We start from the raw sequence: 57671 nt of genomic DNA, 5'->3' as shown, positions 1-57671 counted from the left end.
GGTCCTTGCCGCGTCGTTAGCCAGTTTTCTGGTCATCGTCGTCACGACCTATCTGGGCCTTCTGGCCGTCACATTCTTTATCGGCCGTGTGGTGCCGATCGACCCTGTGCTTGCCATCGTCGGCGACCGCGCTCCTGCGCATGTCGTGGCGCGCGTGCGGGAAGAAATGGGCTTTAACCTGCCCTATTACCAGCAGTTCTATCTTTACGTTAAGGGTGTGCTACAGGGCGATTTTGGCACTTCGGTACTGACGACCAATCCGGTCATGACCGACATTCGCCGCGTTTTCCCCGCGACCATGGAACTCGCTACCGTCGGCACCATCATCGGCGCTTTGTTCGGCATTCCGCTCGGCGTTCTCGCCGCCGTGAAGCGTGGTAGCCTCGTCGACCAGATTGTGCGCGTGATCGGCCTCGTTGGCTATTCGGTGCCGATCTTCTGGCTCGGTATGCTGGCACTTCTGATCTTCTATGCGCGGCTCGGCTGGACCTCGGGTCCCGGACGTATCGACATCACATTCGAATACACGTTCACGCCGATCACCGGTTTCTACCTGATCGACGCGATCATCCAGCGCGACTGGCCAGCTCTCAAGGATATCGTCTCCCACCTTATCCTGCCGTCGGCTTTGCTCGGCTATTTCTCCTTGGCCTATATCAGCCGCATGACCCGTTCCTTCATGCTCAACGAGCTGGAACAGGAATATATCGTTGCTGCTCGTGCCAAGGGTATTTCGGAAACCCGCATCATCTGGGGCCATGCGCTGCGCAATGCCGCCGTCCCGCTCGTGACAGTGATTGCGCTTTCCTATGCCGGACTTCTGGAAGGTTCGGTTCTGACCGAAACCATCTTCTCCTGGCCCGGCCTCGGACTCTATATCACCAATTCCCTCCAAAACGCTGATATGAATGCCGTTCTCGGTGGCACTATCGTTATCGGGTCGGTCTTTATCGCGCTCAACCTCGTGTCCGATCTTCTCTATCGGGTTCTCGATCCAAGGACGCGCGTACGATGAGCCAAATGACAGATACTTCCAACCTCTCATGGCGTGAATGGCTGCTTACCGAGCGGCCACAATCACGCACGCAAGCCCGTCTCGGCCGGGCCTATATGGTCTGGCGGCGTTTCACCGCCAACAAGCTGGCGGTTCTCGGCCTCCTGATCATCATCGGATTGCTCGTCGTTGCAGCGCTGGCCGATGTGCTGGCGCCGCATTCGCCGGTTATCGGCGATCTGGCCAATGCCCGCCTGCTGCCGCCGGGAACACCCGGCTATCTGCTCGGCACCGACGATCAGGGCCGCGATATTCTTTCGCGTCTGATCTATGGCTCCCGCCTCACTCTCTATGTGGTGTTGCTGGTCGCCATCATCGCCGCGCCTATCGGCCTTCTGGTTGGTACTGTCGCCGGTTATGCCGGCGGCTGGGTCGATGCCGTACTGATGCGCATCACCGATATCTTCCTTGCCTTCCCGAAGCTCATTCTCGCGCTGGCCTTCGTTGCTGCTCTCGGACCCGGCATCGAAAATGCCATCATCGCCATCGCGATCACCTCATGGCCACCCTATGCGCGTATTGCGCGCGCGGAAACGCTCACGGTGCGCAACTCGGATTATATCTCCGCTGTTCGCCTGATGGGCGCTTCGCCGATCCGTATCGTCGTGCGCCACATCATGCCGCTCTGCACATCTTCGCTGATCGTGCGTGTGACGCTCGACATGGCAGGCATCATCCTGACGGCAGCGGGCCTCGGCTTCCTCGGCCTCGGCGCTCAGCCGCCATTGCCTGAATGGGGCGCGATGATCGCTTCCGGTCGCCGCTTCATTCTCGACCAGTGGTGGGTTGCAGCCATGCCGGGTATTGCGATCCTGATCGTCAGCCTTGGCTTCAATCTTCTGGGCGATGGCCTGCGCGATGCGCTCGATCCGCGGGGTAACAATCAATGAAGCCTCTTCTCACTGTTGAAGACCTGCGCGTCACCTTCCCGACGCGCACAGGCGCAATCGAGGCCGTGCGCGGTGTCAGCTTCGAGCTTGGCCGCGAGCGTCTCGGTATTGTTGGCGAATCCGGTTCTGGCAAATCCCAGACCGGCCGCGCCATCATGGGGCTTACCCCGCTCCATGCGAAGATCACCGCCAGAAAACTCGAGTTCGATGGCATCGACCTTCTAAACGCGTCGGCCCGTGAACGCCGCGCCTTGCGCGGTGGCCGCATAGCCATGGTGTTGCAGGACCCGAAATATTCGCTCAACCCTGTCATGACCATCGGCAAGCAGATCGCCGAAACGCTGAAGGCCCATGGCAAATTCAGCAGCGATGAAATCCGCAAGCGCTCAATCGCCATGCTCGAAGCCGTGCAGATTCGCGATGCTGAACGCGTCATGAGCCTTTATCCGCACGAAGTTTCGGGCGGTATGGGCCAGCGCGTCATGATCGCCATGATGCTGGTCGCCGAGCCGGAAATGCTGATCGCCGACGAACCAACTTCGGCCCTCGACGTGACGGTTCAGCTTGAAGTGCTCGGCATTCTGGACAAGCTGGTTGCCGAACGCGGCATGGGGCTGATCTTCGTCAGCCACGACCTGCGCCTCGTTTCTTCATTCTGCGACCGCGTTATCGTCATGTATGCGGGCAAGATCGTGGAGGAAATTGCGGCGAAGGACCTCGCCAATGCGAAACATCCCTATACGCAAGGATTGCTGAACTGCATGCCGAAAATCGGAGCCGATCGCCATCCCCTGCCAACCTTGCAGCGCGAGGAGGCTTGGAAGCTATGACAGGGGAAACTATGAGCACGGCATCTGCACTGAGCGTCGACAATATCGACGTCTATTTCGACCATTTCCATGCGCTGAAATCGGTGAGCATCGACGTAGCGCGCGGCGAATCCTACGGCCTCGTGGGTGAATCCGGTTCCGGCAAGTCGACCCTGCTACGTGCCGTTGCAGGACTGGCACCCGTTGAAGACGGCGAAATCCGCATAGACGGGCAATTGCTGAAGACGCCGCGCGACAAGGCATTCTATCGCAATGTCCAGATGGTGTTTCAGGACCCTTACGGCTCGCTGCATCCCCGGCAAACGGTGGACCGGCTGCTGCTGGAACCGCTTGCCATCCACGGCGTCGGCGACACCGAACAGCGCATCGTGAAGGCGCTCGATGAAGTCGGCCTCGGTTCCGGCTTCCGCTTTCGCTATCCGCACCAGCTTTCAGGCGGCCAGCGCCAGCGTATTGCCATTGCCCGCGCCCTGATCGTTGAGCCCAGCATATTGCTGCTCGATGAGCCGACCTCGGCGCTCGATGCATCGGTTCAGGCGGAAGTGCTGAATCTGCTGGAGCAGGTTCGGCGTGACCGCAACCTGACCTTCGTCATGGTCAGCCACGATCTTGGCGTTGTGACCCATATGTGCGACCGGCTTGCTGTCATGCGTAATGGAGAGGTCGTGGAACAGCTGCAGGCAGACGATCTTGTTAGCGGCAATATCCATGCCGACTATACGAAGAACCTGATGCAGGCCAGCGAAGGCTTCCGCAGGTAATGCAAAAACTTGTCTCCCAAAAGTGGTAATCGGTTTGGGGGATAAAGACATGCAAAAGACAAAGGGGACCTGCCGGTCCCCTTTTTCATTGCATCAATCGTCGGATGCCTTGCGCGGTGTGTCGCCATCCTGCCCGCGCCGCCAATAGGCGACAATAAGCTGGCGATCCTTCGCAACATTACGTTCCTTGCGCATATAGGTGCGGATCGACCGGAATGCGTTGAACTCGCAACCGGCCCAGACGTAAATGTCTTCCTCGTCTTCCGGTAGTTCGACTGCGCGGACCGCATCCTGCAACAATGTCGTCGTTCCGGCTTCCGCACCGTCACGGTTCAGCCACTGCAGATCGACATCGGCACGAGAGACAAGTTCCTGCTCTTCCGAAGCACTGCCGATCTCGACGCGCACGACCGCCTTGGTCCCTTCCGGCAGACGCTCCAGAATGCGCCCGATGGCAGGTAGCGCGGTTTCGTCACCCGCAAGCAGATACCACTTCGCATCGCCCGCATCGCCACCGCCCGGCCCCGTCATCCCGACAATATCGCCCGGCTTGGCGCTGACAGCCCAGCCGGAACCCGGCGCGTCGCAATCATCGCCATGGACGACCATATCGATATCCACCCAGCCGGCTACGCTATCGATGTTGCGGATCGTATAGACACGTGTGGCAAGCTTGGCTTCGCCATCCGGCCAGACAGGACGGCCATCTTCGCCGGTTGTGGGCCATTGCGGTTTGGCAAGACCTTCCGGCGGAAACAGCAGGCGGATATGAAGACCCAACTGCGAGAAGCGGAACAGGTTGTCGCCCTTCAGACGAATACGACGCATATGCGGCGTTACGTTCGATACTGCAACGACCTGCATCTCGCGGAAGTAAGGCAGCGGCAACCCGGCGGCCCCATCACCTTCCCAGATGATTTTCGGTTTGGCGCTGCCCTTGTCGAGAAATTCCAGCACATGCTCGGCGATGGAATATTTCATATAGGCAAGACCGGTTTCGTCCTCGCTTTTGACGTCGACGCTAACCGTTTCATCATCCCATTGCACATCAGCCTGACCGAAGCTCAGCACCAGCTTGGCCGTGCTGCCCTGCCGATGCACGTCGGCATGCTCGACAAAATGATCGAGGAGCTGATTGACCACATGACCGGCATTTGTGAGCGCAAAGCGGGTATTGGCGTTGAGTTCGGACATGCCCCGTCCTCCTTTGGGAAACAATTTCCCCAGCCTTACCCGAATATAACATGACTATTCAAGTCATCATTTCGATTTGAACCCGCAATAAATTGTGACGGGCAGTGCCTGTCGCCAGACATCGAAAGAGCCAAGTGCACCCGCTTGCGCAACGCCAAGACGCGTCAATTCTCCGCCGAATTTCTCACGCCAGTTGAAAAGCAGCATCTCGCTTTGCAAGGTCACTGCATTCGCGACAAGCCTGCCACCCGGTTTCAGCGCGTTCCAGCAGGCTTCCAGAACGCCGTCATCCGTTACACCGCCGCCGATGAAGATCGCATCCGGCGCTTCCAGCCCTTCCAGTGCACAGGGCGCCCCGCCCTTGACCAACTGCAATCCGGGGACACCCAATGCCGCGCGATTTCGCTCGATCATCCCCTGCCGCTGTTCGTCCGCTTCTATGGCAATCGTGCGACATGAAGGATGAACACGCATCCATTCAATGCCGATCGATCCGCAACCGGCGCCGACATCCCAAAGCAATTGACGCGGCAATGGCTGCAATCGCGATAGAGTGACAGCACGAACGTCGCGCTTGGTCAGTTGTCCGTCATTCTCAAACGCTTCATCGGGCAGACCCGCGACGGGAGAAAACACGCGCGCATCCGGCGCAGCAACACATTCAATCGCCAGTACATTGAGATCGGCGCATCGCTCATGGGACCAGTTTTCGGCGGAACCCTGAACCCGGCCTTCCTTTGGCCCGCCAATATGTTCAAGCACCGTCATCAGGCTTTGGCCAAAACCCTTGTCCTTGAGCATTGCCGCGGCTTTTGCTGGCGTCGAACCATCATTGCTGAGCACGAGAAGTTTCTCGCCGGGCAGAATGTGCGGGAGCAAAAGTTCGAACGGGCGACCGTGCACGCTAACAGACCGCACATCCTGAAGAGGCCAGCCCATGCGCGCAGCGGCGAGTGAAAGAGAGGACGGATAGGCAAGAACAAGCATTTCCTCTGGCGAGAAATGCCGGGACAAAGTCGCTCCCACACCAAAAAACATTGGATCGCCGCTTGCCAGCACAACCACCGGCTGGCCGCGATACGCCTCAATCATCACGAAAGCTTCGTCGAATGGAGATGGCCAGGCTACGCGCTCGGCTTTGATATCGCCACTCAGAAAGTCCAAATGGCGCTTGCCGCCGAAAATGACCGCAGCAGAGTTGAGCGCGGCGAGCGCGGTTTTCCCAAGCCCGTCAAACCCATCCTCACCGATTCCGATCACTGTCAGCCAGCGTGCCATGCGCGATGCTCCTTTTCCCTGTTCGTATGGCGGGGCAGTAGCAAGTGCAAGCGGCAAGGCGTATAAGGCTGAAATGTCGAGCCAGCAAATCACTCAGTCGCGGCAAGCCCAACCCGACAGGCGCAACGCCTGCCCCGGTCTTTCGCGTATGGTTATGGCCAGGGATGGGGCTATTGCCCGTATCAAACTGAGGCTTGGTCGCCTGTCAGCTGATCAGGCGCGTTCAATTGCAGCAATAGCCGAACGTTTCGATGCAGGCGCGATAGAGCTGTCGATTCGCTCCAATATCCAGTTGCGCGGTATTACGCCCAGACATTGGAACGATGCCGTCGCGGCACTTCACGAGGCTGGCCTTGGCGCCGACAATCCCGGTGCGGATGATATTCGCAATGTGATGGTCAGCCCCACCGCTGGCATTGACCGGGGCCAGATATGCGACGTCACCGGACTGGCATCGTCTGTGCTGGACATGCTGCAGGCGAATGAGGCTTTTTATGCCCTGTCGCCGAAATTCTCGCTGCAGATCGACGGCGGCGAAAACTGCGCGATGATTTCTCATCCGGGTGACATCTGGCTTTCGGCGATAGACGGCGAAACCTTTGCTTTTGGCCTTGCTTCGTCTCCCGACAGGGAAGCGCTGGGGGCCGTAGACGCGCAGCATGCCCTGCCCTTCATCGAAACGATGCTGCGTCGTTTTTTACGCCATGCCAGCTTTGCGCGGATGAAACATCTGTTTGAAGCCATCCCAGCATCAGAGTTTGTGGCAGGTCTGAGCCGGGAATTGTCGTTCCCGATTCATCCCGCAACCGGCTGGAAGCGCAAGGCACCGATGCCATTTTCGCATCTTGGCAACAACCAGCAGTCTGACGGTTCATTTTATGTCGGCGCCGTGCCGCTCCTGGGACGCCTGACATCGGCGCAACTAGCAGGTCTGGCAGATCTCTCCGACAGCGGAAGGCGTGGACTGCGTCTGACGCCGTGGCAAGGCGTTATCCTGCCTTATGCAGGCGAAACCCAGATTGGTGAACTAACCGAAAAACTTCGTTCGCTTGACCTCGAAACGACAGCCGAAGCCCCACATGCGCGGCTTCGTGCCTGTTCGGGATCAAATGGCTGCGTCTCCGCACTCGCCGACACACAGACAGACGGTAAAAGGCTGGCAACATATCTGGCGCCGGGAAAATCATCCGTGCACATCACGGGATGCGCCAAGTCATGCGCAGCACTTGCACCTTTGCCGCACACGCTTCTGGCGCGCTCGACAGGTCGCTACGATCTTTATGCGCAAGAGACGTTTCCGCAAGACGGGGCTGGACCATCGCGCTTTGGACGGCTATTGGCGACTGATATCACCATTGACGAAGCGGCGTGCCTTCTGAACGCCCGACACTGATTAGAGCGGTCACCATGACAGACTATATTCGCGATGGGCAGGCCATTTACGACCGGTCCTTCGCCATCATTCGCGCCGAGGCCGATCTAAGCCGGATATCAGCCGATCTGGAAAAGCTTGCAGTCCGTGTCATTCATGCCTGCGGCATGGTGGATGTGGTCAATGACCTCGCTTTCTCGCAAGGCGCTGGCAAAGCCGGACGCGACGCTCTGCTCGCCGGTGCGCCCATTCTTTGTGATGCACGCATGGTGGCCGAAGGCATTACCCGCTCTCGTCTGCCTGCCAATAATGAAGTCATCTGCACGCTGAACGACCCATCGGTTCCCGAGCTTGCAACGAAGATCGGCAATACCCGCTCGGCTGCAGCGCTCGACCTCTGGCTCCCGCATCTCGGCAACAGCATTGTTGCAATCGGGAATGCACCGACCGCCCTTTTCCGCCTATTCGAATTGCTGGATGCTGGCGCGCCAAGACCTGCGCTCATCATCGGCATGCCGGTTGGCTTTGTCGGCGCGGCAGAATCCAAAGACGAACTCGCCACAAACAGCCGCGGTGTACCTTATGTGATTGTACGCGGAAGACGTGGTGGCAGCGCCATGACGGCAGCGGCAGTCAATGCGCTCGCGTCGGAGCGCGAATAATGACGGTAAAAGGCAGACTGTTTGGCCTGGGCGTTGGCCCCGGCGATCCCGAACTGATAACGCTGAAAGCCCTGCGTCTCCTCAAAAGCGCACCGGTTGTGGCTTATCACGCAGCCAAGGGGAAGAGGGGCAATGCCCTCACAATAGTCGAGGAATATCTTTCACCGGAACAGGTTCTGGTGCCGTTGATCTATCCAGTGACGACGGAAAAGCTTCCCGCGCATATGGATTACGAACAGATCGTCAGCGATTTCTACGGCGAGATAACGAGCACGATAGCGAGCCACCTTGATAGAGGTCAGGATGTGGCCGTGATAGCGGAAGGCGACCCGTTTTTCTACGGCTCGTTCATGTATATTCATGACCGGCTTGCCGATCAGTATGAAACGGAAGTCGTGCCCGGTGTCTGCTCCGTTCTTGGCGCTTCAGCTGTGCTGGGCGCGCCACTGGTCTATCGCAATCAGACATTATCCGTTCTCTCCGGCGTCATGAGCGCAGAAGAACTGACGCGACGGCTCGCGGATACAGGCGCTGCAGCTATCATGAAGCTTGGCAAAAACCTCGATAAGGTCCGCGCTGTGCTGGGCGAGCTCGGTCTCATGGACCGTGCGCTCTATATTGAGCGCGCCACCATGGCCAATCAGCGCATTGTGCCACTTGCCGAAGTCAATGGTAGCGACTGTCCCTATTTCTCGATCATTCTCGTTCCGGGGCAAAAATGGAACGGCGCGTGATTCCCGCAATTCTGGTTCTCGGAGAAGCCGCGGTTCCTGCCGCGCGGCGGATCGCATCGGTGCTGGAACGTGCCGAAATACGCGGCCTCCAGAACCGTGTTGCGTCGCTGGATGAAACCTTCGTGCATTTCGGCGATGCGGTCAGGTCGCTTTATGAGGAGGGCCGCCCCATCATCGCGCTTTGTGCAGCCGGTATCGTCATCCGGGCGCTGGCACCATTGCTGCAGAACAAGCGCGTCGAACCGCCGGTTCTTGCTGTCGCCGAAGATGGAAGCGCAGTTGTGCCGCTTCTGGGTGGTCTCTCCGGTGTCAATGACATGGCCCGGCGAATTGCAGCGGCACTTGAGGTTGCGCCTGCCATAACCACGTCCGGCGAACTGCGGTTCGGAATCAATCTGCTGCACCCGCCTGCCGAACTGACCCTTGCCAATCCTGACGACGCGAAAAATTTCACGTCGAACCTGCTTGCGGGACAGAAGGTGCAGCTTGACGGAAAATCACGCTGGCTTGCAGATTCCAAACTGCCTTTCGCCAATGACGGTGCGCTGACGATCAGCATAACGCCCCACATCCGCACACCCCAGCCAGACGAGCTGATTTATCATCCGCGCAGTGTGGCGATTGGCGTCGATAGGGTCAGCGAGAACATTCAGAACGATATTGAAGATGCTCTCGCCAATGCAGGCATTGCCCCCGCGTCGCTGGCATTGCTTCTCGCCCACGAAAAAGACTGCACTTCGCCGCGGCTCCAAGAGGCTGCGGCGAAAATTGGTGTCCCGCTGCGCTATGTGGCGAATGCAACCGATGCTCGTGAGATCGTTCTTCATTCGGTGGAACAGCCGGTTCAACTGATGGAGAGCTTGGGGCTTGCCATTGCCGTGGCTGCCACCCCGGCAGATGTTCTGTTTGTCGGTCGAAAACGTGGCAAGCTGGTCGTTATCGGCCTTGGGCCCGGATCACGAGAGCTAATGACGCCTGCCGTTCAGCACGAACTGGAACAGGCCGAAGACATTCTCGGCTATGAGACCTATGTGCGGATGGCGGAAGAAAACCTTCGTCCTTTCCGCGCCGATCAGATCGTTCATATGACTGATAATCGGGAAGAAATGCAGCGGGCACGTCATGCATTCGAACTCGCTGCTTCCGGGCGACATGTCGCCATGGTTTCTTCGGGAGATCCCGGTGTCTTCGCCATGGCTGCGGCAGTCGTGGAGGCGCTTCACGAAACGGAAAATGCGGCATGGCACGGCGTGGAGCTCGTCATCCAGCCCGGCATTTCCGCTGCAATGGCCGCCGCATCGCGGATCGGAGCGCCGCTCGGACACGACTTCTGCATCGTTTCACTGTCGGACAATCTGAAACCCTGGGAAATTATCGAAAAGCGCCTTGCGCTTGCCGCCGAAGCCGATCTCGCCATGGCGTTCTACAATCCCATTTCCAGGGCACGTCCGCATCAGCTTGGTCGCGCGCTTGAAATCCTGCGGCAATATCGGTCTCCCGAAACGCCCGTTGTCCTTGGGCGCGACATAGGCAGACCGGCTGAGACTACACGGACAACCACGCTCGGCGCACTGACACCAGATGATGTCGACATGCGAACCGTTGTGATTGTCGGCTCGTCCCACACGCAGGTTTTTGCGAAATCTGATGGCAGGGAGTGGGTTTATACACCGCGCTGGTACGGCGAAAAGCCAGAGAAATGACAAACAAAAAAGGCAGGGAAAACCCTGCCTTTTTCATGTGTTATCCCTGATTGTTGAATCAGTTCTTCTTCGCCTTAGCCTTTTTCGGCTGGGCAGCGGCGGCTGCATCGGCCTTGGCTGCTGCCGCTTCAGCTGCAACCTGATCGGCGCTCTTCGGCGACGTATCGATAACAGCGCGCACACCGCCCTTGGCGGTCAGCTGGCAAACAGCGGTACGCAGATCGACCTTGAGATCGACATCGGTGCCGCCTGCTGCACCCGGACGGGAGTTGATGGCAGAGATAGCGTGTTCCGGCAGGAAATACTTGTTGGCAGCGGCAGTGATGCACGGCTGCGCGAGCGCCGGATCGACATAAGCTGTCGGCGTGAAGCGAGGCATCGAAATCGTCGGCGCGCTGATCGGGGCATCGGTCTTGCCCGGCGTCGCCGTCGTGGTTGGTACAGTCGTCGTGCAGGCAGCGGCAAGCGGGGCCAACATGGCAATGGCTAGAAAACGGGCTCCGGTGCGGGCGCGTCCGTACATGATCTACCTCATAGGATCTGCTGAGTAGGTAAAATTTTAAGTTCGATAACTATTCGGTTTTGCTCGATTGTCGAGTGGCAGGAAGGTCACATTGCCAGAATTTCGATTCGCATCCACAGTCTGGCATCACTGTTTTGCTAGAATCCAGTTCAGCATCTCGCGCCAGTCGGACATGCGGATCGGCGTGCCGTGATTACCACTTTCGAAACGCCGGAACTGGACCGGATAACCCGGCGCGCGCTTGCTTATCTCGCGATAGAAGGCTTCCTGCTTGTCGATTGCAAAAACCGGATCACGGCTGCCATGTCCGAAGAAGATCGGCACACGTTTCTTGAATGCGGGTGACTTGAAAAATCCGTCATCCCAAAGCGAGCCGAGCAGAATAAGTCCTGCGAGCTGGTTCCCCGCCTTTTCATTAGCCGCTATGCGCCAGCATAGTGTTCCGCCTTGCGAGCCGCAGGACAGGATCAACGGAGCGCTCGGTGATGATGCCTTGGCTGCTTCGATCAATCCGGCAATCTGCGCCTCACCCGCATCGGCAAAATCCTTGAAATCCGGCGTGATATAGAGACCGCCATTCAGTGCCGCGAGATTCTTCACACGGTTGAAATTGCCGCCAAAGGTAAAATCATTCATACCTTGCAGGCGATTACCGCCCCTACCATGCAGGTAGATGACGATAAAGGACGCGCCTTCGCGCCTGCCTGCTGTCATGGCCTTCACCGGCCCGGCAGCAGTCTGAAAGGTAACGTCCTTCTGGTAAGCGCGCGCCTTCAGCGAGACATAGGCATCTTTCACGCGCTTTTCAGGCACCGCATCGCGCCCGTTGATATCGCGCATCTCGTTGTAATCGATAACCTTGTAATCATCATTGTCAGCGCTGCTGATAATGCCGGGATAGGCGAAATAATCGTCCTTGTATGGCGGCAAAGACGCTGCCCCGGATGCCATCACAGTTGAAAACAGAAACAATGCCCCAAACAGGCCACCTATTCCATGCTTCAACATTCTATGGCTCATCGGATTACAGCTCCAGCGTATGATAGCGCCTGTTGAGATAGACCAGCGCCTCGTCCTCGGCTTTGGACCGCAGGCCCACGACTTCCCCGAAAAGGACGTGATGCGTGGAGTGATCCTGCACGCTGACCACCCGGCAATCGAAAGCAGCAAGTGCACCCTGCAATATGGGTGCTCCGGTCACCTGAACATCCCAGCGCGCCAGTTCGAACCGCTCATCCTGGGTCAGGCCGATACGGCCCGAAAAAGCGTCTGCGAGCTGTTGGTGCGACCCCGCGAGCGTGTTGACGGCGAACACGCCGTTTTCGATGAACAGCCGGTTTTCTTCATGAATCTTTTGCAGGCAAATTAGGATCGTCGGCGGATTATCCGAAACCGAACAGGCCGCCGTCAGCGTCAGACCACGCCTTCCCGCACTACCGGCAGTCGTGACGATCTGTACTGCGCCGGCGTAATGGCTCATGGCATCCCGATAGGACTTGGATTCCACCGAAGCTGCACTTGAAATGATGTTCTTAATCGTTTGCACGTCCAACAGAATCCGTCTCGCCCTATGGCATGTTATCTGAAGCCAGCTACCTTGGTAACAAGCCCGCATAACGAGCCCAAATAAGGGCCCCACATAACGGGCATTGCACAAAGGCCAGGAAACAGCTACCCACTTTTCGTTGAAAATGCCACGAATTGTTTAATGAAGACGGATCACGTGATCGAGCTTGGGAAACGTCCGACCGCAGTACTGACAAGTATCATCCTTATACTGCTGGCCAGTTCAGTACTGGCGCAGGCGGAGGATATGCGCGTCGGGCTCGCAGCACCGCTGTCCGGAACGTTCGCTCCATTGGGCAATCAGCTGGCGGAAGGCGCTCGTGTAGCCGCCACGGCAAAAGGCGCAGAACTTGTTATTTTCGATGATCGCTGCGATGCTGAAGGCGGCAAGGAAGCCGCAGAACGCTTCGTCAAGGAAAACGTCCGGGTCGTCACCGGCTTTCTGTGCCCGGAAGCACTTGAAGCAGCACTTCCGGTTCTCGCAGCCGGCAACATACCTGTTGTGACATCAGGCGTCAGCGAAGCCACGCTAACTGAAAGACGTGCGCCCGCGCCGATGGCGGTATTCCGTCTTGCAACCGGCCTAGACAAGGAAACGCAGGCAACCGGGAGCTTCCTTGGCAGCCTTTGGCGCGCGCAATCTTTCGCAATCATCGATGATGGCACCATCGAAGGACGTGAACGAGCTGCACGCGTTTTAGCCAGCCTTAAAGAGCAACAACTACAGCCGGTTTTCACAGACACCTACCGACCGGGTCTCGATAACCAGAATGCTCTGGTCGCCCGGTTGCGGCGCGCAGGCGCTACCCATGTTTATGTCGGCGGTGAGCGCGACGATATCGCCGCTATAGGCGCAAGCGCTGCCGCGCTCAACTATTCCCTGACGATTGCTGGCGGCAGCCTTCTTGACGCAGCACCTGGCACACAGCCCTTAAGTCAAGGCACGTTGATGATTGCCCCGCTCCGTCCGCAGGAACTCTCGACGGCAAAGCCAGCAATCGATGCATTGCGTCAGGCCGGGAAACTTGCAGACGCCTATGCAATCATTGGTTATGCCAGTGCGGAAATCCCTGCGGATGTGATCAAGCGTGCCGACGAGCAGAAGCTGCCGATTATCGACACACTCCGCAATAATTCCTTTGAAACCGTTCTTGGCTCGATCAAGTTCGATGGCAATGGTGTCCGAACCGACAACCCGAACCGCCTGCAACGTTTCGATGGCAAGCGGTTCGTGCTAGCCGACAAGTAGCCCAATCAGGCTCGCAGCAATCACCAGTCCGGTCATCAGGCTCATCGTCGACCAGAAAAGATGAAGCGCGGCATCGATATCATCAGCGTTGGCGTCGCGCTTGCCGGATGCATTCAGCATCGGCCCTTCGACTTTCTCCGCCCCATATTGGCGCGGACCGGCAAGCGCCAGCCCCAGCCCGCCTGCAAAAGCCGATTCCGGCCAGCCAGCATTGGGCGAGCGATGCAGACGTGCATCACGGCGCATGACGGAAAACGCTTCTTTGCCTGAAAGCCTGTCTTTCGTGATCGCGGTGGCAAGGGAGGCGAGCAGTCCGGTCAGTCTGGCTGGGATATAATTAGCGACATCGTCCAGCTTTGCGGCAAAACGACCAAAGTCACGATAGCGATCATTCAGATGGCCGATCATGGAATCAGCGGTATTGATCAGCTTGTAGGCGAACAAACCGGGTAGCCCACCGACCAGAAACCAGAACGCAGGTGCAACGATACCATCTGAAGCGTTTTCCGCGAGGCTTTCTATCGCTGCACGACTGACACCGCCTTCATCGAGATGTTCGGGATTGCGCCCGACGATCATCGACACAGCCCGACGACCGCCTTCGATCCCTTCCTCACGCAATGCCAGTGCGACCGCCTGCACATGATCGGCAATGCTTTTCTGTGCAAGCAGCACCGTCACGATCAGGATTTCGGCAACTGCACCGGCAGTCCCGGCGAAGGGTAACGAGAGTTCAAGGATGAGCCCCAGAACCACACAGGCCATCACCAGCCCGATCGTCAGCCACATGCCGTTTCGGCGAAGCACCGAGGCAGAGAGATTGCGATTGTTCCAGCGCTTTTCGCCCCACGAAATTGCTTTCCCGAACAGGACGACGGGGTGCGGCACCTTCTGCCATAGCTGCGGCGGGTCGCCGACAAAGCGATCCAGAAGAAGCGCCAGCGAAAGAATAATCAGCTTTATTTCCATGAGCTTGACCAGAAAAACTGAATCAAAATTTCAACGCCTTTTCGAACCGCGCAAGCGCCACATCATCCAAAGGCAAACCAATGCGCAACCAGCGCGGGGCGTAATCGAATTTCCGGATCAGAATATGTCTCTCGCACAATCTGGTGTAAATCCCGATTGCATCCGCGTGTTCGACGAGAGAAAACAACGCCGTGCCGCCAATTTCCCTCAGACCGCTTTTGTCCAGAACAGCCGACAATTCCGCCCGCCGCAGATCAATACGTGTGCGATAATCCGCAAGCGTTCCGGCATCGCTGAAAGCATGATTGGCGATTGCCAGTGCCGGGCCAGAAACCGCCCATGGTCCAAGCCGCCGCTCCAACGCTTCAACAAAACGACCGCCTGTAATTGCAAAGCCCAGACGAACGCCAGCAAGCCCGAAAAACTTGCCGAAGGATTTCAGCACGATCATCGGTGCATCTTCTGCATTTGCCGCAATGGTGACGGCCTCATGCGCGTCGGCGAACGCCTCATCAACAACCAGAAAGCCCCCGCGAGCACCGAGTTTCTGTGCAAGTTGCAGGAGAGCCTCTTTCGAAATCACGCGACCGTCTGGATTGTTCGGATTAACGATGACTGCCGCTGTTGCCTCACTCGGAATTTCATCAAGCGTCACACATTGCACAACCTTCCAGCCGGAAGCGGCGAACGAAGCAGCGTGTTCCTGATAGGTCGGTCCGAGGATGGCTACCGTCGACGGCGCGATCAGCGTTGGAACGAGCTGGATCAAAGCCTGCGTGCCCGGCGCTGCAACGATCGGTGCTTTCTCGTTCAGCCGATAATAGCTGCGGGCCAGTCGCAACGTTTCCTGTAACAATCCTTCATCAGGCAGACGGTTCCAGATTTCAGGTGTCAGTTCGGGAAGCGGAAAATGCTCTGGATTGATGCCCGTCGAAAGGTCGAGCCAGTCTTGCGGCCTGCCACCAAAACGCGCGACGGCCTTGTCGAGCGCGCCGCCATGCTCGATTTCTGCACTCAAGCTTTCTCTCCGCAAAAATCGATGACATGCATGAACGAGCCTGAAACGGAGCCGACTCTCAGGCCTGCCTCGCCAACATCGTCGCCGACAGCATCACGCACACGGAAAAGACGATCAGCCTTTCCTTCACGCACGATGCTGGCATAGTGAAACTCATGCGCCTTCAATGTCTCGGTCCAAGGCGCACCTGCAAGCGGTTCCAGCATGCGGTAGCCGAGATGCAGCTTTCTTTTTGCAAAGCTCGTTTCTAGCGGCAGAAGATCCAGCATCGGGTGTATGACACCCTCTGCATCCTGCAAGCTTTCGCCGAGAACCATGTAGCCGCCACATTCGCCGTAAACTGTTACCCCACGGGCTGCAGCTTCGCGCATGCCCGCCTCAAAACGTCCTGCCTGCGCCAAACGCCCTGCATGCAATTCAGGATAGCCGCCCGGCAGATAGATTGCATCGGCATCCTGTCTCGGAGACTCATCGTCGAGCGGTGAGAAGAATGAAATCTCCACCCCTCGCCTGCGCCAGCCTTCAAACAAATGCGCATAGGCAAAGGCAAATGCGTCATCGCGGGCAACGGCAATGTGGTTGCCCAGCGGCTTCAAGCGCGGCACATTGGCCATCGCATCGAAGCGCTTCGGTCGCGACCAGATCGTTTGCAAAGCATCGAGATCGATATGCGTTTCCATTGCATCTGCAGCGTGTTCGAGAAAGCTCTCAAGATCAGAGTGCTCGCCCGCCTGCACCAGCCCCAGGTGCCTTTCCGGCAAGGAAAGAGCAGTATCGCGGGGCAATGCACCAAGAACCGGAATACGGAGCGGCTCCAATGCGCCGCGTAACATAGCCTCATGCCGGGAGCTGCCAACGCGATTGAGGATGATGCCCGCAATCAGCACATCCTTGCGAAACTGGCTGAAACCCCAGACAAGAGCGGCAATGGAATGTGATTGCCGGGCACAATCCACCACCAGCACCACCGGCAGATCGAGAAGCCGGGCAAGATCGGCAGATGAACCTTTGCCGTCCATCGCTCCGTCAAAGAGCCCCATCATGCCCTCGGCAACCAATAGCTTGGCACCACTTTCCGTCATGCGGGAGGACAGTGCACTGATAAGTTCAGGGCGCATCGCCCAAGGGTCCAGATTGAAGCAATCCACCCCGCTTGCAGCCTTGTGGTAGGCGGGGTCGATATAGTCGGGACCGGCCTTGACCGGCGCAAGCGCTTCTCCCCGCCGTTTCAGGGCGCGCAGCAAACCCAGCGTTACCGTTGTCTTGCCAGACCCGGAAGCCGGCGCTGCTATCATGAACCCCTTCATGCGCTTCTCACTCCCTCATTTTGATTTCGTCTGGCAAGCGGATCGCTGGACAGGATTTTACCGTTCAACGCACCCATCCAATCCAGCCCGGCGCGCAGACGAACCACTTCACCTACGACCACAATTGCAGGCGGGTTCAGCCCCGCCGCTTCAACATCTTTTGCAGCCCGCGCCAATGTCGTTTCAAGTACGATCTGGTTGGGGAGGCTTGCATTGCACACGAAGGCGACAGGCTCATCCGGCGAACGCCCGGCCTCGATCAGCCGCCCGGCGATAAGGTCTATATGTTTCATCGCCATATACATGACGATAACCGGCGCAGACTTGGCGATCCCAGTCCAGTTGATCCCGTCAGGTATCGAGCCGCTGGCATCGTGACCGGTCAGAAAGGTCACCGATTGATTGATATCGCGATGGGTAGCGGCAATACCCGCATAGGCGAGGCCGCCAATTCCGGCAGTCACTCCGGGAACGATGCGAAACGGAACGCCATGCTCTACCAAGGTCAGCGCCTCTTCTGCTCCCCGCCCAAATACGAACGGATCACCGCCTTTCAGGCGCAGCACCTTCTTTCCCGATTTTGCAAGTTCAACAAGCCGCAGGGATATATCACGCTGTTTTGGCGAAGGCTTGCCGCCGCGCTTGCCTGCATATTCCAGAGCGGCATCCGCATTCTTGAGAGACAGGCAGGCATCATCCACCAGCGCGTCGTAAACGATGACATCTGCCTGCTGTAAGGCGTTGACAGCGTGAAGCGTCAAAAGACCGGGATCGCCCGGCCCGGCCCCAACGAGCCAGACATGGCCGGGTTCCATCGCAGGCAAGGTTACTTTGCTCCTCGCAATGACACATGCAGCCGTTTCTTCAGCCTTGTTCATTTTCATCAACCACTATTCTATCTGGCGGCACAGCTATCAGATACATTATAAGGCGTCCATGAATGACGAAACCGCTCCAACGAATAAAAGTCAGGAAAAAGCCGAACTCCGCCGCGGCTGGACCACGGGCGCCTGCGCAACCGCTGCCACCAAGGCGGCATTGACGGCGCTTATTACCGGTGAATTTCCTGATCCCGTCGGTATAATTCTGCCCAAGGGGGAAGTACCCTATTTCCAGCTCGCCTATGAAGGGCTGGGCGATGGCTATGCGATGGCAGGCATCGTCAAGGATGCCGGCGACGATCCCGACGTGACCCATGGTGCCACGATCATCTCGACCGTATTCCCGGCCCCACCCGGAACCGGCGTCGTCTTTCGTGCAGGTGAAGGCGTTGGCACAGTTACGCGGCTCGGCTTGCAGATTCCTCCGGGTGAAGCTGCCATCAATCCGGTCCCGCGTCGTATGATGACCGAAATCTGCGAGCAGATTTGCGCCGAATACGGCCTGCCCGCGGATATCGTCATTACGATATCGGTGCCCGGCGGCGAAGAGATTGCCAAAAAGACATGGAACCCGCGTCTCGGTATCGTCGGCGGTATTTCCATTCTCGGCACCACTGGTGTGGTCCACCCATTTTCCTGTTCAGCCTGGATACATTCGATCCATCGCGGCATCGACGTTGCCCGCGCAGCCGGGCAGAAACATGTCCTCGGCGCGACAGGTTCGACGTCCGAGGATGCTGCGCAGGCGCTCTATGATCTGCCCGATTTTGCCATTCTCGACATGGGCGATTTCGCTGGCGGTGTGCTCAAATATCTGCGCGAGCATCCTATCGACAAACTTACGATCGCAGGCGGTTTCGCCAAGCTGACGAAGCTTGCGCAAGGTGCGCTCGACCTCCATTCTTCACGGTCGCAAGTGGACAAGAGTTTCCTTTGGACCATCGCCGAAAAGGCTGGCGCGCCGGAAAGCATGAAGGATCAGATTCTCTTTGCGAACACTGCGCTGGAAGTGCTTGAACTGACTCAATCAATCGGGCTCGACATAGCCACGCCAATTGCGCTCAAGGCGAAGGAAACCGCGCTCGAAACCCTTCGCGGCGCGCCGGTCGCAGTCGAGATTATCGTAACTGATCGCAGTGGGAATATCCTTGCGCGCGTCTGACCCCAAGATACTCATTCTCGGCGGAACGACCGAGGCTGCGGCACTTGCAACGGCCTTCGCAGGGCTGCCCGTCAATGCCATTACCTCGCTTGCCGGGCGTACCAGCAATCCAGCCAAACTGACCGGAACGGTTCGAAGCGGTGGCTTCGGAGGTGTTGATGGTCTTGCTGCCTATCTCGACGAAGAACGGATAGACCTCATCATTGACGCGACCCATCCCTATGCCGCACGCATCTCGCAAAATGCAATGCAGGCGGCAGGCAAGCGCAGCATATCATTGGTGAGGCTGGAGCGCCCTGCCTGGGAGGAAAAGCCGGGCGACCGCTGGATCAATATTTCCGATGAAGCCGAGGCAGTAAATGCTATCCCATCCGGTGAGCGTGTATTTCTGGCGCTTGGTCGCCAGCACATCGCGCCTTTCGCGGAGCGCGCTGATGTTCATTTCGTCATCCGCATGATCGATCCACCGGATGTGGCACTACCACAGGATTGCGAAATCGTTCTGGCGAGACCCGGCGATTACGCTGCGGAGAAGCGTTTTCTGGAAGGCCGCAGGATCGGGCTGATCGTCAGCCGCAATTCGGGCGGCACCATTTCCTATGCAAAAATCGAGGCTGCCTGTGCACTGGGACTTCCGGTCATGATGATTTCCCGTCCACCGGTTGCGGCCAGAAACGTTGTCACCTCGCCAGAAGAGGCAATCATATTCGCCCGCAAAGCACTAGGTTTTTGAACGCGCCGCGTGGTTGTGCGCTTCATGGTAAAGCGCTGAATCGCGAAAGCTTTTAGGGTCCAGTCCGCGCCCGACAAAAATCATTGCCGTACGTTTCAACCCGAATGCAGCCACCTTCTCCGCTATATCTGACAGCGTACCGCGTAGAATTTGTTCATCAGGCCATCCAACGCGATAGGCGATAACCACCGGACAATCAGCACCGTAAAGAGGTGTCAGCTCGGCCTCGATTTTGTTGAGGTTCCGGATGGAAAGATGGATCACCAGCGTCGCACCCGACCGCCCGAGTGTGGTAAGGTCTTCGCCTTCAGGCATGGCAGACGATTTCATCGAGGTACGGGTCAGGATGATTGTCTGATTGACCTCGGGAATGGTCAGTTCCTGCTTCATGGCAGCGGCAGCGGCTGCAAAAGCTGGCACCCCCGGCGTCACATCATATGGAATGCCTAGACTGTCCAGCCGACGCATCTGTTCGGCCATAGCGCCATAAATCGACGGGTCGCCCGAATGCACTCGCGCAACGTCGAGGCCTTGCACATGTGCTGCTTTCATCTCAGCGATAATCTCGTCCAGCGTTAGCGATGAACTGTCGACCAGACGCACATCCTTCGGTGCTACGGCAACAACCTCCTTCGGCACCAGCGACCCCGCATAGATGCAGACGGGACATTGCTCGATGAGGCGCAGACCGCGCACGGTGATAAGGTCCGCCGCGCCGGGGCCGGCTCCAATGAAATGAACAGTCACGATTTCCCCTTCCTGAACTGCGGACATGACTTTCCGTGATGTCGAAAGTCAATCCGTTTCCGGCAGAAGCTCTTCGATATCGTTGAAGATCGACTGCCATTCCTCATCCGTCAGTTCGAAGAAATTGAAGCTGCGCAACAGGAATGCACCTTCATTGGCTATGAAGGCCAGCCGAGTCCTGCGCCCTTCCGGTGTGGAGACATCAAGCCCATCCCATTGCTTGCGATACCAGAGACGGGTTTCATCCAGATGTTCGGTGTTGGGAATGAGACTGGTCATCATGGCCGCAAAGCGCGAGTCGTCTTCGGCATCGCTTTCGCGGGTCACGCGAATATGGGCGGCGATATGAGAAAGCGCGTCCATGCGGCCTTGCTTTTTCTTGTCGACCTGTGCGTCGAAACGATCGCCCCACCGCCCGATCATCGCTTTCAAAAGCCCGTCCTTATTGCCGAAGCAATACTGAACGCCTCCTTTGGTCACACCAGAAGCCTGTGCGACGGCATCCATGGTGAGGGCGACCAGCCCACCTTCGGCGACGAGCTTTTCAGCCATATCGAGCACATGGTCACGGTCGATTGAGCGCGGCCTGCCTATTTTGTGCAAATTTTCACTTTCCATACAGACGGATTTATATTAAGTGAGCCCTCCTCGCAAGTTTGAATACAAGCGTATTGAAAAGGTGCTATCCAATGTTGCCGAAAAATCGCTGGCTGGTTCTGACCATTGTTTCCAGCGCATTGTTTCTGATCGTCGTGGACATGACGGTGCTTTATACGGCGCTACCCCGCCTCACCCACGATCTCGCGGCCAGCGCTTCCGAAAAGCTCTGGATCATGAACATCTATCCGCTCGTCGTTGCAGGTCTCCTGCCCGGCCTAGGAACGCTTGGCGACAAGGTCGGCCACAAGCGTATGTTCATGTCTGGACTCGCAGTTTTCGGACTTGCCTCTCTTTGCGCGGCCTACTCGCCAAACCCGGAATTCCTTATTGCCGCTCGCGCATTTCTCGCTTGCGGCGCAGCCATGATGATGCCCGCAACGCTCTCCATCATTCGGTTGACGTTCACCGATGACAAGGAGCGCTCGCTTGCAATCGGCATCTGGGCGGCTATTGCATCAGGCGGTGCCGCCATCGGCCCTGTGGCAGGCGGCGTTCTGCTGGAATATTTCTGGTGGGGATCGGTCTTCCTTATCAACGTACCCGTCGTACTGGTTGCGCTGTCACTCTCCGTCTTCACACTTGAAAACCGTCCGCTCGGCTCCAAGCGCAAATGGGATTTGATCGGTTCGATCCAGATTATGGTTGGATTGATTGCACTCACCTATGCCGTGAAGGAACTCGCAAAGCGCGATGCGTCCATGACTGTATTTACAGCCGCGCTGGCAATCGGGTTGGTCGCATCATTCATCTTCGTGCGCAGGCAGCTCGCAAGCGAAGCACCGCTGATCGACTTCTCTCTGTTCAACAACAAGCTGTTTTCGATGGGTGTTTTCGCAGCTCTGGTGGCGTCCGGTTCAATGACGGGGATGGAACTCGTCTTCAGCCAGCGCATGCAGCTGATCGAAGGCATGACACCCTTGCATGCCGGATTATCAATCCTGCCTATTCCTCTGGCCGCTTTCGTTGCAGGGCCGCTCGCTGGCATCATGCTGCCGCGCCTTGGTACCGGCAAGCTTCTGTGGTCGTCGCTGGGGATCACAGCACTTGGCGTTATTGTCTACATTCTGACTTACAAGACTTCGGCATCGTTCTATCTGGTCGGGCTTGCGATTCTCGGCTTCGGCGTGGGAGCTGCCATGACAGGTGCATCGTCGGCGATCATGACCAATGCACCGGTTGAAAAGGCAGGCATGGCAGCTTCCGTTGAAGAAGTTTCCTTTGAACTCGGTAACGCTCTCGGTGTCACGGTTTTCGGAAGCATTCTGTCCGTATTCTACACGGCAAGCCTTGTGATCCCTGAAGGCGCAGGTATCCCCGCAATCGTGCGCGACAGTCTGGATGAAGCACTTCTGGCAGCTCAATCCCTACCGCCAGCAGATGCACAAACTCTGACGGCACTGGCATCGGCGGCTTTTGAGAGTGCTTATGTTGCCGTCATCACAGCGACCGCAACTCTGCTTTCGATCGCTACGCTCGTGGCCTACATTATTCAGCGACGTAAGACTGTTACCGCATAATCCGAAGTCGGGACCGGGCGACAGCCAATGCGGCAGTTGCCCGGCCTGATACGGTTTTTTCGACCACAAGAAAGCCATTCGGACCGGTGGCAGCAAGCGCAGCCGCTTCAGCGACACCATGACATCCAACTGCCTCGAGAACAGTCTCCGATGGGTTTTCGAGACGCGGAGTTTCCTTTTCCAGCCGCTCGGCATCGAAGAAACACAGCGCACATTCATAGTGCGCTGCAAGCTCGTTCCATGCGAGCTCGCCACACTTGGTACTCAACGTTGCGATAGCGTCAGGCCGCGAACAGCAGCCTTGCGACAACACCTGATCGGCCAAAGCCAAAAGCTCGTCGAATGTCACGCCGGACGAACCGCCCATGCCGAGGACTGTGCTGTAGTTTTTAGAACCCACAGGGCGACGACTGGCGTGCTTTGTGCAGCTCTTCCGGCTTGACGCCGAGTGTATCGGCAATGCGCTGGATCATCGTTGCCTCGGAACGGTCAAGCCGGTGATCGGAACAGGCAATCTTTACGAGGTCACTAAGCAGCGCCAAACGGCGATCCGGCGCCATCTCGGCCAGCATGTTGGCAGCTTGCTTGGTTGTGGTCTCGTAAGCGAAATCCTTGAGATACTCGGCCACTTCCGGAAGCTCTTCCGGCGGAATGCCGAAATTCCTTTCGGCAATTTCCTTGAACGCCGCTATTTCAGCCGGATGCTGGTCGCCATCGGCAAACACCACATGCAACAGCAAAAGCAATTCAGATGCGAGCGCCGGATCATCGGCCACGCGCTGCACGGCGCTCTTCTTGCTGAGAAAAGCGGTAATCCGCTCAAAGATGCTCTCGCTCATGGAACCCCTCAAAACTTTCAGCCTGAATATAATGAATAGCGCCGGATACACCGGAAAACAATCTCGCTCAACGCACTGGCTTTCTTCGGAGATTATCCTTGTCCGACTAGCGTTAGGAAAGCAGCTGCTCTATGTTGCGCCCACCTCTCCCTTGGGCTTCCCCGATGCTTGAATTTTTCGATACGCTTACCCTGCTCCTGACGGCTGCGGCATTCATCGCCGGGATCATCGATTCCATCGCCGGTGGTGGCGGAATGATTACAATTCCCGCCTTGTTGCTGGCCGGAGTTCCACCCGTTGAAGCGCTTGGCACGAACAAGCTGCAAGGCTTGTTCGGCTCGTCATCGGCAACCATCGCCTATGCGCGCAAAGGGCATGTAAACATCAAGGAACAGTGGCCTGAAGCACTTGCATCGCTCATCGGCTCAGTGTTCGGCGCTTTACTCGCAACGGTTCTGCCGGTCGACATCATGCGTGCAGCGCTGCCAATCCTCCTCATCGCGATTGCGGTTTATTTTGCCATCAAGCCGAGTCTTGGCGATGTTGATCGTGCGCGACGTATCGGCCCGTTTCTTTTCGGCGTAACGCTTGTCCCGCTGATCGGATTTTACGATGGCCTCTTTGGTCCCGGAACCGGATCGTTCTTCATGCTCGCATTCGTGGCACTGGCCGGTTTCGGTGTGCTGAAAGCTACGGCCCATACGAAACTTCTCAACTGCGCGTCCAATGTCGGCGGCTTTGCAACCTTTGCCGCTGTCGGCGTTATCAACTGGAAGATCGGTATCTGTATGGGCGTCGCCCAGTTTATCGGTGCACAGATTGGCGCAAGCCTCGCCATGAAGGTCGGCTCACGCATTATCAAACCGCTTTTGATCGTTGTCAGTCTGGCACTGGCAGTTCGCCTTTTGATGGACGGAACCAATCCGCTGCGCCAGTGGGTTGGGTTTTAGAGCGCGTTTCGATCTGATTGGATCAGATCGGCGCTCTAAATATTTGTTTTGAATCGCGCATCTTTTCCGAAAACCGTTTCACACTTTTCGGGATACGCTCTAAACCCGAAGCGCGACTAGCACCACGCCACAGCCGATAAGCAGAATGCCAAACCAGTTGAGGGTGGACATGCGCTCGCCAAGGAATGCCGCACCGAACAGTGCCACCAGCACAACCGACAATTTATCAATCGGCGCGACGCGCGATGCATCCCCGATCTGCAAGGCCCGGAAATAGGCAAGCCACGAAGCACCGGTCGCCAGACCTGAAAGCACCAGAAACAGCCACGACTTTCCGGAAATCTCGCCGGGTTTCTGCCATTGGCCGGTAACGGTCAGGAACAGGCACAACGCGCCAATGATGACCAGCGTGCGCACGAGCGTGGCGAAATCAGAATTGATGCCCTGAATACCGACCTTAGCGAAGATGGCGGTCAATGCGGCAAACACCGCCGACATCAGTGCCCAGAATTGCCAGCTAGCAATCATCAAAACTCAATACCCTTCTGTGCCTTCACACCAGAGCGGAACGGATGCTTTATCATTTCCATCTCCGTCACGAGGTCGGCCGCTTCAATCAGCTCATCCTTGGCATTGCGACCGGTAATGATGACATGCTTCATCTCCGGCTTCGCTTCGAGAACCTCGATCACTTCCTCGACCGGTAGATAATCGTAGCGAAGCACGATATTCAGCTCATCACAAAGCACCATATCGTAGCTTTCATCCAATATCATGGCTTTGGCTTGTTCCCATGCCCCACGCGCCATGGCGATATCTCGCGTCCGGTCTTGAGTCTCCCAGGTAAAGCCTTCGCCTAGCGCTGAAATAGTCACCTGTTCGGGGAATTTTTCGAGCACCCAGCGCTCACCCGTGTCCCACGAGCCTTTGACGAACTGCACGACGCCGATTTTCATTCCGTGACCCAGCGCACGGAAAACCATCCCGAAACCGGCAGTCGACTTGCCCTTGCCTTTACCGGTATGGACGATCACCAACCCTTTTTCTTCAGTCTTTGTCGCCTGAATCTTGTCGCGGGCAGCTTTCTTCTTGCGCATCTTGTCCGCATGGCGTGCATTCAGTTCCTCTTCCGTCATCGAAAGAAGTTTTTCCGATTTCTCAGCCATTTACCGCCCTTTCCGGATTCAATTTTTGAAGATTTGAACTCAATGTTTCCAGCTCGAACCGCGCAGAGTTGGAGCGAGGCGTCCAGAAGCCGCGCAAGATAGCATCGTTGAGTTTCGCTGCCGTCTCGGCAAGTGCTGCCGGGTTTTTCTCGGCCATGAAATCATGCACCGACTTGTCGGCGATATAAGCCTGATAGACCGCCTCGAAATGATGGTTCCCAACCTTGCCGGTAGTCGCCGCGAAGGCGAACAGATAGTCGACAGTTGCCGCAATCTCTGCCGCACCCTTATAGCCGTGGCGCATGACGCCTGCGATCCATTTGGGGTTGGCTGCGCGACCGCGTACGACGCGCGAAAGTTCTTCTTCCAGCGCACGGATCACTGGCTTTTCCGGGCGGGAATGGTCGTTATGATAAACTGCGGGCATTGCGCCACTCAAACTTTCAACGGTCGCAGCCATCCCACCTTCGAACTGGTAGTAATCGTCGCTATCGAGAAGGTCGTGCTCACGATTGTCCTGATTTTGCACAACAGCCTGAACCGAACGCAGCTGTTCTTCGAGAAGGCCGCGCTCAGCCTGCCCTTCCTCGCCTGCGCCATAGGCGTAACCGCCCCAGACAAGCCAGGCTTCCGCCAGATCGTTGCGTCCCGCCCAGCCGTTCTCGTCGATCAATGCCTGCAGGCCTGCTCCATAAGCGCCGGGTTTGGCCCCGAAGACACGATAGCCTGCACGCCGCTCCGCAGTCTTTTCGTCTGCCCCTTCTGCAACGAGGCGCGCTTGCTCAATCCGCATGCGTGCTGCGATTGGATTGTCTTCGGCATCCTCATCAAGAGCGCCGACTGCACGCACGGCCTTGTCGAACAATGCAATCTGTTCTGGAAACGCGTCGCGGAAAAAGCCGGAAATGCGCAATGTCACATCGACACGTGGACGACCAAGCTTTGCAATCGGAACGATTTCGTATCCAGTCACCCGGCGTGACGCCATATCCCAGACCGGTTTGACGCCGATCAACGCCAGGGCCTGTGCAATATCATCGCCGCCGGTGCGCATATTCGATGTGCCCCACGCGGTTAGGCCGAACGATGTCGGCCATTCACCATGATCTTGCGTGTAGCGGGTAATCAGGAGCTCCGCCGATTTGCGTCCCAGTTCCCATGCTGCCGGAGTGGGAACGGCGCGACTATCAGCAGAGAAGAAATTGCGACCGGTTGGCAGCACATCGGGACGGCCGCGTGTCGGTGCACCGGATGGTCCCGGCGCCACAAACCGCCCGCCAAGTGCGGCAAGAAATCCATCTATTTCCGAAGGCCCGCAGGAAACCACCATGGGGCGCAGATGTTCTTCTATGGATTGGAGAACCGCCTGCGCCTGCGGCCAGTCTGCGGGGCACTCTATCGCGCCTGCAACAAAGCTGGCGGCCAGCAGTTCGATACGCTCCACCGTATCGCCCGCAATGCGCCATGTTGCAGGGCTCGCAGCCAGCAGGAGTTCCGGTTTGGCGCCTGTCCACGCCTCTGCCATATTGCAGTCCAGCGGATCGAATGTTTCGCCAAGCCCACAATCCGCAGCGATTGCACGCTGGAGACTTTGATCGCCCGGCGCGCCGCCAAGCGAAACCGGCACGCCACGCGGCACACGTGCCAGCGCAACCAGAAGATCCGTCAGCAGCCTGCCTTCAGGCGCCAATCCGAAAATATGCAGACCGTCGCGTATCTGCATTTCCTTGAGATCGCAGAGATAGGCGTCAAGCTTTTGCAGCGCCATGTCTTCATCGTCATGGTCGTGAATGCCCGCATCGCGATCAAGCCCGATGTCGCGCACGAGATCGAGTATCTGTCCTTTCAGTCTGAGCAGGCGGCGCGGATCGACGCCGGAGGCCTCGTAATATTCGTCCACCAGCGCTTCAAGGTCTTTCAGCGGCCCATAACTTTCAGCGCGCGTGAGCGGCGGCGTCAGGTGGTCGATAATAACCGCGCTGGCGCGACGCTTGGCCTGCGTGCCTTCGCCCGGATCATTCACGATGAAAGGATAGATATGCGGTGTAGGACCGAACACGGCCTCGGGGTAGCAGTTTTCGGACAGCGCAAGCGCCTTCCCTGGCAGCCATTCCAGATTTCCATGTTTGCCCATATGCACAATGGCATCGATGCCGGCGACCTCGCGCAGAAAAGCGTAGAAGGCAATATAGCCGTGCGGCGGCACCAGATCAGGCGAGTGATAAGTCTCTTTCGGGTCGATATTGTAGCCCCGTGCGGGCTGGATACCGACAAAAGTTTCGCCCAGCCGCATCAACGGCAATGCGAAAGCGACAAGCTCCTGCGCAAAATAAGGGTCATCTTCCGGCGCCCCCCATCGCTCTTCGATTTCTTTCTGAATCGCAATGGGAAGTCTTTTGAAGAAAGCCTTGTATTGATTCAGTGAAATCGTTTCGCGAATCTCACGTCCGTCACGCGCAGCATTGGTCGGGCCTGCCGTCAACGCACGCATCAATGCATCACCGTCCACGGGCAGGTCAGCGACGGGATAGCCGCCCTTCGCCATGGCGTGCAGTACTTCAACCGTTCCGGCTGGCGTATCGAGCCCTACCCCGTTTCCGAGCCGCCCGTCGCGGTTCGGATAATTCGCAAGGATAAGCGCAACACGTCTTTCATCGGGCGATTTCCGCTTCAACCGCGCCCAGTTTGCAGCGAGCTGCGCCACAAAACCCACGCGGTTTTCATGCGGCTCGTGCGTCACGATATTCGCTTCCACTGCCGCATCAAACTGCTTTGCAGACTTGAAGGATACGGCACGCGAAAGCACACGCCCGTCCACTTCGGGCAAAGCGACATTCATCGCCAGATCGCGCGCCAACAAGCCCTGCTGTGACGTTTCCCAAACTGCCTTCGGTGTGCCGGAGAAGATCACCTGCAACACCATATTGCCGCGCTTGTCGAGGACAGTCGGCTTGCGCTCCGCCCCCGGCGAAGAAATTGCAAACCCCGTGGCATTCAAAACGATATCCGGCGGACAATCCTCGAACAGACCGTCGACGACCGCCGCAGACAATCGATCCTTGAGGCTCGAAACGAATATCGGGAGCGGATTGAGACCTTTTGCCTGCAAAGCAGCAATCAGTGCATCGACCGGCTGCGTCTGTCCGCTTTGCACCAGCGCCCGATAGAAAATAATGCCAGCGACAGGTGCTTTTGCATCGCTCCAGTGCGTGCGAATACTATCCAGCGAGGAGACATGCTCTCCCGGCCACCACAGACCAGCCTTGAGCAAAGGAGCCGCACTTTCCGGCTTTTCGGAGCCTGCAACCAGTGCGGCGCAATATTGAAGAAATGCGCCGGCATTCACAGCCCCGCCCTCGATCAGATACTGCCAGAGTTCATTTCGCTCGTGCGCAGAGATCGTTGAAAACCGGTCCAGCCCATGATCCGGCTTGTCGTCTCCCGGCAATACGGCAATCTTGATACCGTGATTGAGTGCGCAAGCATGCAGCGCTTCTAACCCGTAAGGCCAGTATGTCTCGCCGCCAATGATGCGCACCACGATGAGGCTCGCATATCTGGCAGTACGCTCCACATAAGCGTCCACCGACATGGGATGGGTGAGACTCAAGAAATTCGCCAGTCGCAAGCTTGGCAAATCCGGCGCAAGTCTGTGTGCCTGCGCCAAACTGGCCAGTTCGGTATCGGCAGCGGAAAGGAACAATATCTCTCCCGGCGTTTGGCCGAGATCGACGGCTTCATTGCCGTCGCTGATTGTTCCTTTCTGGGCAAGAAGAAGATGCATCGGTCAGACAGCGTCTTTCACGGCCTTGGCGATGGCTGCTTCATCGATATCATGCAGCCCGATCACAACCAGTCGCGTGGAGCGCGCTTCATCCTTGCCCCATGGACGGTCGAAATAATGCTCAATACGCGGACCAACCGCCTGCACGACCAGTCGCATCGGCTTGCCCGGCACATCGACAAAGCCCTTCAGACGAAGAATATCGTGTTTCGCAATGACCGCTTTCAGCTTTTCCGTGAACAGCTTGGGATCGGCCACAGAGCCCGCTTCGACCACGAAGCTCTCGAACTCGTCATGATCGTGCTCGTGTCCATCCGCATGATGGATTTCATGGTGGGATTTGCGGTTGGCGATGTCGTCTTCCGTGCCGACGCCGAGGCCGAGCAGAACGTCAGCTCCAAGCTTGCCAAAGCTCGCAGGAACCATATTCACCCGGCGCGGTGAACGCTCGGCCACATCGGCTTTCACACTATCCAGCCTTGAGGCGTCGATCAGGTCAGCTTTGTTGAGAACAATCAGATCGGCTGCATGAATCTGATCCTCAAAAAGTTCCTCCAAGGGGCTTTCATGGTCAAGAGATTCGTCTGCTGCGCGCTGCGCATCCACCTTGTCGTGGTCATCGGCAAAACGCCCCTCGGCCACCGCTGCGGCGTCGATCACGGTTACTACACCGTCGACTGTTACCTGCGTCTTGATTTCAGGCCAGTTGAAAGCTGCGACCAGCGGCTGCGGCAAGGCCAGACCGGACGTCTCGATCACGATATGATCGGGGCGATCAGCGCGGTCCAGAAGCTTGGTCATGGTCGGGATGAAATCATCGGCAACGGTGCAGCAGATGCAACCATTGTTGAGCTCGATCACATCTTCTTCACGACATGCCTCGATACCGCAACCTTTCAGAATACCGCCATCGACACCGAGGTCGCCGAACTCATTGATGATCAACGCAATGCGTTTTCCATTGGCGTTTTCCAACAGGTTGCGGATCATCGTCGTTTTGCCCGATCCGAGAAAACCCGTGATGACTGTTGCGGGAATTTTCTGTCCCTGCATCGATTTATCCCTTCATCCTGAGCGGCAACCCTGCCGCCATGAAATAAACTTCATCCGCAATCGCGGCCACTGCCTGATGCAGAAAGCCTGCATGATCGCGAAATTCCCGTGCCATGCGATTTTCAGGCACGATCCCAAGTCCAACTTCGTTCGAAACAAAAACCACAGGCCCGGCAAGATTCGGCAGCATGGCGACAAGACTTGCCGTCTCTGTCGTTATATCGCGCTCGGCCATCATCAGATTGGTCAACCACAGGGTCAGGCAATCGACCAGCACGAACCGATCCGTAGCAGCATTCAATGTCAGTGCACCGATCAGATCGAGTGGCTCCTCCACCGTCTGCCATTCGGAACCACGTCGGTCACGATGAATGGCAATGCGGTTTTCCATTTCCTTGTCGAAGGCACGTCCTGTTGCCAGATAGAGCGGCTGAAGCCCCGAGGACTCAACCATTTTCTCGGCATAGGACGACTTACCCGAACGGGCTCCGCCAAGAACCAGAACCGATTTTCCCGGCGAAGCCATTTTCATCAGCCCTCAATCTCGGACGATGCGTAGTGCTGGATGAACCAGCCAAGTGCGAGGCCGATCACGGCCCACATGAACAGGTTCGTCGCCAGCGATGCGACTGCATATTGCGAAGCAAGCAATGACGGAATCGGTGACGAGATGTCTTCCGGATGCGGAGCACCGTAAAGATGCGGCGCCACGATCAGCACCAGACCGAGGATCTTTGCCCAGCCTTCCTGGCGCAACACGATGAGATAGAGGCCTAAACCGCTTAGCACCACGGTAGCGAGCCACCAGAGCTGGCGTTCAGCCAGATCAGCCGCAGGCATTGCCGGCAATTCCGGCGATAAACCCAATGCAGGCAGAAACGCGACCGCGAAGAAACCGGCAACGCCCCAATAAATCCCATTCTGCACCGTAATGCGGCGTCCGAGAAGCAAGGCCACGCCACCAAGCAGCAAGGCAAAACCTGCACCTGCTACGAGATTGGCAAGGATCGTATTGCCCAACCGCCCAAATGGTAGTTCAGCCCCTTCTTCCTCGGCACTTTCGGCAGCGGCGCCATGATCATGCGGTGTGGCTTCCGCCTCGCCGTGACTATGGCCACCGCCAGCATCTTCATAGGTTTCGGCCTGCAGGATCAAAGGCACTGTCTTCAAATACATGGCGGGAGTAACCAGCAGCCCGGCCAGAAGCCCCGCAGCAAGCGTCGCCAACAAATAACGGATCAACATTTCTGTCCCTCAATAGCAATTTCGCGCCGATGGCCGTCCACCATCGAGCTTTGCTCAGCTTCAATTCCGAAAGATGTTAAACTGCTCAGTGGCAGGGAAAACCATAGGAATGGCGCGTATCGTGCGCTGAATCGTGCAACGTATCAGAATGGGCAAGCCCTACGCCGTAGATCAGGAACGCGCCGAGAAGCAGTGAAACCACAGCCGTGCCCAGACGAGCAGCGAGCGGCATTGCGAGTGTGCTGGAAACAGAATTTTGAGTACGTGCAGCCATGACAACCTCCGTGCAGGCAGCAGGGAAAAACCTCCCATGGGGCTCGGGCTCAATGCCCTCACGCAGCAGGCAGGTCTCCTGGCTCACGGGTCACGGGGATTGAAACTACCTTCCCAGAAGCTTTACAGCCTCCAGTGGTTACCGGTTGCCCGGCTTGCCTCATCCCTCTCCGCTCTACAGTCGCGGGGTCGGCTGCGATAAAGACGCCCGGATTGGGTCCGTCCGTCGCATTCCCTTTTTGGTATTGCCGGGATTCGTCCCGGCAAAAACCTGTTGCATGGTTTCGACACTAGGCTTTCGCCCCATCGTCGTCAATCGCGACCGATGATTGACGACCTCATTTCAAGTTAAACAGTGCATCGATATCGAGACATGCGTCCAGCCCTTCGGCCAGCTCATCCAATGCAGCCTCAACGCCAGCGCGATAGTTTACTGAACTGCTACGCACACCAAGATCCTCCAGAAATCTCCGGCGAAATTCGTCTGCATTGAAAACACCGTGGAGGTAAGTTCCCATTATGTGCCCATCTGGCGATATGGCTCCATCGTCATGCTCGCCAATTCGGGCGAAAGGCCGCCCCATATCCGGTCCGGTCGTTCGTCCGATATGGATTTCATAACCTTCCAGCGGCACATTATGGAGAAGCGCGGTCGCCTGCACGTTGCGGACCACTTTTTCAGGTTCCATCACCGTTTCGATATCGAGCAGCCCAAGACCATCAATGTCGCGTACATGCCCCTCGATACCAGCAGGATCGCTGATGTGGCGACCAAGCATCTGGAACCCGCCGCAGATACCAAGCACATGACCGCCTCGTTTCACGTGGGCAGATAATTGGCGATCCCAGCCATTGTCCCGAACCGCCTGCATATCGGCTATCGTGGACTTTGTCCCCGGCAGAACGACAAGGCCCGCATCGCCGGGAATGCTCGAACCAGGCGGCACCATGACCACTTCTACATCCGGTTCAGCCTTTAGCGGATCAAGATCATCGAAGTTGGCGATGCGCGGCAACATCGGCACAGCAACCACAAGCGGCTTCTTGTCTCCGCGTACAGCACGCTCAAGAACGACAGAATCTTCGGCTGGTAATCGCGATACCGCTTTCAGCCACGGGACAACGCCGAAAGAGCGCCAGCCGGTAAACCGGGTAATGGCAGCCAGCCCGTCATCAAAAAGCGAAATATCGCCCCGGAACTTGTTGATCAGAAATCCGCGAACCATGGCGCGGTCCTGTTCGGACAGAATAGTGTGCGTGCCGACGAGAGACGCAATCACGCCACCTCTGTCTATGTCACCGACCAGAACAACCGGGACATCGGCCTGTGTGGCAAACCCCATATTGGCGATATCACCGGCCCGGAGATTGATTTCAGCCGGTGACCCTGCCCCTTCCACCAGCACAAGGTCCACGCCTTCGCTGACCTTGGCGAAAGATTCCATGACAGCCGCCATAAGTTGTGGCTTCAATTCCTGATAATAGCGCCCGCGCGCCTCGCCTCGCACTTGTCCCTGCACGACAACCTGACTACCCATGTCAGTCTGCGGTTTGAGGAGTACCGGATTCATATGGACAGACGACGACACACCGCAAGCCAGCGCCTGCAGCCACTGCGCCCGACCAATTTCGCCGCCGTCGTCGCTGACCGCCGCATTGTTGGACATGTTTTGCGGCTTAAACGGCCGAACATTCAGGCCGCGATTGCGCGCAACCCGGCATAATCCGGCAACAAGAACACTTTTGCCGACGTCTGAACCCGTTCCCTGAAACATGATTGCGCGTGCCATGGACTGCTGCGTAGCTTAAACTGAACTTTCTGGCAACGGGACCTCAATCGGCGAGCGTCTATGCAAAAATGCGCATCAGTTTATTACAAATGTGAGCAACATTATTCCAATGGAGCGTTGGCAGTCTCACACGGTTATGATCTAGTCCGGTGACAAGGTGCGGTGCTACAGGGAGGAAACCATGGATGCTGCCGACCAGAACCAGTACGAGCTGAACGAAGATCAGCTTGCCATTCAGGATATGGCGCGAGCCTTCGCCAGTGATCGCGTTGCCCCGCATGCATTGCAATGGGATCGCGACAAGCATTTCCCCGTCGACATATTGCAAGAGACCGGACCGCTCGGCATGGGCGGCATTTATGTGCGTGAAGATGTGGGCGGCTCGGCGCTGAAGCGGCTCGACGCAGTGCTCATTTTTGAAGCACTGGCAACTGCATGCCCTTCATTCTCGGCTTTTGTCTCCATCCACAACATGGCTGCATGGATGATCGACACTTTCGGCAATGACGAACAGCGCCTGCGCTTTCTGCCGAAGCTCACGTCAATGGAATGGCTTGCCAGCTACTGCCTGACCGAGCCCGGATCGGGTTCGGATGCGGCGGCGCTCAGAACACGCGCTACACGCGATGGCGATCATTATATCCTCAATGGTTCCAAGCAGTTCATTTCCGGTGCAGGCGCCACGGATGTCTATGTGACGATGGTGCGTACCGGCGAGGACGGCCCCAAGGGGATTTCCACCATCGTTGTGCCAAAAGATGCACCCGGCCTTTCGTTTGGTGCAAATGAATTCAAGATGGGCTGGAACGCACAACCGACAAGAACCGTCATTTTCGACAATTGTCGCGTCCCGGCTGAAAACCTTCTCGGTGAAGAAGGAACAGGGTTTCGCATAGCGATGGCCGGGCTTGACGGCGGTCGGCTCAATATTGCTGCCTGTTCGCTCGGCGGCGCACAATCGGCGCTCAACAAGTCACTGGAATATTGCAGCCAGCGCAAAGCCTTCGGTCAGACAATTGACCGTTTTCAAGCGCTGCAATTCCGCCTGGCGGACATGGAGACGGAACTCTCCGCGTCACGCCTTCTTCTTTACTCCGCTGCCAGCAAGCTTGATCGCAAAACCCACGATGCGGGCAAATGGTCGGCAATGGCCAAGCGCTTTGTCACTGACACGGGTTTCAATGTGGCGAACGAAGCGCTGCAGCTCTTCGGCGGCTACGGCTATCTGCATGAATACGGGATCGAAAAGCTTGTCCGCGATCTGCGCGTACACCAGATCCTCGAAGGTACGAACGAGATCATGCGTGTGATCATCGCACGCCAGATGATCGGACGCTAGTTCTGAATTAGTAACCGCCAAGGGAGGATTTTTTTATGGCCACAATAGCATTTATCGGCCTTGGCAATATGGGTGGCCCGATGGCCGCCAATCTTGTGAAAGCCGGTCACACCGTTCGCGGCTTCGACCTCCTGCCGCAACATCTCGATGAGGCAAAGGCCAATGGTCTCTCGATAGCCTCGAGCGCGCAGGATGCGGTTGCCGACGTTGACGTGGTGATCACCATGCTGCCCGCCGGAAAGCACGTTCTCTCCGTCTATAAGGACATTGCACCAAATGCTCGAAAAGACTCACTTTTCATCGACTGCTCGACAATCGATGTAGATTCAGCACGCAAGGCACATGAGCTGGCCGCAAGCCACGGACATCTTTCCATTGATGCGCCTGTTTCCGGTGGCACCGGTGGCGCTTCCGCAGGGACATTGACTTTCATGGCTGGCGGCAGCGACGACGCATTCACACGCGGAGAGCCGATCCTGCAGCCAATGGCTGGAAAGATCGTGCATTGCGGCGGTGACGGCGCAGGACAAGCGGCGAAAATCTGCAACAACATGATCCTCGGCATATCGATGATCGGTGTCAGCGAGGCCTTTGTTCTGGCTGAGAAACTGGGCCTGTCCCACCAAGCGCTCTTCGATGTGGCGTCAACATCATCGGGGCAATGCTGGTCACTGACAACCTACTGTCCGGTTCCGGGACCGGTTCCAACATCACCTGCAAACCGCGACTATAAACCCGGTTTTGCGGCAGCTTTGATGCTGAAAGACCTCAAGCTCTCGCAGGAAGCCGCGCAAAGCGCTGGCGCTGAAACACCGCTCGGTGCACATGCACAGGAGCTTTACAGTCTTTTTGATGGTGAAGGCCATGGCGCCGAAGACTTCTCAGGCATCATCAATTACCTGCGCTCCAAATCAGGAGCAAAGTAAACAATTGCCCACGCAAAAAAATCGCATTGTTTAGATTTGCTTAAGTCTCTGATAACCGTACGGTAACGATGTTGAGCTAGAAAGGAGCACGAGACGGGTTCACCCGGCTCGACGCTCCGGATCTGGTACTGCGTACCGGAGCTCAGTATATCCCGCCAGTGTATTGTTCGGCGGAGATGCCATGCGTAATTGGCAAAACCGTGCACCTCTAGCAGCGCGGTTTTTGCCATTTCAGCCTACAAATAGTTGCCTGAAACTGGCCCGTTGCCCTTGATCACAAGGGAATGCACAATTACACGCCTTTGTTACAAAACATTTAGAGCTGTTCGATTGAAATCCGGACATAATCCTGTGAAATGCAGAACGCTTCCAATGAAGCCTGCTACACAGGTGATTTTTATTCAGGGCAATGAATTTGACTGCACAACGACCAGCCACCGCTGTTTCCACTGCCGATAAGAAACTTTTCGGCCTGCCTTTGGCTGTAATATTTGTGCTGTGCTATTTCGCGTTCCAAACCATTCTCGTCACCGTTGTTTCCAACGGCGCAGGCCTTGATGACGCCGAGCAGTTGGCCAATATTGGCTACCTGGACTGGGGGTATGGCGGATCACAACCCCCTCTCTATACCTGGATTACCAATCTGGTTGCATCGGTGCTGGGCACATCGATGCTCACACTCCAGATCGTGAAATTCAGCATTCTTGCAAGCCTGTTCCTAAGCGTTTACGGCGCTATGAGACTGCTCGGTTTTTCGCGCATCGTCGCGTCAGCCGGTATGCTTGGTCTGTTTCTCATCCCGCAAATCGGCTGGGAATCACAACGCGCCCTGACCCATTCAGTTGCAGGCACCGCCGGTTGTGGCTGGGCCTTCCTGGCCTTTGCCTGGCATATGCGCAGGCGCAGTGTCGTCTCTGCCGCCGCATTAGGCATCGCGATGGCTGCAGCTATCCTCGGCAAATTCAATGCCTCATTCTTCCTGATCATGCTGATCATGACAGGACTTCTCATTCCCGAATACCGCCGGATACTGCTCTCCAAGCTGAGTTTCGTTACGATTCTGGCATTCGCCATCTGCTTCGGACCAACTGCGCTCTGGATGTTCGCACACAAATCCAGCGTCATGGCGCGCGCGAGCAAGTTTGAAATCGGCGCTTCCGGCAATGTCTTCTTCGACCGGCTGATGGGCGTCGAGAGCCTGATAGAAGCAGCCTTTCTGTTCTCGATCCTTGCCCTGGCAATCGCGGGTATCATCGCACTCATTCACTGGCAGAAGAAAACCGCCCCCTCCGTTCCGCTGACCACCGGCGAGAAATTCCTGCGGCTCTTGATCCTAGTCGGACTGGTTATTGTTCTCGTTGGCGTTATCGCCACCGGCGCAAATAACGTGAAAGATCGCTGGCTGCAGCCCGTTCTGTTCCTCACTCCAGCACTGATAGCGAGCCTTTTTGCTCGTTACAGGACCGGAAACCGGGCCTTGATCGACTTCGCTGTCGTGAGCGCTGTCGTAGCTCTTATCGTCCCACCGGTGCTAAGCTATTACCTGACCTATGGCTCCAGCTCTCCGCCTTACGGTCAGCTCGACTATCGTCATTTCTACGAGGAAGTGCAGGCGAAAGGCCCGTTCAAGACGATCTTGACGGACAATGCACAGATACCGGGCAATTTCAGACTATTTGATTCGTCGTTGCGTGTGGTTCATCCCGAAACGCCAGATGCCAGAGCTCACCTGACATCACCCGTACTCGTTATGTGGTTCGGTGGCGCTGAACCCAATGAACGCATTGCTACCTTGTTGCAAAATGCGAACATCACAATACCTCATGACGGTATCGCTACCACCGAGATTGAATATAAAACCCGACCAGACAAGCACATAACCGTCAGCTATTTTCTGGTTCCATAAAGGAAAGGCCCGGGAAACCCGGGCCATTTATTCTCTTATTCTACTGTTTCCTGAACCGCATTAGCGGTGCCTTTTACGTCGCGGCCAACGCCGCGTACAGTATTTGCACAGGACGCAAGCGTGAATGCGCAGAGAACGATAGCAACTGGGACAAGTCGGGTCAGCTTCATGACAGTCTCTCCAATGGGATGTGCAATCCTCCCCCTTCAGGGTTAGGTGCATAGAGTTCCAAGTCTATTCAAACCAGTTATGCCTCCCGCCACATACGAAGCCCCTGCCCGGCATCTGGCGGTGAAGCCGATTCACTCGGCTGTCACAAAAGAAATCTAGCGCAGCGTTTTTCGCTGGCAAGAGAATGCATTAGTTCCCGTCCCAATAAACTGTGATCTGTCATCAGCTGGAACGAAAAGTCTCAAACCGGCCGGAACGGCGATAACCTTCGAAAACATTCCGCAGATGGTCAGCAACGACCTGAATGTGCGGCCCGGCTTCCGGCTTCACAATTATACCCAGCTGATAACGTCCCAGAGCGGGCAAACCATGTTCCGGCCCCAGAGCGACAATTCCATCGCTCAATAGCGTTTTACCAAATGGCGCAATGGCAAGATCAGCCATGATCGCAGCCCGCTGTCCTGTCGAATGTGAGCTCATATAGGCAATGCGGTAAGGACGGCCGCTAGTCTCAAGCGCTTCAAGCGCATTGCCGCGCCAGGCACATCCTTCTTCCCAAATCGAAAGAGGCAGAGGCTCCCGACGATAAGCCGTACCACACTTGGCACCCGCCCAGACGAGTTCCTCATCCAGCAGAACTTCCACATCGCCTTTGTTTAGTATCGTATGAGACATGTTGATCAGCGTAACATCGAGCCGTCGCTCATCGAGCCGCTTGCGCAGATTGCTACTCTGGTCGATCACGACATCCACTGTTACGCCCGGATGGCTTTCGGCAAAACGCTTCAAGACAAGCGGCAATACGCATTCGCCGATATCATCCGGCGACCCAAGCCGAACCACTCCGGTCACTGTGGGCGCAACAAATTTCGAGACTGCCTCTCGATTGAGAGCCAGAAGACGACGCGCATATCCGAGCAGAATCTCGCCATCGCTGGTGAGCGTAACCGAGCGTGCGTCCCGATCGAAAACTGCAACACCAATCTGCTCCTCTAACTTCTTGATCTGCATCGAAACGGCAGAGGGCGTGCGGAACACCGCGTTCGCAGCAGAGGAGAAACTTCCCGTATCGGCAATTGCCACAAATGTGCGCAGCACATCGATATCGAGCATCGGAAGGGGATGTTGAACGGGCGCTGTCATGACGGACTCCGTTTTCCACTCTTTGTTCAAATTTTCTGATCTTAAGCCTTTCTATATTTCGTTTGATTGAACGTCAAGCAGAATGCACATTGAGGACACGAACAAGCAGAGCTGCAGCGAGCGTATCAACCGAACTTCCTGAATGAGGAGATAGAAAATGACCGTTCAATGCCAATCCGCTCCCAACGGCCGGGCATCAGTCGTGCGCTTTACATCAACGTCATCCGTTGCGAACGCACAGTCATGGTTTCTGGCATTTTACTCCGAAGTGCAAAAACAGATCGAAGCCTGGTCGTACGAACGTCGGGTGAAACGCAGCCGTCGTGTGCTGGAATCGCTACCTGAACACATATTGCACGATATCGGCTGGCCAAACGTTGATGATCGTCTGCCGGGCATCGCCAAAAACACAGCAGAGTTCAAGCGTGGGCAGTAAAGCCAATTGAGGGCGGTCATGCGATCCGCCCTCAATTTCCCGACATTAAAATACCTTTTCGCGGCAGGCATTTAGCCGCACTTTGCAACCTACCCGTTCTGTGTCTCAATAGAACACTATCTTGTTTGCGCCATCGCCCTCCCCCTGCGAATCCGGGCCAACGCAGCAAGATTGCCGGTCTGAAAGCGACCGGAGAAAACCGGGCCCAAAAGACCCGGAGTCGTGACGGAGACACAAGGCTTCAACTGCGTCGGGAACCGCAGCCAGAGCCTTTCGAAAATGGGAACGATCGGGCATGATCCAAGCTTCATCGGTTAAGCGGTCTATTGTCTTTTTCCTGGTTCCAAACTTTTCGATGATTGCATTCGCAACGGCCATTGAGCCATTGCGCATTGCAAATCGGATGCTGGGTTATGACGCCTATAGATGGCGACTGACATCGGTTGATGGAAAACCGGTGACCGCATCCAACGGTGTGGAATGCGCCGTCAATGCATCGTTGGAAGACGAGCGACGTTTCCTGCAGCGCGAGCAGCGCCCCTCGATGGTATTCGTCTGTTCCGGCGTCTACGTGGAAGAATTCAGAAACAAGTCGGTCTTTGCGTGGCTGCGTGAGGAATATAATCGCGGCGTGGCAGTCGGTGGACTTTGTACCGGCGCCCATATACTGGCCGCGGCCGGGCTTCTATCTGGCAAACGCTGTGCCATTCACTGGGAAAATCTCCCTGGTTTCTCGGAAGCCTTTCCCAAGGCCGAGGTCTATGCCGATCTCTTTGAGGTCGATGGCAACCTTTACACCTGCGCGGGCGGAACCGCCTCTCTCGATATGATGCTGAAGCTGATTGGAGATGATTTCGACGCCAATCTGGTCAACAAGATCTGTGAACAGGCACTGACCGACCGTGTCCGCAGCCCACAGGATCGCCAGCGCCTGCCGCTGCGGGCCCGTCTCGGCATTCAGAACTCCAAGGTGCTCACCATCATCGAGATGATGGAAGCCAATCTTTCAGAGCCGCAGGCACTGATCAATGTAGCCCATACGATTGGTCTTTCGCGGCGTCAGGTGGAGCGTCTTTTCCGACAGGAGATGGGCCGGTCTCCGGCACGTTATTATCTGGAAATTCGACTCGATCGCGCACGGCATCTATTGTTGCAGTCATCCATGCCTGTGGTCGAGGTCGCCGTCGCCTGTGGCTTTGTTTCGGCGTCGCATTTTTCCAAATGCTATCGGGAATTATACGGACGCTCGCCGCAACAGGAACGGGCCGAGCGCAAAATGCTCATCGCCGCTTAAGCACGACACTAAAGAAAGATAGAGCTGCATCTTGAATGGAGCAGCTCCACTACTGTCAGCTTTCAGAATAAAATCAAAACCATACAGGCTTTTCCGGAATCAGTTCTACAGACCGACCATCTGTGGATGCAGGATTGTTGGATATGTCGCGAACAGGACAGCCGATGCTCAACCTTCCGGGATTTCCAGAAGCTGACATGCAGTCGTCTGACGCTGCGAATATGTCGTATAAAGGCAAATGTCGCGACCGGGCAACGACTATGGTTTTGTCAAATACCAACGAGAGCGGTTTCAGGTAATACGGAGTCGTTGGAACCGCTCTATCCATCTTTTTCACGCATTATCCGACGCAAAACCGCTACGCACTTTTGCTGGAAATGCTCTAGGGACGCATAAAATGGCAGAGTTTCCTAAGAAGGCAAAAGTTGTGATCGTCGGGCTTGGCGGTATCGTCGGCGCCTCGGTGGCACACCATCTGATCGAGCGCGGCTGGGACGATATCGTCGGCATCGACAAATCGGGTATCCCGACCGACATCGGCTCTACTGCCCATGCATCGGACTTCTGCTATGCGACCAGCCATGACTTCCTGTCGTGCTGGACAACGCTCTACTCCATCGATTTCTATGAAAAGATGGGGCATTACGCCCGCGTCGGTGGCATCGAGGTAGCGCGCGTCGGTGACGATGCCCGCATGGACGAAATCAAGCGCAAGGTCGCATCGGGTAAAGCTTTCGGCACTCGTGCTCGCCTGATGGAACCGTCAGAGATCAAGGAAAAATTCCCGCTCATCGAGGAAAGCCTGGTTCAAGGCGGCCTGTGGGACCCCGATGCCGGTCTGGTCATTCCGCGCTCGCAGACCGTCGCCGGCAAGCTGATTGATCAGGCTGAAGCTGCAGGCAAGCTACAAAGCTTCGCCAACACACCGGCCCAGTCGCTAATCGTCGAAAACGGACGCATCAAGGGTGTCGTCACGCATCGCGGCACCATCGAAGCTGACTATGTCATCATCTGCGCTGGCCTTTGGGGACGTCTGATTGCCGAAATGGTTGGTGAAGACCTGCCAGTCATGCCAATTGACCATCCGCTAACATTCTTCGGTCCCTATAACGAGTTTGAAGGCACCGGTAAGGAAATCGGCTGGCCGCTCATGCGCGATCAGGGTAACTCCGCCTATATGCGCGACACCGGCGATCCGAAAACTGCCGAAGGCGGCCAGATCGAATGGGGTTATTACGAAGAAAAGAACCCGCGCTTGTGCCATCCGCGTGACCTTCTGGAAAAGCATGAAGCACGTCTCTCGCCATCACAGCGCGATCTTGAGATGGACCAGATTCTCGAACCGCTTGAGCGCGCCATCGAGCTGACGCCCATTCTGGGCGAGCTTGGCTACAATGAAAGCCACTCCTTCAACGGCTTCCTGCAGGTCACGACCGACGGCGGCCCATCCATGGGCGAAAGCCAGAAGGTGCGCGGCCTATGGTATGCAGTCGCCATCTGGGTCAAGGACGGTCCCGGCATGGGTAAGCTCATTGCCGACTGGATGACCGACGGTCGCACGTCCATTGATCATCACGCCGTCGACTATTCCCGTTTCTACCCGCATCAGATGACCGAGCAGTTCATCTGGGATCGCTGCACGGAAACGGCGATGAAGGTGTACAATCCGGCGGTTCATCCGCGTGAACCCTTCTCCAAGGGCCGCAATATCCGCCGCTCACCATTCTATGAACGCGAAGTCGAACTCGGTGGCCATTTCATGGAGCTTGGCGGCTGGGAACGCGCGCACGGCTATGCCGCCAATGAACACCTTCTCGAAAAATATGGTGATCGCGTACCGGTGCGCGAAAACGAATGGGATAACCGCCACTTCTGGCGCGTCTCCAATGCCGAACACCTCGAACTGACCGAAAATTGCGGTATCATCAATCTCTCGCACTTCGCCATGTACGACATTGAAGGCCCCGACCATGTCGAGCTGATGGAGTGGCTCTGTGCAGCTAAAATCGGCGGCGACGCCAATATCGGCAAGGGCATCTATACCCACTTCCTCGACGACGAAGGCATGGTGCGGGCCGACTTCACGGCAATCCGCATGACAGACCGCATCCGTATGATCAATGGCGCCGATGCCGGGCCTCGCGACTTCCACTATATGCGCCGCGTGGCCGAAGATAAGGGCTTTGACGTTACGATCACCGATGTGACGGAAAAATACGTCACCATCGGCATCTGGGGTCCGAATGCGCGCGAGAACCTGAAGAAGGTCGTTGAGAGACCTGAAGGTCTTGATGCGGAAAACTTCCCCTTCGCTGCCATCAAGCCAATCCGGATTGCGGGCAAGGATGTTACCGCGTTCCGCATTTCCTATGTCGGTGAACAGGGTTGGGAATTGCATATGCGTTACGAAGACGGCCTTGCCGTCTGGGATGCGCTTCGCTCCACCGGCGTAATTGCGGTAGGCGTCGAGACCTATGCCAACACGCGTCGCATGGAAAAGAGCTTACGCCTGCAGAATGCCGATCTGCTGACCGAGTATAACCTTCTCGAAGCCGATCTTGCTCGCCCGAAGGTCAAGGAGGCGGATTTCCGCGGCAAGGCAAAGCATGTGGAATATCGCGCCCGCGAGCATCAGCCTGCCATGCTCTGCACGCTGGTCATAACCGACAATGTCGATTCGAAAGGTGTGGCCAGGTATCCTGTCGGCATCATGCCAGTACAGGATTTGGATACCGGAGAAACACTCATTGACGAACTTGGCCGCCGGTCTTTCACGACCTCAGTCGCCTATGGCCCGACGATTGGCAAGAACATCGCGCTCGCGTACCTGCCATGGGCCTATTGTCAGGAAGGTCGCAAGCTGAATGTGGAATATTTCGGTGAGACTTATCCGGTTGAAGTGCTCTCGATAGGTTACAAGCCTCTCTACGATCCGGAAAACCTCAAGCCTCGCAGCTGACCGAGACACTTTCCATACAAAAAAGCCGAGGCAACACCTCGGCTTTTCACATTTCGCAATGGGAAAACTATTTCAACGTGGCTTTGCCACCACTGATCGTGATCGTTTCATCGCCGGTCAACGCTTCGCGGTCCCCGTTCGGAAACGTTACGAAGCAGCCCGAGGCGCAGAATTCAACAGTTTCACCGGGCGCGACAATCATTTCGCGCTTGGAAGCGCCTTCCGTAACGACAATCGTCTGAGGGCCGCTATCATTATTGGAAATCTGCGCGGCGTAGGCGCTGCCAGCCGAAACCGCAAAACCGATTGCTGCACCAAGAACGAGCTTCCCCAAGCTGTTGGCCTGATTTCTGTTCATACCGTCCCGACCTTTCCATCGCTCCCGCCGCGATATGTCCAATGTCGCAAGAGCCCTATTGCCCTCTGTCATCCCCTTTATAAGCGGACAAAACTGAACTGCAACTGAACGAAACGTTCATCAAGCCCGGTCGTCGGCATCCTCGTCGACTTCCGGCTTCTCTGCCAGGGCCTTTTTCTTCTTGGCTGATGATGAGGGCTCTTTCTCCTTCTGCATCAAATCGGAGAGTTTTTCGATTTCAGGCACACTGAGAACGAGATCAGTCCTGGTAGACGACAGGTGTAATCCTTCCTCATGGAAGCGCTCTACAATCTGGAATCGCAACTCGTTCTTGATACCACCCGTCGCTGTAATATCGGCCACATAGGCGTAGATATCAAAAATCATCAGTGAATCGTTCATGTTCTGAAACGAAACGAACGGCTCAGGATTCTTCAAGATCGACGGATGACCGCGAACAATTTCGAGAAGCAGCGCGTGGACCCGGCGTGGCTCCTCCGTATAAGAGGCTTGTACATTGATATCGATGCGCCCGAGCTTGTTGCGATGGGTCCAGTTGCCGACGTTACCGTTGATAAGCGTCGAATTCGGCACGATGATCGATTGCTTCTGGAAAGTTTCCACTTCCGTTGCGCGCACGCTGATCTTCTTGACGATACCGCTGACCGTGCCGGCTTCTACCCAGTCGCCGACCTTGAACGGACGTTCGGCGAGCAGAATGAGACCAGAAACAAAATTCTGGACGATATTCTGGAGACCAAAACCGATGCCGAGAGACAAACCACCGGCGATAAGGGCCAGGTTCGACATATTGAACCCGGCTGCCGATACACCAACCAGAGCGGCAAGACAAAGGCCAACATAGCCTATGACTGTGCGGATTGAATTGCGTACACCAGAATCGACCCGCCCGCGCGCCATAACGCTGTTGTCGAGCCAGTTCTGGAACCAGCGCGTCAGAAGATAGCCGATCACGAACAGCAGCACGCCGGTCAATAGTCCCATGAGCGAGATCGAAATATTGCCGATCTGGAAGCCGGTCATCAACTGATAGAAGGTGCTTTTAAGTTCGGCCCACTGGAAGCCGAGCTGCATCAAAACAAGCGGAATGCCGATCAAGGCAACGACGAGATTGATCAATATGCCCGCCACAAGGCCAAGCTGATCAAGGGTTGCGTCGTCGAAATGAAAACGCTCTCGCATTGCCTTGCCAATCTGGCTGGATGCGAAAGCCTGCTCTTCGGAAATTGCACGCCCAGTCAAGAAGCCCATATACATCGTAACCAGAAATGCGCCCGTCACCACGATCTGCTGCGATATGAAGCGCGCCATGCCGATATAGCCAAACAGCGCGGTCAGAATGGGTAAAAGCCCCAATATGATCAGGAATGTTCTGAATGCGCGCGGCCATGAACGGACAGCGCCATCCTTTTCGCGCTCAACCGGTTTCAGAAACGCAATCGCCAGAATCAGAACGCCGACCATCACCGTGGCAAGCAGGCTTTTCGCCATCGTCAGCGACAGAGGCGATGACAAAATCTGGTTGACCTTTCCGAAGAAAGAATCGAGCCCGCTTGTCAGCGCCGTGGCAGTTATCAGCAACCCCAACACGCGTCCTGGACGTGGTGCGACCGGAACCAGTCGCCACTGCGGCATATCCGAGCTGATACAGGCAGACGCCAGCCTATGAATGAAGAAAACGAGCCCAAGAACGAGAAAAAGCGACTGAATCAGAGCGGCAATATCTGTTCTCAAAACGTTGAAATAGTTCATTAAAAAGTAAGTCGTCGCCAGAAAAACGCCCACGGCTGCGGACGGTATAACCGTAGACCAGAAAGCCACTGAGAGGCGACTTAGATAGGAGGGCGATTCGATCGTTGGATCGCGTTGATAGAGCGTTCCGAGGACGCGCCTTGCACCCAGCTGGATGACCAGCGCCGCCGCAAACGCAAAAAACGCGGCAGCGAGAAATGACTTGAGCTTGAACGTACTTACAAAACGCCACCACGACTGAACGATGCGCCAGAGTGAAACCATCTGGTTACTGGCAGCCGAAGCAACCTCTGTACCCAGCGTCGTATCGAGATTCACGCGTTGTGAAAGTGTGCGTGCAAAAAGGTCTCGGCGCATGTCGCCGATCTTTGCGGACATCTGATTGACGGAAAGCGATGTGTCCTCCGTCTCACCGACAATGGCATTGATCTCGGCCTTTTCGGCGGTCAGTCGCGCGCGTTCTTCACTGACGATTGTCGGTTCTGGCGGCTGATCGCCAGAGGGTGCGGGGCCAAGCTGTTCCAGCCGCGTATTTATTTCGGTCAGACGCGGACGGAATGAAACGCCAGCATCCAGAAGCTTCTTCGAAAGAGAGTCCAGCTGGAGCTTGAGATTGGCCAGCGTTTCATCGTTCGAAGTGGCCTTGGGAAGCTGATCACTGATCCGTTTCGTCTGTTGCTTCAGATCGTTGATGACAGGCTTTTGTTGCTGAACAACGCTGGAAACAGGCGCTGGTGCCTGTTGCTGATCGGTGGCAGCGGGCGCTTGCTGGGCTGAGTCGTTTTGCGGAGCGGCAGCGGGCGCAGTTTGTGCCGCCGGCGGAGTCGAGGGCTTGTTATCCTGCGCAAAGGCAGGCGCAATGCCACCCGGCGACAGAACGCCGATCAGAAGAGAAAATGCAAGAACACGAAACGTCGATGAATATGCCAATTCAATTCTGCCGTTAAACAAGACATGGTTTCAACATAAAGCGCCCTAAAACGGATGCAAGGCGTAGGCCGTCTACAAGATTTCACGGTGCGCAGGAAGCGGACCCATAACGTATAAGACGAGCCTTGATGCCAGTATTTCCTTGTTCGTGCGAACACAAATGATTAATGAGGATTCGCAATGAGTGTGAAAAGCTGGCTCAACTCCACGGATAGACTCTAAAGAAAGTCTTGGCGATTTGATGAAGGGCATGAAAAACACGGAACAGCACAAGCGGCATGGTTTCATGCTGTTCGTTACGTGCGTTCTGTCGTTTACGGCTTTTCTGTTTGCCGTGGATTTTTCAACGCCGGACGAAGATGTTGCCCGTGGTCACTCCGGCGGCATCGTCGCAAGACAGGTCGAAGGCACTCCGACAACCCCTGTTCGCCAGCAATCCACCCCCTCGCCGCAGCCCATGCGGGCGATCTTGATCGAAGCGATCGCAGCCAAGATCAAAGCTGTTTACCTTGATGGCACCGGAGCAGCGCTGCCCGTGGCGGCAGTGGCTTTTGCTCTTCCAAAGTCGGCAGCAGCCAAAGCGGCGCTGAATTTCCAGCGCCTCGCAGTTTTGCAGAGACATTTTGGCTCTGCCCGTGCGCCTCCTAAAAGCGCATAATATGCCATCCTCGAAGATTGGCTTTAACCAATCCTGACACCATTACAAACGATGCCCGCACCGCTGCTTGATGAGTGGCAATTGGGGCGTACCAACCGGAACCTTAATCCATGCGTACTTCCAAATGGGTGGTTGTGCTTTATAGCCTGATCGTTGCGATCGGCGTTATCATTGCCTTGCCCAACTTTTTCACCCAAAAGCAACTTGAGGCGATGCCGTCCTGGTTCCCGAAGCGTCAGGTCACGCTCGGCCTCGACTTGCGCGGCGGCTCGTATCTCGTGCTCGAAGTCGATGCAGCGAGCCTGAAGAAAGACCGTTTGCGCTCTCTGCTTGACGATGCCCGCAGCAAGCTGCGTGCCGAACGCATCCAGCCGCAGTCGATCCGTGCTGTCGGAGATGCGGTCGTCGTGACCATCCCTGATGCGGACCAGCGTTCCAAGGCGGAAACTGCACTTCGCACCTTGATTTCGCAGGTCAATACCAGCGGTTTCGGCACGGCGATCAACGACATAGATGTTGCCTCGAACGACAATCAGGTACGCCTGACCCTCACCGAAGCAGGTTTCAACTATCGTCTTGATGCCGCTCTTCAGCAGAGCCTTGAAATCATCCGTCAGCGCGTCGACCAGGTCGGCGTTGCAGAACCGTCCATCCAGCGCGTAGGCTCGGACCGTATCGTCGTTCAGCTTCCCGGTCTTCAAGACCCGGCGCAGCTTCGCCAGCTTCTCGGAAGCACGGCGAAAATGAGCTTCCATATGGTCGCCGATGCCAATCCGAACGATGCGCCGCCTCCGGGCGTGACCATCATGCCGGATTCCAAGGATCCGAACATCAAGTACCCGATCGAGGATCAGATCGCCCTTTCCGGCGAGCGTCTCACCGACGCGCGTGCAGGTTTCGACCAGCGCACCAACGAGCCGATCGTGTCTTTCCGTTTCGATAGCCTCGGTGCACGCCAGTTCGCGGACATTACGACGAAAAACGTCAATCGTCCGTTCGCAATCGTGCTCGATGGCAAGGTGCTAAGCGCCCCGGTCATCCGTGAACCGATCACCGGCGGCTCGGGCCAGATTTCCGGCAGCTTTACGGTTCAGGACACAGTTGTTCTTTCGGCACTCCTGCGCGCTGGCGCCCTGCCCGCTCCGCTGACCGTTATCGAAGAACGTACTGTTGGTCCTGATCTTGGCGGCGATGCCATCAAGATGGGTCTGATTACAGGTATCGTGGGCTTCGTACTCGTCGCGGTCTTCATCCAGCTCCTTTATGGCGTCTGGGGCACGATTGCCAACGTGGCGCTGTTGCTCCACACCTTGCTTACCTTCTCTGCCTTGAGCCTCATTGGCGCAACGCTGACATTGCCCGGTATCGCCGGTATTATTCTCGGTATTGGTATCGCGGTTGACGCCAATATTCTCATTAATGAACGTATCCGCGAAGAAACGCGACGCGGCCTCGGGGCCATGGCCGCGCTGGACAAGGGCTTCCATAGCGCCTTCTCTACCATTGTGGATGCTAACGTCACGTCCCTGATCTCGACCTTGCTGTTGTTCACCTTCGGCACAGGCCCGGTTCGCGGCTTTGCGATTACCATGATGCTCGGTATCGCGATCTCCATGTTCACTGATGTGACGTTGGTACGCATGGTCATGGCGTGGTACGTTCGCAAGCGTAAGCTGAAAGTGCTCGTCATCGAGCCGTTCCTGAAATTCGTTCCTGAGAAGACGAATATCAGCTTCATGAATGCACGCTTCATCGGCATTGGCGTCTCGATTGTGCTGTCTATTCTGTCCATTGGTCTGTTCTTCAAACCGGGATTGAATTACGGCATTGACTTCAAGGGCGGCATTCAGGCGGAAATCGTCACGTCACAGCCAGCCGATCTGGCGCAACTTCGCGCCAAGCTAGGCGCACTGGGTCTTGGCGAAGTAGCGCTTCAGTCAGCCGGTAGCCCAAATGATGTCCTGATCCGCGTCCAGCGTCAGGAAGGTGGCGAGGAAGCGCAGACCGTTGCCGTCAACAAGATGCGCGAAGCCGTGACCGAACTTGATCCAGGTGTGAAAATCGAGCGGACAGAAGTCGTCGGCCCGAAAGTCTCCGGTGAACTGGCCCGTTCAGGCTTCATCGCCGTCATCCTGTCGGCACTCGGCATGCTCATCTATCTCTGGTGGCGCTTCGAGTGGTTCTTTGCGATGGGCGCAATCATCACGCTTATCCTCGACACCACGAAGATGGTCGGCTTCTTCGCGCTGTTCCAGCTCGATTTTAACCTGACAGCTATCGCAGCGCTTCTGACCGCTATCGGTTACTCGGTAAACGATAAGGTCGTGGTTTATGACCGCATGCGTGAAAACATGCGTCTTTATAAATCAAAGCCGCTACGCGAGATTGTCGATATGAGTATCAATCAGGTGCTCGTCCGCTGTGTTTACACATCGATGACGACGTTCCTGTGTATGCTCCCGATGGCAATCTGGGGCGGTAGCGCGGTTCATAATTTTGCCGTGCCGATGCTGTTCGGTATCTTTATCGCTACATCGTCGTCGATCTTCATCGCCGCTCCGATCCTGCTTCTGCTCGGCAACTGGTGGCAGCACCGCAAGGAAGCCCATCAGGCAATTGAAGACAGCGCCGCAGCGCAGAAATAACCCGCTTGCCGGGCAAGGCTCAAGCTTTGCCCGGCTCCCACTTACATAATTGAAAAGCCAGAGGGGGAAGGCACCTGATGCCCCATGACACGCCTTTGATAGCGACAATCGTCATCGGGTTATGCCTGGCCTTCATCTTCGGTGCGATAGCCACCCGCCTGAAAATCTCCCCCCTCGTCGGCTATCTTCTGGCTGGTGTCATTGCTGGCCCGCACACGCCCGGATTCGTCGCTGATCAGGATCTGATTCTGCAGCTAGCCGAAATTGGCGTCATCCTGCTGATGTTCGGCGTCGGCCTGCACTTTTCCCTCAAAGATCTTCTTTCCGTCAAAGCCATAGCAGTACCCGGCGCGCTCGCGCAGATTGCAGCAGCCGCAGCCCTCGGCACGGGCCTTGGGCTCGCCCTTGGATGGGATGTACAGGCAGGTCTGGTTTTTGGCCTCGCACTTTCGACCGCCAGTACCGTCGTCCTGTTGCGCGCCATGCAAGAGCGCCGCCTGATCGACACCGAACGTGGACGCATCGCAGTAGGCTGGCTGATCGTCGAAGACCTTGCCATGGTCATGGCACTGGTGTTGCTTCCAGCAGTCGCCAGTGTAACCGGCCGTGCAGAAGGCTCAGCAGCGAGTGATCCTATCGTTTCATGGCTTGGCCTCGGCATTGGCGGCATCATCCTTCTCACCATTGCCAAGGTTGTTCTGTTTGTCGCCCTGATGCTCATAGTCGGGCGTAAGGTCATACCGTGGCTTCTGAACGTCGTGGCTCAGACCGGCTCTCGCGAACTGTTTCGTCTTGGTGTGCTCGCGATTGCGCTGGGCGTCGCTTTCGGCGCAGCCCATCTGTTTGGCGTTTCCTTCGCATTGGGCGCATTCTTCGCCGGCATGGTGATGAGCGAATCCGAACTCAGCCATCGAGCCGCGGAGGAGTCCCTCCCCTTGCGCGACGCTTTCGCAGTGCTGTTCTTCATCTCTGTCGGCATGTTGTTCGACCCGATGAGTCTACTTCGAGATCCGCTGCCCCTGCTCGGAACGCTCGCCATCATTCTGATCGGTAAATCGGTCGCAGCATTCTTCATCGTGCGCGCCTTCCGTCGCCCTGTCAGCACAGCGCTCACCATTTCGGCGAGCCTTGCGCAGATTGGTGAGTTCTCCTTCATTCTTGCGGGATTGGGCGTCAGCCTAAATCTCCTCCCGCCAGCCGGACGCGACCTCATTCTCGCAGGCGCAATCCTCTCGATTTTCCTCAATCCGGTCATGTTCATTGTCGCGGAACGGATGCGACCATGGATCGAAAAGCGAAGCAAAGGCGAAACGTCAGCCGGTGATAACACCAGTGCCGAACTCAGTATTTCCGAGCCCGAGCCATTGCCGCAGACTTTACTGACCGCACACACGATTATCGTTGGTTACGGCCAGATCGGCGAAAGGATCGCAGCAGGATTGCAGGCAGAGACGCCTTTTCTCGTCATTGAGGATTCGTCGAAAGTCAGCGCCTCGCTCAAGGATAAAGGCATCCAGGTTATTACAGGGAACGCCTCGGATTCAGATATACTGAAGGCGGCCAGTCCGGTAACGGCTCGAAACCTGGTTATTGCAATACCCAACGCTTTCGAGGCTGGGCGGGTGACGGCATTGGCCAGAGCCTCCAATCCGGAAATCAGCATCGTCGTGCGGGCCTGTTCAAAGGCAGAAGCACAATATTTGCATGATCTTGGCGCAGATTTCGTCATTCTGGGAGAAGAAGAAATCGCAGCAGCCATGGCAAAGGCAATCGGAACTGAGATCAAGAGGAAAAATACCGAAACCGTTTCAGAGGAAAACGAATTTCAGGCCGACGCATTAGGGATAGTATCGGGAGATGGGTCGACCGATATCATGGGCAAAAAAGGGGATGATATGAAGCATGAAGGCATGGTGACCGGTTGATGAAAGCAAAGGATTACATCTGGCCGGTCGTGGGTATTTGCGCAGTCGGTATTTCGGCTTGGCTTCTCTATCGCGAACTTCGCAGCATTTCGCTCGATGATGTTCTGGACAGTCTTTACGCCATCCGCGCCCATCATTGGGCACTCGCGGCGGCTTCAGCACTTCTGGCCTACAGTTCGCTTGCTGGTTATGATCGCATCGCGCTGCTGCACCTCAGACGCAAGATTTCCTGGCTGTTTATCGCGCTTTGCTCCTTCACCACCTACGCGCTGTCGCACAATATTGGCGCTTCAGTCGTCTCCGGTGCGGTCGTGCGTTACAGGGCATATTCTTCTCAAGGCATGCCCGGCAGCGAAATCGCCGTCCTCATCGCTTTCTGTTCATTCACATTCATTCTTGGTGTTGTCATTACTTCCAGCGTCGTTCTCCTGCTGGAGCCGCATATTCTCATGCGCTTCAACGAGGAACTGACACCAACCGTCTCCATCGTCATTGCGCTTTTGATGCTGGCATTCGTACTGCTTTATGTCTTCGGTAGCTGGCTGCGCCTGCGCCCGCTTCAGATCGGCAGTTTCCGTCTGGAATATCCGCGGCTGTCGGTTGTGGTGCAGCAGCTCATCGTCGCACCGCTGGAGCTGATCGGTGCCGCGGGTATCATTTATTTTGCCTTGCCAGAGGCCGGCAATCCCGGTTTCCTCATTGTTCTTGGCATCTTCCTGGTCTCATTCTCTGCAGCCCTGATATCGCACGCACCGGGCGGCCTTGGTGTTCTGGAACTCGTTTTCCTGACTGGCTTGCCGGATATGAATCAGGCTGATGTTCTGGCTGCGCTGATCGTCTTCCGTCTGCTCTACCTGCTTATCCCGTTCGCGATGTCGCTTGTGGTCGTGCTGGTCTTCGAGAAATCCCAGTTTCTCCTGCGCTGGAACGATAAACAGAGAAAATAGAAGCAGATAACGACGGAGCATATTTTTTACAAAACCCGCCATAATTTGAATTTGTTTTCCTTAAAATGGCGGCCATGGCCGCCTATCTTGGAACCAGTTTCGCAAACGGAACGAATTGCGAAATTAAACGCCCTCCCAAGGCTTTATCCAAGAGGAAAAACGCATGCCTGCGACATTGATCATCCCCGGCTACAAGGGATCGGAAGCAGGCCACTGGCAGCGCCAATGGTTGCATGACGATCCGTCAGCATTGCTCGTCGAACAGGACGACTGGCACTATCCGGTGCTATCCGACTGGATGCACGCACTCGAAGCCAAACTCGCCGAAAATCCGGGCGCCGTTCTGGTCGCCCATAGTCTCGGCTGCGCACTGGTCGCACATCTGGCCAGCCGACCGTCAGCAGCACATGTGGCGGGCGCCCTTCTCGTTGCACCTGCCGACGCGGAAACTATGGCCCGCAAGGACAGCCGTTTCCAGAGCTTTGCCCCGCTGCCGCGCCATGAGCTGGGCTTCCCTTCCATCGTCGTGGCAAGCCGCAACGATGAATATATGAGCTTTGCCAAAGCTGAAGCCCTTTCGCACGTTTGGGGATCGGGATTTGTCGATCTCGGCCATGCCGGCCATATCAACGTAGCAAGTGGTTTCAGTCGCTGGCCGGAAGGGATTATCCTTGCATCCTCTCTTCACAGAGAACCGGTAGCCAACACGCTTTCCCAAGCAGCGTGACCGTGAGAGCGGTTCCAGTCAAAATGGAACCGCTCCAGCTCTTTTGTATTTAAGCACCTTGCCTGCGTTCAAGCAGAACCTTCAAGACGAGCGTCAGAAGAGCGATCAAAGCGAGCGTCGAAGCCGCAGCGAATGCACCAGCGACATTATAGTCATTGAACAGTAGTTCCACCTGAAGCGGCAGCGTATTGGTCTTGCCTCGGATTGCACCCGAAACGACCGACGTTGCCCCAAACTCTCCCATCACGCGCGCATTGCAAAGCACCGCACCATAGAGCAAAGCCCATTTGATATTGGGCAAGGTGACATAGAAGAAGGTTTGCCAGGCATTGGCGCCAAGCGTCAGAGCCGCTTCTTCTTCATCGCTCCCCTGCACTTCCATCAGCGGAATCAGTTCACGCGCCACGAAAGGTGAAGTGACGAAGAGACTGACAAGGAAGATCGCCGGAACCGTAAACATCACCTTGATGTCATAAGTTTCCAGCAATGGCCCCAGCAAACCTTGCGATCCATACAGGAAGAGATAGGTCACACCGGCCACGATGGGCGAGACTGAAAACGGTATCTCAACGAAAGTGATCAGCAACCGCCGCCCCGGAAAACGGAACTTGGTTACAAGCCAAGCAACACAAACACCGAACGCCATATTGATCGGCACCACGACGATTGCTGTGAGAATGGTCAGCCAGACCGCATGCAATGTATCAGGCTTCAATATTTCACCGAAGAAGACATCGACGCCCTTGCTGAATGCGTAGGAGAAGATAATGGCCAGAGGCGCTCCAATGCAGACCACCGACAAGCCAGCCGCCAGCCAGATCAACAGATTGCGCACCGGTCCGGAATTTCGTGCCTGCAGGCTTGCGCTAGCGTTCGGCATAACGAAGCTGCCTTGCTTGAATGAGATTGGTCACAAGAAGCATCACGAAAGCCGTAACGAGCATCACGAATGCAAGTGCAGCGGCCGCAGGATAGTCATACTCGTCGAGTCGGATGAAAACGAGCAACGACGTCACTTCGGTTTCAAAGGGGAGATTGCCAGAGATAAAGACAATCGAACCAAACTCACCGAGGCTGCGGGCAAAGGAAAGCGACGAGCCTGCAAGGAAAGCTGGAAAGATGGTCGGCCAGATAATGTGTGAGAATGTCTGCCAGGAGCTGGCCCCAAGGCTGCGGGCAGCTTCTTCCACATCAGCACTCATATCTTCAAGCACCGGCTGAACCGTGCGGATAACGAACGGGATGCTGGTGAAAAACATCGCGATCATGATGCCGAGCGGCGCATAAGCAACCTTTATCCCGATCGGTTCAAGGAACCGTCCAAACCAGCCATTTTGGGCAAATAGCGTCACCAATGCCAGACCGGCTATGGCAGTCGGCAGCGCGAAAGGAAGATCGACGGCGGCATCGATCAGACGTTTGCCGGGAAATTCATATCGCGTCAGTACCCAAGCCAGCAGAAGACCGAACAAGCCGTTAAAAACGGTGGCCACTGCGGCTGCGCTCAGGGTGATCTTATAGGTCGCTAGCGCCCGATCTGAAGTCACAATGCTCCAGAAGTCACTCCAGCCAAGACTTGCCGTTTTCAGAATCATGGCCAGCAGTGGCAAGGCCACGATAACAGCCAGATAAAGCAAAGTGCAGCCGAGGGTCAGTCCGAACCCCGGCAGCACAGAATTACGTTTCATGCTTAGAAGCGCCACTGGATTTTTCCAAAAAGCAAGGCGATCCCGTTAGGGATCGCCAGTTGGCTCTGTTTACTTACCAGTGAAGAGCTGATCGAGCACTCCGCCTTCGGCGAAATGTTCCTTCTGCACCTTCTCCCAGCCACCGAAAGCATCTTCAACCGTCACGAGACGCACATCAGGATAGATGTCCTTGTGCTTTGCAATGACATCCTTGTCGTGCACACGGTTGAAGTTCTGAGCCAGAATTTCCTGACCTTCCGGTGAATAGAGATAGTTCAGATAGGCTTCCGCTGTCTTGCGCGATCCACGCTTGTCTACCACCTTGTCGACGACCGTAACGGGAAACTCCGCCAGCAGACTGACTTCTGGGACAACAACATCATACTTGTCCGGTCCGAGAACTTTCTCAGTCCCGCGTGTTTCAGCTTCAAACGTCACCAGCACGTCGCCAATGCCACGTTCGGCAAAAGTCGTCGTTGCTCCACGTCCGCCTGTATCGAAGACGGGAACATTCTTGAAAATCTTTCCGATGAACTCGTGTACCTTCGCCTGATCACCCTTGAACGCCTCGTTCGCGTAAGCCGTCGCAGCAAGAAAAGTATAGCGCGCATTGCCTGAGGTCTTTGGGTTCGGGAAGATCACCTTCACATCGTCACGCGCCAGATCGTCCCAATTCTTGATGTTCTTCGGATTGCCCTCACGAACGAGGAATGCAGGGAGCGAATAGTAAGGCGAGGAGTTGTTAGGAAGCCGCTTCTGCCAGTCCGCGGGAATCAGATTACCCTTGTCATGGAGGACCTGAACGTCGGTCACCTGATTGAAGGTCACCACGTCCGCCTCAAGCCCTTCCAGAATAGAACGCGCCTGCTTGGAGGAGCCAGCATGGGATTGATTGACGGTCAAGTCCTCGCCGGTCTTGGTCTTCCAGTCAGCGATGAAGGCTTGATTGACCTGTTCGTAGAGTTCCCGCGCAATGTCATAGGAAACATTGAGTATTTCCTTCGGCTCCTGTGCCTGAACCGGTGCAGAGCCGAGACCGAGGGCTACCGCCGCATATAGAATAATTTTTCTCATTAGACCCATCCCCACCACGCTGTTTGCGAAAAGCGCTCTAAACTGGATTGTTTTCGGAAAACAAATCTAACGAGAGAAGAGACAAAATCAATCTAAATCATTGATTTAAATATATAAACTACTTTTATCGCCATTCATGGAACCCGTACCCAAACCTCATGCTGGCGTGAGAAAATAATTCTCATCAGGAGCGAAACCATAAAATGAAATGCAAAAAGGCAGGAGACCTCCGTCTCCTGCCTTCATAACTTTCTTAGACTCTGGACTTACCAGAAACCGCGATGCTGCCAGCACCAGAGAAAGTTATGCTCGCCACGCTCCAGCCGACTACGGCGGCGGGCTGCAATCTCTTCCGCATTCAACTTCATCTCACTCCAAGGCCGCTCCAGAAAGCCCGGAACACGCAAAACCGTATTCTTCATTTTCGTAGCGAGCAGCTGAACGGTTCGCTTCATGCCTGGCCTCCTCATTGCCTTACGCTCAAATATCATCGCGTTTTCGCCGCAACAATGAACGATAGGTTAATTTTGAAGGCTTCTCGGCTTTTGTCAATAACCCACTTATTTTATCGGAGTTAACTGCGTGAAATAATTTGCGAGCCAGACCAAACAACCCGCAAATTCATTCCTGTTAAACCTCATAGTCGGATGAGGGGACAATGCGTACCTTGCCGATATGACGACCATTCATCGACTCAATCTTGAACTCCAGGCCATCGGCAACGAAGCTTTCTCCACCCAAAGGCAGGTGTCCGAGATGCCAGAGAACATAGCCAGCAAGGGTAGTATAACGGTCACCGTCATCCAGAAGGTCGCGTTCCAGAAGGCCGCTTAACCGGCGAATATCGGTAAAGCCGTCTACA

At 56.1% G+C, this 57671-nt stretch carries 54 protein-coding genes and 1 riboswitch (2 of these 55 cut by a window edge); of the genes, 24 read left to right on the top strand and 30 right to left on the bottom strand.

The genetic code is table 11. The features are described from left to right. The 4 genes in view from FG152_RS19340 to FG152_RS19325 are tightly spaced (at most 11 nt apart) and all read left to right on the top strand, a layout consistent with a single transcriptional unit that may run on beyond the window. Positions 1-1015: the 3' portion of an ABC transporter permease gene (locus tag FG152_RS19340; protein ID WP_373418737.1), read on the top strand. The gene continues 83 nt to the left of window position 1, outside the view; the window shows 1015 of its 1098 coding nt (coding positions 84-1098); its start codon lies off the left edge, out of view; it ends in the stop codon at positions 1013-1015. Continuing rightward, positions 1012-1944 (top strand): ABC transporter permease, encoded by a 933-nt coding sequence (locus FG152_RS19335; RefSeq protein WP_010659865.1) that lies wholly within the window; start codon positions 1012-1014, stop codon positions 1942-1944. The genes FG152_RS19340 and FG152_RS19335 overlap by 4 nt, the downstream gene beginning before the upstream one ends. Beyond that, positions 1941-2774 (top strand): ABC transporter ATP-binding protein, encoded by an 834-nt coding sequence (locus tag FG152_RS19330; RefSeq protein ID WP_010659864.1) that lies wholly within the window; start codon positions 1941-1943, stop codon positions 2772-2774. The genes FG152_RS19335 and FG152_RS19330 overlap by 4 nt, the downstream gene beginning before the upstream one ends. A gap of 11 nt (positions 2775-2785) precedes the next feature. Beyond that, positions 2786-3535, top strand: coding sequence for an ABC transporter ATP-binding protein (locus tag FG152_RS19325; protein WP_029928879.1), 750 nt, complete (start codon positions 2786-2788; stop codon positions 3533-3535). Between the two features lie 93 nt (positions 3536-3628). Here the strand turns inward: FG152_RS19325 and FG152_RS19320 are convergent, their stop codons facing one another. Further along, positions 3629-4729: a siderophore-interacting protein gene (locus tag FG152_RS19320; protein ID WP_010659862.1), complete on the bottom strand. Its 1101-nt coding sequence runs from the start codon at positions 4727-4729 to the stop codon at positions 3629-3631. Between the two features lie 66 nt (positions 4730-4795). Next, a complete protein-coding gene (locus tag FG152_RS19315) occupies positions 4796-6007 on the bottom strand; it encodes a bifunctional cobalt-precorrin-7 (C(5))-methyltransferase/cobalt-precorrin-6B (C(15))-methyltransferase (RefSeq protein ID WP_010659861.1) in 1212 nt (403 codons plus the stop codon). 73 nt (positions 6008-6080) lie between these two features. On the opposite strand from FG152_RS19315, the gene cobG reads away from it, so the two are divergent. From cobG to cobJ, 4 genes are read left to right on the top strand one after another with little or no spacing between them, the layout of a single operon-like run. Next, positions 6081-7400 (top strand): precorrin-3B synthase, encoded by a 1320-nt coding sequence (gene cobG / locus FG152_RS19310; protein ID WP_029376084.1) that lies wholly within the window; start codon positions 6081-6083, stop codon positions 7398-7400. Between the two features lie 14 nt (positions 7401-7414). Further along, entirely contained in the window at positions 7415-8041 is a 627-nt protein-coding gene (locus tag FG152_RS19305) for a precorrin-8X methylmutase (protein WP_010659859.1), read from the top strand. Then, the gene (locus FG152_RS19300; RefSeq protein ID WP_010659858.1) at positions 8041-8775 is read left to right on the top strand and encodes a precorrin-2 C(20)-methyltransferase; all 735 of its coding nucleotides are present in this window, start codon (positions 8041-8043) and stop codon (positions 8773-8775) included. The genes FG152_RS19305 and FG152_RS19300 overlap by 1 nt, the downstream gene beginning before the upstream one ends. Further along, a complete protein-coding gene (cobJ, locus tag FG152_RS19295) occupies positions 8760-10478 on the top strand; it encodes a precorrin-3B C(17)-methyltransferase (RefSeq protein WP_151576250.1) in 1719 nt (572 codons plus the stop codon). Before FG152_RS19300 ends, cobJ begins: the two co-directional genes overlap by 16 nt. Positions 10479-10536: 58 nt before the next feature. Here the strand turns inward: cobJ and FG152_RS19290 are convergent, their stop codons facing one another. The 3 genes from FG152_RS19290 to FG152_RS19280 form a co-directional block, all read right to left on the bottom strand. Next, positions 10537-11001: a hypothetical protein gene (locus FG152_RS19290; protein WP_010659856.1), complete on the bottom strand. Its 465-nt coding sequence runs from the start codon at positions 10999-11001 to the stop codon at positions 10537-10539. A gap of 126 nt (positions 11002-11127) precedes the next feature. Further along, on the bottom strand, positions 11128-12021 hold the full coding sequence (locus tag FG152_RS19285; protein WP_105529070.1) for an alpha/beta hydrolase: 894 nt from the start codon (positions 12019-12021) through the stop codon (positions 11128-11130). Positions 12022-12025: 4 nt separating this feature from the next. Beyond that, positions 12026-12547, bottom strand: coding sequence for a flavin reductase (locus FG152_RS19280; RefSeq protein WP_010659854.1), 522 nt, complete (start codon positions 12545-12547; stop codon positions 12026-12028). 177 nt (positions 12548-12724) lie between these two features. Here FG152_RS19280 and FG152_RS19275 point away from each other — a divergent pair, with 177 nt between their 5' ends. Beyond that, entirely contained in the window at positions 12725-13816 is a 1092-nt protein-coding gene (locus FG152_RS19275; protein ID WP_010659853.1) for a branched-chain amino acid ABC transporter substrate-binding protein, read from the top strand. Here FG152_RS19275 and cbiB read toward each other — a convergent pair. The 4 genes from cbiB to cobA are packed head-to-tail and all read right to left on the bottom strand — an operon-like array spanning position 13802 to position 17988. Next, positions 13802-14785: an adenosylcobinamide-phosphate synthase CbiB gene (cbiB, locus tag FG152_RS19270; RefSeq protein WP_498988002.1), complete on the bottom strand. Its 984-nt coding sequence runs from the start codon at positions 14783-14785 to the stop codon at positions 13802-13804. The genes FG152_RS19275 and cbiB overlap by 15 nt on opposite strands. A 22-nt stretch (positions 14786-14807) precedes the next feature. Continuing rightward, positions 14808-15803 (bottom strand): threonine-phosphate decarboxylase CobD, encoded by a 996-nt coding sequence (cobD, locus tag FG152_RS19265; protein WP_010659851.1) that lies wholly within the window; start codon positions 15801-15803, stop codon positions 14808-14810. Then, positions 15800-17110, bottom strand: a complete 1311-nt coding sequence (locus FG152_RS19260) for a cobyrinic acid a,c-diamide synthase CobB (RefSeq protein ID WP_010659850.1) — start codon at positions 17108-17110, stop codon at positions 15800-15802. The genes cobD and FG152_RS19260 overlap by 4 nt, the downstream gene beginning before the upstream one ends. Then, the gene (cobA, locus tag FG152_RS19255; RefSeq protein WP_036579711.1) at positions 17107-17988 is read right to left on the bottom strand and encodes a uroporphyrinogen-III C-methyltransferase; all 882 of its coding nucleotides are present in this window, start codon (positions 17986-17988) and stop codon (positions 17107-17109) included. The genes FG152_RS19260 and cobA overlap by 4 nt, the downstream gene beginning before the upstream one ends. 58 nt (positions 17989-18046) lie before the next feature. Between cobA and FG152_RS19250 the strand changes: the two genes are divergently transcribed. Together FG152_RS19250 and FG152_RS19245 are read left to right on the top strand one after the other, a co-directional pair. Next, on the top strand, positions 18047-19153 hold the full coding sequence (locus FG152_RS19250) for a cobalt-precorrin-5B (C(1))-methyltransferase (protein WP_010659848.1): 1107 nt from the start codon (positions 18047-18049) through the stop codon (positions 19151-19153). After that, positions 19140-19886, top strand: coding sequence for a cobalt-precorrin-6A reductase (locus tag FG152_RS19245; RefSeq protein WP_010659847.1), 747 nt, complete (start codon positions 19140-19142; stop codon positions 19884-19886). The genes FG152_RS19250 and FG152_RS19245 overlap by 14 nt, the downstream gene beginning before the upstream one ends. Here the strand turns inward: FG152_RS19245 and cobM are convergent. Then, on the bottom strand, positions 19875-20633 hold the full coding sequence (gene cobM / locus FG152_RS19240; RefSeq protein WP_010659846.1) for a precorrin-4 C(11)-methyltransferase: 759 nt from the start codon (positions 20631-20633) through the stop codon (positions 19875-19877). The genes FG152_RS19245 and cobM overlap by 12 nt on opposite strands. Positions 20634-20681: 48 nt before the next feature. Then, a complete protein-coding gene (locus tag FG152_RS19235) occupies positions 20682-21236 on the bottom strand; it encodes a TetR/AcrR family transcriptional regulator (RefSeq protein WP_010659845.1) in 555 nt (184 codons plus the stop codon). A gap of 86 nt (positions 21237-21322) precedes the next feature. Between FG152_RS19235 and FG152_RS19230 the strand changes: the two genes are divergently transcribed. Continuing rightward, on the top strand, positions 21323-22810 hold the full coding sequence (locus FG152_RS19230; protein ID WP_010659844.1) for an MFS transporter: 1488 nt from the start codon (positions 21323-21325) through the stop codon (positions 22808-22810). Here FG152_RS19230 and FG152_RS19225 read toward each other — a convergent pair. Together FG152_RS19225 and FG152_RS19220 are read right to left on the bottom strand one after the other, a co-directional pair. Continuing rightward, positions 22800-23177: a cobalamin biosynthesis protein gene (locus FG152_RS19225; protein WP_010659843.1), complete on the bottom strand. Its 378-nt coding sequence runs from the start codon at positions 23175-23177 to the stop codon at positions 22800-22802. The two genes, FG152_RS19230 and FG152_RS19225, sit on opposite strands and share 11 nt — an antisense overlap. A 22-nt stretch (positions 23178-23199) precedes the next feature. After that, positions 23200-23649, bottom strand: coding sequence for a tellurite resistance TerB family protein (locus tag FG152_RS19220; RefSeq protein ID WP_010659842.1), 450 nt, complete (start codon positions 23647-23649; stop codon positions 23200-23202). Positions 23650-23813: 164 nt separating this feature from the next. On the opposite strand from FG152_RS19220, the gene FG152_RS19215 reads away from it, so the two are divergent. Further along, positions 23814-24599, top strand: coding sequence for a TSUP family transporter (locus FG152_RS19215; RefSeq protein ID WP_029928915.1), 786 nt, complete (start codon positions 23814-23816; stop codon positions 24597-24599). A gap of 99 nt (positions 24600-24698) precedes the next feature. On the opposite strand, the gene FG152_RS19210 is transcribed toward FG152_RS19215, so the two are convergent. The 8 genes from FG152_RS19210 to FG152_RS19175 form a co-directional block, all read right to left on the bottom strand. Then, positions 24699-25127, bottom strand: a complete 429-nt coding sequence (locus FG152_RS19210) for an EamA family transporter (protein ID WP_010659840.1) — start codon at positions 25125-25127, stop codon at positions 24699-24701. Continuing rightward, entirely contained in the window at positions 25127-25765 is a 639-nt protein-coding gene (cobO, locus tag FG152_RS19205) for a cob(I)yrinic acid a,c-diamide adenosyltransferase (protein WP_010659839.1), read from the bottom strand. Before cobO ends, FG152_RS19210 begins: the two co-directional genes overlap by 1 nt. After that, positions 25758-29549 carry a cobaltochelatase subunit CobN gene (cobN, locus tag FG152_RS19200; RefSeq protein WP_010659838.1) on the bottom strand — a complete coding sequence of 1264 codons (3792 nt, stop codon included), beginning with the start codon at positions 29547-29549 and terminating at the stop codon, positions 25758-25760. The genes cobO and cobN overlap by 8 nt, the downstream gene beginning before the upstream one ends. 3 nt (positions 29550-29552) lie before the next feature. Beyond that, positions 29553-30602 carry a cobalamin biosynthesis protein CobW gene (gene cobW, locus FG152_RS19195; protein WP_010659837.1) on the bottom strand — a complete coding sequence of 350 codons (1050 nt, stop codon included), beginning with the start codon at positions 30600-30602 and terminating at the stop codon, positions 29553-29555. Between the two features lie 4 nt (positions 30603-30606). Then, entirely contained in the window at positions 30607-31128 is a 522-nt protein-coding gene (cobU, locus tag FG152_RS19190; protein ID WP_010659836.1) for a bifunctional adenosylcobinamide kinase/adenosylcobinamide-phosphate guanylyltransferase, read from the bottom strand. Positions 31129-31133: 5 nt separating this feature from the next. Further along, positions 31134-31847 carry a CbtA family protein gene (locus tag FG152_RS19185; protein WP_010659835.1) on the bottom strand — a complete coding sequence of 238 codons (714 nt, stop codon included), beginning with the start codon at positions 31845-31847 and terminating at the stop codon, positions 31134-31136. A gap of 85 nt (positions 31848-31932) precedes the next feature. After that, entirely contained in the window at positions 31933-32121 is a 189-nt protein-coding gene (locus FG152_RS19180; protein WP_006467114.1) for a CbtB domain-containing protein, read from the bottom strand. Positions 32122-32172: 51 nt separating this feature from the next. After that, positions 32173-32410: riboswitch (cobalamin riboswitch) on the bottom strand. 48 nt (positions 32411-32458) lie between these two features. After that, positions 32459-33910 (bottom strand): cobyric acid synthase, encoded by a 1452-nt coding sequence (locus FG152_RS19175; RefSeq protein WP_036579691.1) that lies wholly within the window; start codon positions 33908-33910, stop codon positions 32459-32461. 181 nt (positions 33911-34091) lie between these two features. Here FG152_RS19175 and FG152_RS19170 point away from each other — a divergent pair, with 181 nt between their 5' ends. The 3 genes from FG152_RS19170 (at position 34092) to FG152_RS19160 (ending at position 38081) form a co-directional block, all read left to right on the top strand. Continuing rightward, positions 34092-35249 carry an isobutyryl-CoA dehydrogenase gene (locus tag FG152_RS19170; RefSeq protein ID WP_010659833.1) on the top strand — a complete coding sequence of 386 codons (1158 nt, stop codon included), beginning with the start codon at positions 34092-34094 and terminating at the stop codon, positions 35247-35249. A gap of 35 nt (positions 35250-35284) precedes the next feature. Beyond that, positions 35285-36175, top strand: a complete 891-nt coding sequence (gene mmsB / locus FG152_RS19165; protein WP_010659832.1) for a 3-hydroxyisobutyrate dehydrogenase — start codon at positions 35285-35287, stop codon at positions 36173-36175. Between the two features lie 409 nt (positions 36176-36584). Next, positions 36585-38081 carry a glycosyltransferase family 39 protein gene (locus tag FG152_RS19160; protein ID WP_010659831.1) on the top strand — a complete coding sequence of 499 codons (1497 nt, stop codon included), beginning with the start codon at positions 36585-36587 and terminating at the stop codon, positions 38079-38081. A gap of 35 nt (positions 38082-38116) precedes the next feature. On the opposite strand, the gene FG152_RS19155 is transcribed toward FG152_RS19160, so the two are convergent. Both FG152_RS19155 and FG152_RS19150 read right to left on the bottom strand, forming a co-directional pair. Next, positions 38117-38251 carry an entericidin A/B family lipoprotein gene (locus FG152_RS19155; RefSeq protein ID WP_010659830.1) on the bottom strand — a complete coding sequence of 45 codons (135 nt, stop codon included), beginning with the start codon at positions 38249-38251 and terminating at the stop codon, positions 38117-38119. Between the two features lie 223 nt (positions 38252-38474). Continuing rightward, a complete protein-coding gene (locus tag FG152_RS19150; RefSeq protein WP_012091849.1) occupies positions 38475-39395 on the bottom strand; it encodes a LysR family transcriptional regulator in 921 nt (306 codons plus the stop codon). 157 nt (positions 39396-39552) lie between these two features. On the opposite strand from FG152_RS19150, the gene FG152_RS19145 reads away from it, so the two are divergent. The 3 genes from FG152_RS19145 to FG152_RS19135 all read left to right on the top strand — a co-directional run bounded on the left by FG152_RS19145 (position 39553) and on the right by FG152_RS19135 (position 44084). After that, positions 39553-39831, top strand: coding sequence for a DUF1127 domain-containing protein (locus tag FG152_RS19145; RefSeq protein WP_010659828.1), 279 nt, complete (start codon positions 39553-39555; stop codon positions 39829-39831). Positions 39832-40126: 295 nt separating this feature from the next. After that, a complete protein-coding gene (locus tag FG152_RS19140) occupies positions 40127-41125 on the top strand; it encodes a GlxA family transcriptional regulator (RefSeq protein WP_012091847.1) in 999 nt (332 codons plus the stop codon). Positions 41126-41522: 397 nt separating this feature from the next. Continuing rightward, positions 41523-44084: a GcvT family protein gene (locus FG152_RS19135; RefSeq protein WP_036579678.1), complete on the top strand. Its 2562-nt coding sequence runs from the start codon at positions 41523-41525 to the stop codon at positions 44082-44084. Between the two features lie 67 nt (positions 44085-44151). Here FG152_RS19135 and FG152_RS19130 read toward each other — a convergent pair whose 3' ends face one another. Continuing rightward, positions 44152-44442, bottom strand: coding sequence for a hypothetical protein (locus FG152_RS19130; protein WP_010659825.1), 291 nt, complete (start codon positions 44440-44442; stop codon positions 44152-44154). Between the two features lie 120 nt (positions 44443-44562). Then, positions 44563-47145 carry a mechanosensitive ion channel family protein gene (locus tag FG152_RS19125; protein ID WP_010659824.1) on the bottom strand — a complete coding sequence of 861 codons (2583 nt, stop codon included), beginning with the start codon at positions 47143-47145 and terminating at the stop codon, positions 44563-44565. A 241-nt stretch (positions 47146-47386) separates the two neighbouring features. Between FG152_RS19125 and FG152_RS19120 the strand changes: the two genes are divergently transcribed. The 5 genes from FG152_RS19120 to FG152_RS19100 all read left to right on the top strand — a co-directional run bounded on the left by FG152_RS19120 (position 47387) and on the right by FG152_RS19100 (position 54047). Next, positions 47387-47803, top strand: coding sequence for a hypothetical protein (locus FG152_RS19120; RefSeq protein WP_010659823.1), 417 nt, complete (start codon positions 47387-47389; stop codon positions 47801-47803). 110 nt (positions 47804-47913) lie between these two features. Further along, positions 47914-50448, top strand: a complete 2535-nt coding sequence (gene secD, locus FG152_RS19115; protein ID WP_012091842.1) for a protein translocase subunit SecD — start codon at positions 47914-47916, stop codon at positions 50446-50448. 77 nt (positions 50449-50525) lie between these two features. After that, positions 50526-52373 (top strand): YbaL family putative K(+) efflux transporter, encoded by a 1848-nt coding sequence (gene ybaL / locus FG152_RS19110; protein WP_010659820.1) that lies wholly within the window; start codon positions 50526-50528, stop codon positions 52371-52373. Beyond that, complete coding sequence (locus FG152_RS19105; protein WP_010659819.1) at positions 52373-53320, top strand: lysylphosphatidylglycerol synthase domain-containing protein; 948 nt, start codon at positions 52373-52375, stop codon at positions 53318-53320. The genes ybaL and FG152_RS19105 overlap by 1 nt, the downstream gene beginning before the upstream one ends. Before the next feature lie 163 nt (positions 53321-53483). Continuing rightward, entirely contained in the window at positions 53484-54047 is a 564-nt protein-coding gene (locus FG152_RS19100) for an alpha/beta hydrolase (protein ID WP_010659818.1), read from the top strand. 49 nt (positions 54048-54096) lie between these two features. Here the strand turns inward: FG152_RS19100 and cysW are convergent, their stop codons facing one another. The 5 genes from cysW to FG152_RS19075 form a co-directional block, all read right to left on the bottom strand. Beyond that, positions 54097-54927 carry a sulfate ABC transporter permease subunit CysW gene (cysW, locus tag FG152_RS19095; RefSeq protein WP_010659817.1) on the bottom strand — a complete coding sequence of 277 codons (831 nt, stop codon included), beginning with the start codon at positions 54925-54927 and terminating at the stop codon, positions 54097-54099. Next, on the bottom strand, positions 54914-55735 hold the full coding sequence (gene cysT / locus FG152_RS19090) for a sulfate ABC transporter permease subunit CysT (RefSeq protein WP_010659816.1): 822 nt from the start codon (positions 55733-55735) through the stop codon (positions 54914-54916). Before cysT ends, cysW begins: the two co-directional genes overlap by 14 nt. Positions 55736-55804: 69 nt before the next feature. Further along, positions 55805-56809: a sulfate ABC transporter substrate-binding protein gene (locus FG152_RS19085; RefSeq protein ID WP_498987980.1), complete on the bottom strand. Its 1005-nt coding sequence runs from the start codon at positions 56807-56809 to the stop codon at positions 55805-55807. A gap of 266 nt (positions 56810-57075) precedes the next feature. After that, complete coding sequence (locus FG152_RS19080; RefSeq protein WP_010659814.1) at positions 57076-57264, bottom strand: hypothetical protein; 189 nt, start codon at positions 57262-57264, stop codon at positions 57076-57078. Between the two features lie 175 nt (positions 57265-57439). Continuing rightward, positions 57440-57671, bottom strand: partial view of a TerC family protein gene (locus FG152_RS19075; RefSeq protein ID WP_010659813.1) — the end only. It continues 1337 nt past the right edge of the window; the window shows 232 of its 1569 coding nt (coding positions 1338-1569); the start codon falls outside the window, past its right edge; the stop codon is at positions 57440-57442.

The organism is Ochrobactrum sp. XJ1 (assembly GCF_024701725.1).
Lineage (GTDB): Bacteria > Pseudomonadota > Alphaproteobacteria > Rhizobiales > Rhizobiaceae > Brucella > Brucella anthropi.
This window is presented reverse-complemented; position numbering and strand designations above follow the sequence as displayed.

Bases quoted from the DNA above. Each gene is read 5' to 3' on its own strand.
- FG152_RS19085 (WP_498987980.1), bottom strand. From the start codon at position 56,809: ATGAGAAAAATTATTCTATATGCGGCGGTAGCCCTCGGTCTCGGCTCT.
- cysW (WP_010659817.1), bottom strand. From the start codon at position 54,927: ATGCCGAACGCTAGCGCAAGCCTGCAGGCACGAAATTCCGGACCGGTG.
- FG152_RS19225 (WP_010659843.1), bottom strand. From the start codon at position 23,177: ATGGGCGGTTCGTCCGGCGTGACATTCGACGAGCTTTTGGCTTTGGCC.
- FG152_RS19105 (WP_010659819.1), top strand. From the start codon at position 52,373: ATGAAAGCAAAGGATTACATCTGGCCGGTCGTGGGTATTTGCGCAGTC.
- secD (WP_012091842.1), top strand. From the start codon at position 47,914: ATGCGTACTTCCAAATGGGTGGTTGTGCTTTATAGCCTGATCGTTGCG.
- FG152_RS19290 (WP_010659856.1), bottom strand. From the start codon at position 11,001: ATGTACGGACGCGCCCGCACCGGAGCCCGTTTTCTAGCCATTGCCATG.
- FG152_RS19130 (WP_010659825.1), bottom strand. From the start codon at position 44,442: ATGAACAGAAATCAGGCCAACAGCTTGGGGAAGCTCGTTCTTGGTGCA.
- mmsB (WP_010659832.1), top strand. From the start codon at position 35,285: ATGGCCACAATAGCATTTATCGGCCTTGGCAATATGGGTGGCCCGATG.
- cobN (WP_010659838.1), bottom strand. From the start codon at position 29,549: ATGCATCTTCTTCTTGCCCAGAAAGGAACAATCAGCGACGGCAATGAA.
- FG152_RS19170 (WP_010659833.1), top strand. From the start codon at position 34,092: ATGGATGCTGCCGACCAGAACCAGTACGAGCTGAACGAAGATCAGCTT.
- cobA (WP_036579711.1), bottom strand. From the start codon at position 17,988: ATGAACAAGGCTGAAGAAACGGCTGCATGTGTCATTGCGAGGAGCAAA.
- FG152_RS19120 (WP_010659823.1), top strand. From the start codon at position 47,387: ATGAAGGGCATGAAAAACACGGAACAGCACAAGCGGCATGGTTTCATG.
- FG152_RS19180 (WP_006467114.1), bottom strand. From the start codon at position 32,121: ATGGCTGCACGTACTCAAAATTCTGTTTCCAGCACACTCGCAATGCCG.
- FG152_RS19260 (WP_010659850.1), bottom strand. From the start codon at position 17,110: ATGAAGGGGTTCATGATAGCAGCGCCGGCTTCCGGGTCTGGCAAGACA.
- cbiB (WP_498988002.1), bottom strand. From the start codon at position 14,785: ATGGAAATAAAGCTGATTATTCTTTCGCTGGCGCTTCTTCTGGATCGC.
- cobU (WP_010659836.1), bottom strand. From the start codon at position 31,128: ATGGCTTCGCCGGGAAAATCGGTTCTGGTTCTTGGCGGAGCCCGTTCG.
- FG152_RS19220 (WP_010659842.1), bottom strand. From the start codon at position 23,649: ATGAGCGAGAGCATCTTTGAGCGGATTACCGCTTTTCTCAGCAAGAAG.
- FG152_RS19250 (WP_010659848.1), top strand. From the start codon at position 18,047: ATGAATGACGAAACCGCTCCAACGAATAAAAGTCAGGAAAAAGCCGAA.
- FG152_RS19135 (WP_036579678.1), top strand. From the start codon at position 41,523: ATGGCAGAGTTTCCTAAGAAGGCAAAAGTTGTGATCGTCGGGCTTGGC.
- FG152_RS19175 (WP_036579691.1), bottom strand. From the start codon at position 33,910: ATGGCACGCGCAATCATGTTTCAGGGAACGGGTTCAGACGTCGGCAAA.
- FG152_RS19185 (WP_010659835.1), bottom strand. From the start codon at position 31,847: ATGTTGATCCGTTATTTGTTGGCGACGCTTGCTGCGGGGCTTCTGGCC.
- FG152_RS19145 (WP_010659828.1), top strand. From the start codon at position 39,553: ATGACCGTTCAATGCCAATCCGCTCCCAACGGCCGGGCATCAGTCGTG.
- FG152_RS19160 (WP_010659831.1), top strand. From the start codon at position 36,585: ATGAATTTGACTGCACAACGACCAGCCACCGCTGTTTCCACTGCCGAT.
- FG152_RS19305 (WP_010659859.1), top strand. From the start codon at position 7,415: ATGACAGACTATATTCGCGATGGGCAGGCCATTTACGACCGGTCCTTC.
- FG152_RS19210 (WP_010659840.1), bottom strand. From the start codon at position 25,127: ATGATTGCTAGCTGGCAATTCTGGGCACTGATGTCGGCGGTGTTTGCC.
- FG152_RS19230 (WP_010659844.1), top strand. From the start codon at position 21,323: ATGTTGCCGAAAAATCGCTGGCTGGTTCTGACCATTGTTTCCAGCGCA.
- FG152_RS19325 (WP_029928879.1), top strand. From the start codon at position 2,786: ATGAGCACGGCATCTGCACTGAGCGTCGACAATATCGACGTCTATTTC.
- FG152_RS19300 (WP_010659858.1), top strand. From the start codon at position 8,041: ATGACGGTAAAAGGCAGACTGTTTGGCCTGGGCGTTGGCCCCGGCGAT.
- cobW (WP_010659837.1), bottom strand. From the start codon at position 30,602: ATGCAGGGACAGAAAATTCCCGCAACAGTCATCACGGGTTTTCTCGGA.
- FG152_RS19320 (WP_010659862.1), bottom strand. From the start codon at position 4,729: ATGTCCGAACTCAACGCCAATACCCGCTTTGCGCTCACAAATGCCGGT.
- FG152_RS19100 (WP_010659818.1), top strand. From the start codon at position 53,484: ATGCCTGCGACATTGATCATCCCCGGCTACAAGGGATCGGAAGCAGGC.
- FG152_RS19315 (WP_010659861.1), bottom strand. From the start codon at position 6,007: ATGGCACGCTGGCTGACAGTGATCGGAATCGGTGAGGATGGGTTTGAC.
- cobO (WP_010659839.1), bottom strand. From the start codon at position 25,765: ATGGCTGAGAAATCGGAAAAACTTCTTTCGATGACGGAAGAGGAACTG.
- ybaL (WP_010659820.1), top strand. From the start codon at position 50,526: ATGCCCCATGACACGCCTTTGATAGCGACAATCGTCATCGGGTTATGC.
- cobJ (WP_151576250.1), top strand. From the start codon at position 8,760: ATGGAACGGCGCGTGATTCCCGCAATTCTGGTTCTCGGAGAAGCCGCG.
- FG152_RS19335 (WP_010659865.1), top strand. From the start codon at position 1,012: ATGAGCCAAATGACAGATACTTCCAACCTCTCATGGCGTGAATGGCTG.
- FG152_RS19140 (WP_012091847.1), top strand. From the start codon at position 40,127: ATGATCCAAGCTTCATCGGTTAAGCGGTCTATTGTCTTTTTCCTGGTT.
- FG152_RS19330 (WP_010659864.1), top strand. From the start codon at position 1,941: ATGAAGCCTCTTCTCACTGTTGAAGACCTGCGCGTCACCTTCCCGACG.
- FG152_RS19215 (WP_029928915.1), top strand. From the start codon at position 23,814: ATGCTTGAATTTTTCGATACGCTTACCCTGCTCCTGACGGCTGCGGCA.
- cysT (WP_010659816.1), bottom strand. From the start codon at position 55,735: ATGAAACGTAATTCTGTGCTGCCGGGGTTCGGACTGACCCTCGGCTGC.
- FG152_RS19150 (WP_012091849.1), bottom strand. From the start codon at position 39,395: ATGACAGCGCCCGTTCAACATCCCCTTCCGATGCTCGATATCGATGTG.
- FG152_RS19080 (WP_010659814.1), bottom strand. From the start codon at position 57,264: ATGAAGCGAACCGTTCAGCTGCTCGCTACGAAAATGAAGAATACGGTT.
- FG152_RS19155 (WP_010659830.1), bottom strand. From the start codon at position 38,251: ATGAAGCTGACCCGACTTGTCCCAGTTGCTATCGTTCTCTGCGCATTC.
- FG152_RS19285 (WP_105529070.1), bottom strand. From the start codon at position 12,021: ATGAGCCATAGAATGTTGAAGCATGGAATAGGTGGCCTGTTTGGGGCA.
- cobG (WP_029376084.1), top strand. From the start codon at position 6,081: ATGTCGAGCCAGCAAATCACTCAGTCGCGGCAAGCCCAACCCGACAGG.